The organism is Lysinibacillus sp. Y5S-8 (assembly GCF_036894365.1).
GTDB classification, from domain to species: Bacteria; Bacillota; Bacilli; order Bacillales_A; family Planococcaceae; genus Lysinibacillus; species Lysinibacillus fusiformis_D.
The window spans coordinates 1,331,098-1,388,768 of sequence record NZ_CP145889.1 but is presented as its reverse complement, the minus strand read 5'-3'; the positions used below and the strand labels follow the sequence as shown (position 1 = coordinate 1,388,768).

Annotated in this window: 57 protein-coding genes and 1 riboswitch (2 of these 58 only partly in view); of the genes, 24 read left to right on the top strand and 33 right to left on the bottom strand. The window is 36.9% G+C overall.

From position 1 onward, the window contains the following. The 3 genes in view from V6670_RS06520 to V6670_RS06510 are tightly spaced (at most 1 nt apart) and all read right to left on the bottom strand, a layout consistent with a single transcriptional unit that may run on beyond the window. On the bottom strand, positions 1-1,181 hold the 5' portion of the coding sequence (locus tag V6670_RS06520) for a phage tail sheath family protein (RefSeq protein ID WP_141905586.1). 142 nt of this gene lie to the left of the window's left edge; only the first 1,181 of its 1,323 coding nucleotides appear in the window; the start codon lies at positions 1,179-1,181; its stop codon lies beyond the left edge, outside the window. 1 nt (position 1,182) lies between these two features. Next, positions 1,183-1,404 (bottom strand): hypothetical protein, encoded by a 222-nt coding sequence (locus V6670_RS06515; RefSeq protein WP_338653225.1) that lies wholly within the window; start codon positions 1,402-1,404, stop codon positions 1,183-1,185. Next, complete coding sequence (locus V6670_RS06510) at positions 1,376-1,834, bottom strand: DUF6838 family protein (protein ID WP_141905587.1); 459 nt, start codon at positions 1,832-1,834, stop codon at positions 1,376-1,378. The genes V6670_RS06515 and V6670_RS06510 overlap by 29 nt, the downstream gene beginning before the upstream one ends. 993 nt (positions 1,835-2,827) lie before the next feature. On the opposite strand from V6670_RS06510, the gene V6670_RS06505 reads away from it, so the two are divergent. Beyond that, positions 2,828-4,177 carry an IS1182-like element ISBsp5 family transposase gene (locus V6670_RS06505; RefSeq protein ID WP_338651864.1) on the top strand — a complete coding sequence of 450 codons (1,350 nt, stop codon included), beginning with the start codon at positions 2,828-2,830 and terminating at the stop codon, positions 4,175-4,177. Positions 4,178-4,322: 145 nt separating this feature from the next. Here the strand turns inward: V6670_RS06505 and V6670_RS06500 are convergent, their stop codons facing one another. From V6670_RS06500 to V6670_RS06485, 4 genes are all read right to left on the bottom strand, one after another. After that, positions 4,323-4,742 (bottom strand): hypothetical protein, encoded by a 420-nt coding sequence (locus tag V6670_RS06500; RefSeq protein ID WP_231744966.1) that lies wholly within the window; start codon positions 4,740-4,742, stop codon positions 4,323-4,325. Between the two features lie 205 nt (positions 4,743-4,947). Then, complete coding sequence (locus tag V6670_RS06495) at positions 4,948-6,000, bottom strand: DnaD domain protein (RefSeq protein WP_338653221.1); 1,053 nt, start codon at positions 5,998-6,000, stop codon at positions 4,948-4,950. A gap of 248 nt (positions 6,001-6,248) precedes the next feature. Then, entirely contained in the window at positions 6,249-7,004 is a 756-nt protein-coding gene (locus V6670_RS06490; protein WP_338653220.1) for a phage antirepressor, read from the bottom strand. Positions 7,005-7,036: 32 nt separating this feature from the next. After that, a complete protein-coding gene (locus V6670_RS06485) occupies positions 7,037-7,285 on the bottom strand; it encodes a helix-turn-helix transcriptional regulator (protein ID WP_101966368.1) in 249 nt (82 codons plus the stop codon). A 154-nt stretch (positions 7,286-7,439) separates the two neighbouring features. Here V6670_RS06485 and V6670_RS06480 point away from each other — a divergent pair, with 154 nt between their 5' ends. The 3 genes from V6670_RS06480 to V6670_RS06470 all read left to right on the top strand — a co-directional run bounded on the left by V6670_RS06480 (position 7,440) and on the right by V6670_RS06470 (position 9,757). Continuing rightward, complete coding sequence (locus V6670_RS06480) at positions 7,440-7,796, top strand: helix-turn-helix transcriptional regulator (RefSeq protein ID WP_036127660.1); 357 nt, start codon at positions 7,440-7,442, stop codon at positions 7,794-7,796. A gap of 90 nt (positions 7,797-7,886) precedes the next feature. Then, entirely contained in the window at positions 7,887-8,387 is a 501-nt protein-coding gene (locus V6670_RS06475; protein ID WP_141905936.1) for an ImmA/IrrE family metallo-endopeptidase, read from the top strand. A 470-nt stretch (positions 8,388-8,857) separates the two neighbouring features. Beyond that, positions 8,858-9,757: a hypothetical protein gene (locus V6670_RS06470; RefSeq protein WP_141905935.1), complete on the top strand. Its 900-nt coding sequence runs from the start codon at positions 8,858-8,860 to the stop codon at positions 9,755-9,757. Positions 9,758-10,198: 441 nt separating this feature from the next. On the opposite strand, the gene V6670_RS06465 is transcribed toward V6670_RS06470, so the two are convergent. Then, positions 10,199-10,795 carry a TetR/AcrR family transcriptional regulator C-terminal domain-containing protein gene (locus V6670_RS06465; RefSeq protein ID WP_036127669.1) on the bottom strand — a complete coding sequence of 199 codons (597 nt, stop codon included), beginning with the start codon at positions 10,793-10,795 and terminating at the stop codon, positions 10,199-10,201. 116 nt (positions 10,796-10,911) lie between these two features. Between V6670_RS06465 and V6670_RS06460 the strand changes: the two genes are divergently transcribed. From V6670_RS06460 to V6670_RS06445, 4 genes are all read left to right on the top strand, one after another. After that, on the top strand, positions 10,912-11,640 hold the full coding sequence (locus V6670_RS06460) for an ABC transporter ATP-binding protein (protein ID WP_141905934.1): 729 nt from the start codon (positions 10,912-10,914) through the stop codon (positions 11,638-11,640). Beyond that, positions 11,637-12,653, top strand: coding sequence for an ABC transporter permease (locus tag V6670_RS06455; protein WP_141905933.1), 1,017 nt, complete (start codon positions 11,637-11,639; stop codon positions 12,651-12,653). The genes V6670_RS06460 and V6670_RS06455 overlap by 4 nt, the downstream gene beginning before the upstream one ends. A gap of 131 nt (positions 12,654-12,784) precedes the next feature. Beyond that, the gene (locus V6670_RS06450; protein WP_141905932.1) at positions 12,785-13,657 is read left to right on the top strand and encodes an ABC transporter ATP-binding protein; all 873 of its coding nucleotides are present in this window, start codon (positions 12,785-12,787) and stop codon (positions 13,655-13,657) included. Next, complete coding sequence (locus V6670_RS06445) at positions 13,650-14,357, top strand: ABC transporter permease (protein ID WP_141905931.1); 708 nt, start codon at positions 13,650-13,652, stop codon at positions 14,355-14,357. The genes V6670_RS06450 and V6670_RS06445 overlap by 8 nt, the downstream gene beginning before the upstream one ends. Before the next feature lie 49 nt (positions 14,358-14,406). On the opposite strand, the gene V6670_RS06440 is transcribed toward V6670_RS06445, so the two are convergent. Both V6670_RS06440 and V6670_RS06435 read right to left on the bottom strand, forming a co-directional pair. Continuing rightward, the gene (locus tag V6670_RS06440; RefSeq protein ID WP_141905930.1) at positions 14,407-15,141 is read right to left on the bottom strand and encodes a DUF4184 family protein; all 735 of its coding nucleotides are present in this window, start codon (positions 15,139-15,141) and stop codon (positions 14,407-14,409) included. Positions 15,142-15,211: 70 nt separating this feature from the next. Beyond that, entirely contained in the window at positions 15,212-15,658 is a 447-nt protein-coding gene (locus tag V6670_RS06435; protein ID WP_141905929.1) for a DUF523 domain-containing protein, read from the bottom strand. 128 nt (positions 15,659-15,786) lie between these two features. On the opposite strand from V6670_RS06435, the gene V6670_RS06430 reads away from it, so the two are divergent. From V6670_RS06430 to V6670_RS06410, 5 genes are all read left to right on the top strand, one after another. Further along, positions 15,787-16,272, top strand: coding sequence for an 8-oxo-dGTP diphosphatase (locus V6670_RS06430; RefSeq protein ID WP_141905928.1), 486 nt, complete (start codon positions 15,787-15,789; stop codon positions 16,270-16,272). A gap of 324 nt (positions 16,273-16,596) precedes the next feature. Then, on the top strand, positions 16,597-17,658 hold the full coding sequence (locus V6670_RS06425) for an iron-siderophore ABC transporter substrate-binding protein (RefSeq protein ID WP_141905927.1): 1,062 nt from the start codon (positions 16,597-16,599) through the stop codon (positions 17,656-17,658). A gap of 1 nt (position 17,659) precedes the next feature. Then, positions 17,660-18,694, top strand: a complete 1,035-nt coding sequence (locus V6670_RS06420) for an iron ABC transporter permease (RefSeq protein ID WP_186436259.1) — start codon at positions 17,660-17,662, stop codon at positions 18,692-18,694. Beyond that, positions 18,691-19,722, top strand: coding sequence for an iron chelate uptake ABC transporter family permease subunit (locus V6670_RS06415; RefSeq protein ID WP_141905926.1), 1,032 nt, complete (start codon positions 18,691-18,693; stop codon positions 19,720-19,722). Before V6670_RS06420 ends, V6670_RS06415 begins: the two co-directional genes overlap by 4 nt. Then, positions 19,722-20,522: an ABC transporter ATP-binding protein gene (locus tag V6670_RS06410; RefSeq protein WP_036127699.1), complete on the top strand. Its 801-nt coding sequence runs from the start codon at positions 19,722-19,724 to the stop codon at positions 20,520-20,522. The genes V6670_RS06415 and V6670_RS06410 overlap by 1 nt, the downstream gene beginning before the upstream one ends. Before the next feature lie 511 nt (positions 20,523-21,033). Here the strand turns inward: V6670_RS06410 and V6670_RS06405 are convergent. The 3 genes from V6670_RS06405 to V6670_RS06395 form a co-directional block, all read right to left on the bottom strand. After that, the gene (locus V6670_RS06405) at positions 21,034-21,549 is read right to left on the bottom strand and encodes a DUF6886 family protein (protein WP_141905925.1); all 516 of its coding nucleotides are present in this window, start codon (positions 21,547-21,549) and stop codon (positions 21,034-21,036) included. Between the two features lie 14 nt (positions 21,550-21,563). Continuing rightward, the gene (locus tag V6670_RS06400) at positions 21,564-22,304 is read right to left on the bottom strand and encodes a class I SAM-dependent methyltransferase (RefSeq protein ID WP_141905924.1); all 741 of its coding nucleotides are present in this window, start codon (positions 22,302-22,304) and stop codon (positions 21,564-21,566) included. A 184-nt stretch (positions 22,305-22,488) separates the two neighbouring features. Continuing rightward, entirely contained in the window at positions 22,489-23,673 is a 1,185-nt protein-coding gene (locus V6670_RS06395; protein ID WP_338653211.1) for a YbfB/YjiJ family MFS transporter, read from the bottom strand. Between the two features lie 116 nt (positions 23,674-23,789). On the opposite strand from V6670_RS06395, the gene V6670_RS06390 reads away from it, so the two are divergent. The 4 genes from V6670_RS06390 to solA all read left to right on the top strand — a co-directional run bounded on the left by V6670_RS06390 (position 23,790) and on the right by solA (position 28,908). Next, positions 23,790-24,680, top strand: a complete 891-nt coding sequence (locus V6670_RS06390) for a LysR family transcriptional regulator (protein ID WP_338653210.1) — start codon at positions 23,790-23,792, stop codon at positions 24,678-24,680. A 191-nt stretch (positions 24,681-24,871) separates the two neighbouring features. Continuing rightward, entirely contained in the window at positions 24,872-26,239 is a 1,368-nt protein-coding gene (gene guaD / locus V6670_RS06385) for a guanine deaminase (RefSeq protein WP_338653208.1), read from the top strand. Between the two features lie 48 nt (positions 26,240-26,287). Continuing rightward, a complete protein-coding gene (locus V6670_RS06380) occupies positions 26,288-27,637 on the top strand; it encodes a solute carrier family 23 protein (RefSeq protein WP_338653206.1) in 1,350 nt (449 codons plus the stop codon). Between the two features lie 128 nt (positions 27,638-27,765). Then, positions 27,766-28,908: an N-methyl-L-tryptophan oxidase gene (solA, locus tag V6670_RS06375; RefSeq protein WP_338653204.1), complete on the top strand. Its 1,143-nt coding sequence runs from the start codon at positions 27,766-27,768 to the stop codon at positions 28,906-28,908. A gap of 16 nt (positions 28,909-28,924) precedes the next feature. Here the strand turns inward: solA and V6670_RS06370 are convergent, their stop codons facing one another. The 4 genes from V6670_RS06370 to V6670_RS06355 are packed head-to-tail and all read right to left on the bottom strand — an operon-like array spanning position 28,925 to position 32,446. Continuing rightward, entirely contained in the window at positions 28,925-29,488 is a 564-nt protein-coding gene (locus V6670_RS06370; protein ID WP_338653202.1) for a hypothetical protein, read from the bottom strand. A 16-nt stretch (positions 29,489-29,504) separates the two neighbouring features. Continuing rightward, a complete protein-coding gene (locus tag V6670_RS06365; protein WP_338653201.1) occupies positions 29,505-30,590 on the bottom strand; it encodes an FAD-dependent oxidoreductase in 1,086 nt (361 codons plus the stop codon). Further along, positions 30,587-31,699: a bifunctional diaminohydroxyphosphoribosylaminopyrimidine deaminase/5-amino-6-(5-phosphoribosylamino)uracil reductase RibD gene (gene ribD, locus V6670_RS06360; protein ID WP_338654514.1), complete on the bottom strand. Its 1,113-nt coding sequence runs from the start codon at positions 31,697-31,699 to the stop codon at positions 30,587-30,589. Before ribD ends, V6670_RS06365 begins: the two co-directional genes overlap by 4 nt. Before the next feature lie 15 nt (positions 31,700-31,714). Then, a complete protein-coding gene (locus tag V6670_RS06355) occupies positions 31,715-32,446 on the bottom strand; it encodes a GTP cyclohydrolase II (RefSeq protein WP_141903574.1) in 732 nt (243 codons plus the stop codon). Positions 32,447-32,715: 269 nt separating this feature from the next. On the opposite strand from V6670_RS06355, the gene V6670_RS06350 reads away from it, so the two are divergent. The 4 genes from V6670_RS06350 (at position 32,716) to V6670_RS06335 (ending at position 36,527) form a co-directional block, all read left to right on the top strand. Next, positions 32,716-33,351, top strand: coding sequence for a TrkA C-terminal domain-containing protein (locus V6670_RS06350; protein WP_036127739.1), 636 nt, complete (start codon positions 32,716-32,718; stop codon positions 33,349-33,351). Between the two features lie 158 nt (positions 33,352-33,509). After that, the gene (locus V6670_RS06345) at positions 33,510-34,709 is read left to right on the top strand and encodes a glycine betaine/L-proline ABC transporter ATP-binding protein (protein ID WP_036127743.1); all 1,200 of its coding nucleotides are present in this window, start codon (positions 33,510-33,512) and stop codon (positions 34,707-34,709) included. Next, positions 34,702-35,556 (top strand): proline/glycine betaine ABC transporter permease, encoded by an 855-nt coding sequence (locus V6670_RS06340; RefSeq protein ID WP_036127746.1) that lies wholly within the window; start codon positions 34,702-34,704, stop codon positions 35,554-35,556. The genes V6670_RS06345 and V6670_RS06340 overlap by 8 nt, the downstream gene beginning before the upstream one ends. Before the next feature lie 86 nt (positions 35,557-35,642). Next, positions 35,643-36,527, top strand: a complete 885-nt coding sequence (locus V6670_RS06335) for a glycine betaine ABC transporter substrate-binding protein (protein ID WP_338654511.1) — start codon at positions 35,643-35,645, stop codon at positions 36,525-36,527. Positions 36,528-36,573: 46 nt separating this feature from the next. On the opposite strand, the gene V6670_RS06330 is transcribed toward V6670_RS06335, so the two are convergent. The 3 genes from V6670_RS06330 to V6670_RS06320 form a co-directional block, all read right to left on the bottom strand. Then, positions 36,574-36,888: a multidrug efflux SMR transporter gene (locus V6670_RS06330; protein ID WP_338653195.1), complete on the bottom strand. Its 315-nt coding sequence runs from the start codon at positions 36,886-36,888 to the stop codon at positions 36,574-36,576. Continuing rightward, positions 36,888-37,229: a multidrug efflux SMR transporter gene (locus tag V6670_RS06325; RefSeq protein ID WP_338653194.1), complete on the bottom strand. Its 342-nt coding sequence runs from the start codon at positions 37,227-37,229 to the stop codon at positions 36,888-36,890. Before V6670_RS06325 ends, V6670_RS06330 begins: the two co-directional genes overlap by 1 nt. 125 nt (positions 37,230-37,354) lie before the next feature. Then, a riboswitch (guanidine-I (ykkC/yxkD leader) is annotated at positions 37,355-37,451 on the bottom strand. 31 nt (positions 37,452-37,482) lie between these two features. After that, positions 37,483-38,631: a substrate-binding domain-containing protein gene (locus V6670_RS06320; protein ID WP_338653192.1), complete on the bottom strand. Its 1,149-nt coding sequence runs from the start codon at positions 38,629-38,631 to the stop codon at positions 37,483-37,485. Positions 38,632-38,880: 249 nt separating this feature from the next. Between V6670_RS06320 and V6670_RS06315 the strand changes: the two genes are divergently transcribed. Continuing rightward, positions 38,881-39,354: a YbaK/EbsC family protein gene (locus tag V6670_RS06315; protein ID WP_338653190.1), complete on the top strand. Its 474-nt coding sequence runs from the start codon at positions 38,881-38,883 to the stop codon at positions 39,352-39,354. A 193-nt stretch (positions 39,355-39,547) separates the two neighbouring features. Here the strand turns inward: V6670_RS06315 and V6670_RS06310 are convergent, their stop codons facing one another. The 3 genes from V6670_RS06310 to V6670_RS06300 all read right to left on the bottom strand — a co-directional run bounded on the left by V6670_RS06310 (position 39,548) and on the right by V6670_RS06300 (position 42,638). Beyond that, on the bottom strand, positions 39,548-40,801 hold the full coding sequence (locus V6670_RS06310) for a glutathionylspermidine synthase family protein (protein WP_338653189.1): 1,254 nt from the start codon (positions 40,799-40,801) through the stop codon (positions 39,548-39,550). Between the two features lie 23 nt (positions 40,802-40,824). Continuing rightward, entirely contained in the window at positions 40,825-41,454 is a 630-nt protein-coding gene (locus tag V6670_RS06305) for a hypothetical protein (RefSeq protein ID WP_338653188.1), read from the bottom strand. Positions 41,455-41,588: 134 nt separating this feature from the next. Next, on the bottom strand, positions 41,589-42,638 hold the full coding sequence (locus tag V6670_RS06300; protein ID WP_338653187.1) for a DUF418 domain-containing protein: 1,050 nt from the start codon (positions 42,636-42,638) through the stop codon (positions 41,589-41,591). A 183-nt stretch (positions 42,639-42,821) separates the two neighbouring features. On the opposite strand from V6670_RS06300, the gene V6670_RS06295 reads away from it, so the two are divergent. Then, positions 42,822-43,085 (top strand): Parvovirus coat protein VP1-like protein, encoded by a 264-nt coding sequence (locus V6670_RS06295; protein WP_141903565.1) that lies wholly within the window; start codon positions 42,822-42,824, stop codon positions 43,083-43,085. A gap of 36 nt (positions 43,086-43,121) precedes the next feature. On the opposite strand, the gene V6670_RS06290 is transcribed toward V6670_RS06295, so the two are convergent. The 6 genes from V6670_RS06290 to V6670_RS06265 form a co-directional block, all read right to left on the bottom strand. After that, entirely contained in the window at positions 43,122-43,892 is a 771-nt protein-coding gene (locus tag V6670_RS06290; RefSeq protein WP_338653184.1) for a GNAT family N-acetyltransferase, read from the bottom strand. Positions 43,893-44,382: 490 nt separating this feature from the next. Further along, complete coding sequence (locus tag V6670_RS06285) at positions 44,383-44,790, bottom strand: hypothetical protein (protein WP_338653182.1); 408 nt, start codon at positions 44,788-44,790, stop codon at positions 44,383-44,385. A gap of 8 nt (positions 44,791-44,798) precedes the next feature. Next, entirely contained in the window at positions 44,799-49,652 is a 4,854-nt protein-coding gene (locus tag V6670_RS06280; RefSeq protein ID WP_338653181.1) for a DNRLRE domain-containing protein, read from the bottom strand. Positions 49,653-50,388: 736 nt separating this feature from the next. Next, entirely contained in the window at positions 50,389-51,117 is a 729-nt protein-coding gene (locus V6670_RS06275) for a Fic family protein (RefSeq protein WP_338653180.1), read from the bottom strand. 273 nt (positions 51,118-51,390) lie between these two features. Beyond that, positions 51,391-52,176: a helix-turn-helix domain-containing protein gene (locus tag V6670_RS06270; protein WP_338653178.1), complete on the bottom strand. Its 786-nt coding sequence runs from the start codon at positions 52,174-52,176 to the stop codon at positions 51,391-51,393. 91 nt (positions 52,177-52,267) lie between these two features. Beyond that, the gene (locus V6670_RS06265) at positions 52,268-53,131 is read right to left on the bottom strand and encodes an AraC family transcriptional regulator (protein WP_089932077.1); all 864 of its coding nucleotides are present in this window, start codon (positions 53,129-53,131) and stop codon (positions 52,268-52,270) included. A gap of 201 nt (positions 53,132-53,332) precedes the next feature. Here V6670_RS06265 and V6670_RS06260 point away from each other — a divergent pair, with 201 nt between their 5' ends. Further along, the gene (locus tag V6670_RS06260; protein WP_338653176.1) at positions 53,333-53,719 is read left to right on the top strand and encodes an NUDIX hydrolase; all 387 of its coding nucleotides are present in this window, start codon (positions 53,333-53,335) and stop codon (positions 53,717-53,719) included. 44 nt (positions 53,720-53,763) lie between these two features. Here the strand turns inward: V6670_RS06260 and V6670_RS06255 are convergent, their stop codons facing one another. From V6670_RS06255 to V6670_RS06240, 4 genes are all read right to left on the bottom strand, one after another. Further along, positions 53,764-53,949 (bottom strand): sporulation protein Cse60, encoded by a 186-nt coding sequence (locus tag V6670_RS06255; RefSeq protein ID WP_036127831.1) that lies wholly within the window; start codon positions 53,947-53,949, stop codon positions 53,764-53,766. Positions 53,950-54,030: 81 nt separating this feature from the next. After that, on the bottom strand, positions 54,031-55,365 hold the full coding sequence (glnA, locus tag V6670_RS06250) for a type I glutamate--ammonia ligase (RefSeq protein ID WP_141903558.1): 1,335 nt from the start codon (positions 55,363-55,365) through the stop codon (positions 54,031-54,033). Between the two features lie 189 nt (positions 55,366-55,554). Continuing rightward, entirely contained in the window at positions 55,555-56,901 is a 1,347-nt protein-coding gene (locus tag V6670_RS06245; RefSeq protein WP_338653173.1) for a sodium-dependent transporter, read from the bottom strand. A gap of 185 nt (positions 56,902-57,086) precedes the next feature. Further along, a protein-coding gene (locus V6670_RS06240) for an ECF transporter S component (RefSeq protein WP_338653171.1) crosses the window boundary here: on the bottom strand, positions 57,087-57,671 show its 3' portion. The gene runs 3 nt beyond the window's last position; the window shows 585 of its 588 coding nt (coding positions 4-588); its start codon lies off the right edge, out of view; it ends in the stop codon at positions 57,087-57,089.

Below are 57,671 nucleotides of genomic sequence, written 5' to 3'. Positions count from 1 at the left end.
TGCATTTCCTTTCGATGACTACCAATGTCATTCCATAAAGAAATACGACCATCTTGATCATTTGGCACCTGACCTAAATAACGAGTGTTAAACAATTGAGCTGTATCAATCGCAAGCTGATCAAGCACACGAATGACTTGATTCAAACTGAAGTCCTCGTTTTTCTCATCTGAAAACGATATAAAGGTATTCACATCTTCAAGTACACGAATTTCATCCCCAACACGATGTAATAAATATTTGCCAGCCTTTAATAAAGTTGTGAGTTGTGACTGTGTCTTTGTTTCAGACATATCAACTGTAAATTCACCTTCGTATTTTTTATTAGTATTTGACTTATTGACAGCCACTCCAGCCTGAGCACCAGATACCCAATATACTGCACCAAACACTTCTTCTTCTGGTCCGTTAGTATCGTTTTGTACGTCAATAATCCCTTCATGGTTAGCACTGCCAAGTTTATGACCTACAAGTTGGAATTTACCACCAATTTGGTCACGAATACGCTTTGTATACTCAATATATAACGATTTAATTGAACTTTCGGAAGACAAGCAGCCAAGAGTATTGAAACCATATGCTTCTAAAGCATCTAGTGCCTCTTGATGTGCCCCACCAGTAATAGCTAAGCCATTGGAACCTCCAGCTAATGCGGTACCAGCTGTAACAGCTAAAGTTGCATTCGTTTTAAACACAACAAAATCATTAGCGATTAATTCTGTAGCAGTAGCTACCGCAATTTGTTCGTCTACTAACACATTAGCTAGCAATGTTTTAACATCGAATTTCGATGGCTCATCGACATTTGCCTGAATGACAATCGTAATATCATTCCCTCGTGTACCTTTGAACTTAGCTGTTGCAAAATCATTTGTAGCCGCTTCTGCATCCACAGCAAGTTTGTAAAAATAAACCGTGATAGCATTTTTAAATACATCACGGATACCTTTCATTTTTGAGTCCATATATTCATAACCAAAAATTTTGCGAGAATTCTTTCGTAAATCCTCTTGTGTTACAGCAAATACTTCTCCATCTACGCCCCAGTCAAGTGCAATTGGCAAACCAACGTAACCGCGATTGCTTAGATTTACAAATGCACGAGTAGCGCTAATAAAATTGTGATATTTCCCTGGTAATACTTTGTTTTGTGATAAAAATACTCCTCCACCTAACGCCATATTAATTACCTCCCTTATCGAATTTCTTCAGTATTTCATCCACTTGAGCGAATGAATAAGTTTTTTCTTTTTCTAACAATGCATTGAGTGCATCACGGCGATATATATACTTTTGACTTTTTGAAAGTTGCTCTTTTGTAAATTTCGGTAAATCCGAACTAATTACCTTTTCAACGTTTTTGCTTTCCATCAACTCAACCTTCTTCTGAATTGCTTTCGCCAACTGAAACCACCTCTTCTTTGTTAATATTATGATCTAATGACCCCATAAAAGCTTTCTCTTCAATTTCTTGTAAGAAGAAATTAAAATGAATAAAATTATTACCAATGCCTTCAATAACTTCGCTAGTTGCTCCGGTACCAAGCAGTAGTGAACCATTTAATAATGTTATTTCTTTGATTGCTTGTTGAACCTTTAAAGTCATATTAGACGCCTCAGGTATGCCATTTTTAGGGAAATACTTCACGTTAAAATGTGCTGTTACTTTCCATCGACCACCTATTTGTCGGATATGCTCTAAGCTCAAAAATTGAATTAAAAAAGCAGGCGTATTAAACTCCTGCGGTAATTCATCAATATATTTTTTATATTCCGCTCCGAAAGCTTCGTGGAGCTTACTAGATAAAGCGTTTTGAATATCATAAATTTCCATCAAAAGCCTCCTTCAACAAGTTAGTTAGTAAACATATGAATATAGAATTAAATACATCGAATCACTCACTTTCAGACGTTTTGGTAGTTCATAAAGTAGTTTCTTCAGCTCATCAAATCGTTCTAACATTGAACCGTCAATCCTTTATTCATCTCCAACTAAAAAACGCCCTCCCTTATACCGAATAGGAAAGCGTCGTTTTAACTTTTACTTGAACGTTAGCCATTCCATATAGCCTCCTTTTCAAATGGTTGCTTGGAATACGTTTTGTGCTTCTTGGAGTGATGGGATTTCTATAGCTGCTACTCTTGCCCATTTAGTTCTATCCTACAAATTTTTCAACTGAAAACCACTCCTTTTTATGCCTCAATCAAGTTTATGGGGCATTGATTGGTCGACGGTCTATCGCCTTGGTCATTTATTGTTTTATAAATTCCAAAAGGTGAAATCCTTACCTCGTCGTCCTACTTCCAAGTTTACACTATCAATTACTTAAAATGATATGTTTGGAACGTTTGGAACATTTGTCACACTTGGAACATTTGGCAAGTAAAATGAAATATTATCAATCACTCTTAAATGAATACTAGAATAAAATAGCAAATCCTAAATTGTCGTCTAAATGAAAAAAGTATATAACAAAATAATAGCTCTTCATTTCTGTTAGCCCAATAAAACCCCTGGCAAAATATTTAAAGGTTCACAAAAAAGAAGTAACCCAGACTGTAGACAAACTCAAAAAATTTGAGAGTTTGCCTACAGTCTTTTTTCTTTTACAATAAAATAAAGTAAAAAAGTAAAGCCGTTGATTTCCACTACGGGCGGACGCTTTCCGCGGGCGGGGTCGAGCTGCTTCCCTCGCTTCGCTCAGTCCAGGATCTCGACTTTCCCGCTTTTCCCGCAGGAGTCGCCGCCCTTCGTTCCAATCAACTTCTACATAAAGTACTCTATCTACATAGGGTGTTGAAAAGTAAACTTTTGAGGTGATGAAGCATGATGACGAAGAATCAAACCAATGAACGTGAACAATTAGAAATGTTAACGATTGATCAATTAGTTCCCAACGATCATTTAGTGAGAAAACTGGAGGCTGCTATTGATTTTTCATTTATCTATCCTTTAGTAGAAAATCTTTATTCACCTAATGGGCGTCCTAGTATTGATCCTGTCGTTCTCTTCAAAATGACGTTTATTCAATATGTTTTTGGCATTCGCTCCATGCGTCAAACGATCAAAGAAATTGAAACGAATATGGCGTATCGCTGGTTTTTAGGATTTGGCTTCCATACAGAAGTCCCGCATTTCTCTACCTTCGGTAAAAATTATGCCCGTCGCTTTCAAGACACCGATATATTTGAACAGATATTCTATCGTATATTAAAAGAGATTATGCATCAGGGACTCCTCCATGCAGACCATCTATTTATTGATTCCACGCATGTGAAAGCGAGTGCGAATAAACGGAAGTATGATAAAAAGGTCGTGCGAAAAGAAACACGAGCTTATGAAGAGAAGCTTCAATTAGAGTTAAATATGGACCGTGAAGAACACGGAAAAAAGCCCTTTCCCCCGGAGAAGTTTGAAAAGGAAGAATGGAAAGAAATAAAGGAAAGCACGACAGATCCTGAAAGTGGGTATTACGTGAAGGATGAACGTACGAAGCAGTTTGCATATTCCTTTCATGCAGCCACAGATGAAAAAGGCTTTGTCTTAGGTGCCATTGTGACTCCGGGAAATGTGCACGATAGCCATGTATTGCAGCCACTTGTTGAAAGGGTCATTCAAAACGTTCAAAAACCAATCGCCGTTGCGGCAGATGCAGCCTATAAAACACCAGCGATTACGAACTTTTTGTTAGAGAATCAAATGTTGCCTGTTCTTCCATATACACGTCCTAAAACGAAAGATGGATTCTTCCGAAAGCACGAGTATACATATGACGAGCACTATAATTGTTATCTTTGCCCACAAGGGCAGATATTGAAGTATGCGACAACGACGAAGGAAGGATATCGCCAATATAAATCGAATCCTTTGATTTGTGCGAAGTGTCCAAGCCTTTCCCAATGTACAGAAAGTAAGCATCATCAAAAACTCATTCAACGCCATATTTGGGAGTCATATGTGGAGGAAGCTGAACATTTACGCCATTCCTATGACATCAAACAGATTTATGCAAAGCGCAAAGAAACGATTGAGCGTGTCTTTGCCGATGCAAAGGAAAAGCATGGTATGCGATGGACAACCTTAAGAGGTCTGAAAAAATTGTCCATGCAGGCGATGCTTACTTTTGCTGCCATGAATTTAAAGAAACTGGCTACTTGGACGTGGCAAGTAGCTTAAGAGAGCAACTATGCTCGAAGAGTATGTTGAATTTGGTAGTATATTACCAAATGTTAAAAATAAAATAGGAAGAAAAATGACAAAAGCCATCGAGAGTGAACTTCTCGATGGGCTTTTGTCTACAGTCTGAGAAGTAACCCTTTGGTTACTTCAGCATCATATCTAAAACTCTTTCTCGCACACGTTGTACACTAGTATGACTCATATTAAGATTTGCACCAATCCAACGGAATGGCATGCCTTCTAGTAACCAGAAAAGTACTTCCTGTTCAAGGTCGCCAGTTACCTTGTCAGCTAAATTTTGAACTAATAGTAGCTCATCTTTAATCTTGTTCATGCGCTCCTCGCGTAAAGCTCTCATTTGAACATGAGCATGCACTGGGTCGCTTGTTCTTCCAATAGCTTTTGGCATTGCTGCCTCAAAGCCATACTTTGCTGTAGATGCTACAGCTGTTAATGAATCTAGTTCATCCTTCATTCTCATGTACTTGCACATATTGTCATTGTACTTTTTAATTGCCTTATCTAGTTGGTAACGATTTAGTTGTATTTTCTCTTTTATCATAGTTATGCCCTCCTATGTATCTTTTCAATTCTCTCTGCTCTAGCATTCCACCACTGACCGTTATAACAAATGTTTTTACATTGTGCTAAATAAATGTCAAACGCACATCCTCAATATACGTTTTTGTTTTTTAAATGCTCTTTCATCCTTGAACACCAAAACATACGATCATGCAATCTCATTTTTAGTCATTGCTCATACACTCCTATTTACCAAGCATTTCTAAAACCTTTTGTCTTTCAGCTTCAAAATCTATCGTGTTGTTATTAGACTCAGCAAATGGAATTGATGACTCGTCTTTATCATTGCGATTGGCGAACCACTCTGGCACTATCTCTGTACGACTGTTAGACTTTTGATAAGAATATCTGCTAGATTGCTGTCTATTTTTTTTCTCCCTTTCTTCCTTGGCCTTTAATTGCTCAACATTCTTAATAAAAGACTTTCTCCAGTTTGCTAAAATTTGTTCTGTATACTGCATTGGTATGTTTGGTTGATGTAGTGCCGTTATTTTCATGGCTTCATAAACAAGTGCTGGATTATTTTCACTTGCCATGCGTTCTATGCACTCGCAAATATAACCAGATGCTCTTTGAATGTTTTCATCATAGAATTTAGTTAAGAAAATTAATTGTTCCTCAGTGACTGTCGACTGACTGACTATTTCACTATCTGCTGTTTGTTTTTCTTTTTGTTTTTCTTTTTCTTTTTGTTTTTCTTTTTGTTTTTGTTTTTCTTTTTGTTTTTCTTCCCCACACACTTTAGAAGGTGTATCGATAGGGTATTGATACGGTATCGAACCATTGTCATTACTAGGATTAAGTTCTTTCTGCTCATCCGGTCCTTCTAACAGTCTTGATACGGTATCAAGACTGTATCCTAACTGTTCCAATGAGGTAACATAGCTCTTAATAAATGGGGTATGTTTTACTGCAAACAGCTCTTTTTCGATACATTTTTTAACTTTAGGCGAATTTATAAAGTTGTATTTTGCCCAGTTAATTAGCATGATTTCTTTCGTTAATTCGTTGTAAGTAATTTTTCCGTATTCAAAGAACCTTTGTAATAGTTTCTGTACTGTTTCACGGTTATAACCTGTATGCATTTCTATTACTCTGTAAGGTAATTCGTAAATACCACATTGTGTTGTATTATTGTTTGTCATCAAATACAGATAGAAATATTTCTCCTCTGGTGTAAGATCTAATACAAAGCCGTCATCCCAAAAAGTTGTGTGTACATGTCTGTATTTAGCCATTTTCTCTCCCCCTAATGTGTTCTTTTACTATGTGGTTGACACTGATGTTGTCTAACTAGTGGATCGTTTAAAAAGTTATTTGAAATCAGGTTCGAAGGGGACGATTGTTTTTAATTGCGCTAAATCAACAAAATGTACTTTGGGATGAAGAGTGACTCTAGTAAAGTTATTTGAGTTGCCTTCTATTCTTTCTTTAGTCATGATGAAAAAATTTCGAATCACCATCGATTCGTTCACTATTGTACTAATCATATTGTCACTACCTTGCCCAAAAACTTATTAATAAAGTAAGCCTGTCCTGTACTAGTGATTTTAGATGTTTTACTAATACTGATTTCCCCACTGTTATGATGAATAGGTGTTTCTTTAATTTCGAACAAACCCAGTTCCATTGATTTTTGTGTTGGTGAATTGTAAGCTGATCCTTTACGCTTGATTAAATAGCCATTTTCTCTTAGCCATTTGAATAGACGCTTTTGTCCAACATCTATACCATTTTGCTTTAAGATTTTGGCGAACTCTCCAATAAGAATGCTTGTTTCACTAGCTTGTATTGCGTCTGCAAATAACACTTTTGTTTTTTGTGAATCAATCAACAATCGCTGCTCACCCATATTTTTCTCGTTATTTTTGATTTTTTTACTGGCAATTAATAAAGCTTTAGCCATAATTGATGCATCATCATCGTTTTCGATAGTAGTGATATAGCCACCATCCTTTCTAACTGAGGGTAAAACTTCTGATTTAACCCATTTTTTAAATGCTCTTGCCGTTGGTTTACGACTTGCGAATATTAGTTCATAAAGTCCAGATTCATTGACAATGTTTGTTTCACCCTGACGCCCTAAGTTGAACTTCGACCGTTCATCATTTTCTAAACGGTTAATTGCTACAGTAAGATTAGTTAGTGCTAATACTCTACAAACATCCGCGGCTACAAACCAAGGCTCGTTATTTAATTCAACAATTCGAACGTTTTGATTATGAAAGTTAAAAGTTTGCAATCGATTTATATAAGAACCTCCAAATTAGTTTCTTACCAAACACAACAAAATGTTGTTTTATTTTTCAAAAAAATTTTTGATGGTGCCATTTCAAATAGGTCAGAAATTGCTAATGCTACATCTAAGGACGGTGTGCGTACTCCCTGTTCAATCATTCCATAATAGCTTTCACTAATAGTGATACCGAGTTCAATATCAAGTTTTTCCACTACATCTTTTTGCAACCAATTTTTTTGTTTTCTAGCATCAATAAGTATTAACCGACGATTTGTTGTTTCCAAAACCACACCCCCAACTTTTTATGGTTTTATATTACCCAACAAAAAGTTGTCTGTCAAACTAAAACTAGATTTTTTGTTGTTTTTTATTTTTATTTAACTACAAACCCAACAAATTGTTGTATAATGAAGATACATATTTAAGTGAGGTGTAATCATGTCTAATGTACCGCAAAGGCTTAAAGAATTAAGAAAAGAAGCTAAATTAACACAAGCAGATGTTGCCAAATTCTTAAATATTTCTGAAAGTGCATACGGGTATTATGAACAAGGCCGCAATGAAATTTCCATAGGAAGCCTTCAAAAGTTAGCAGAAAAGTACGATGTAAGTGTAGCGTATATATTATGTGAAACAGATGAAAAACAACCTTTTGATAAAGATGAGGCTGCTTTCCAAGCATTTGCTAATGATCCAGAATTGCAGGTCTTTTATAAAGAACTTCCTAAGTCAGATGAAGAAACTGTTCGCCGTTTACGAGACATTTGGGAGATTATCAAACATGAAAAGAAATAATATTTTTTAGCCCTTCTTCCTAGAAGTGGGCTTTTATTATAAATCAAATAAGAACATACGTTTCATTACACGGAGTCTGGGGATGGTTTTATGTCGTATACTACTTACACCGAAGATTTTATAGAAAGTCTTTATACTAAATTAGAAATTTTGTTACCACATCAACTAGATGTAAATGAAATAGCCTACAAGTTAGGCATTCTAGTATATTTCTGGGATAATCCCAGTCAAGTCCTATTTTTAGGTGATCAGGCTTATATTTTTTTAGATCAAAATCTGTCCCCTAAACAATTATGGCAAGATTTTTGTCATGAACTGTGTCATGTTTTATTTCATAGTGGCAGTCAGGAAAAGATGCCCTACTCGTGGATTGAGTATCAAGAGTGGAAAGCTAATAATTTTATGGTACAAGCATGTGTACCAACATTTATGTTGAACAAAATTAACTTACCGGAAAGCGAGGATAAAGCCATTCAACTAATTCAAGAGCTATTCAATGTTGAATGGGATTTCGCTTATAAAAGATTAGCACAATATAAAAACAATAGATTTATGCATGAATTAGATGCAAAAGCAGCAAAAATGTACTAAAAGGGAATACAGATGAAATTTCTAAGATAAGCAATTTCACTTAGATACCTGTTCATCAGATGCAAATGAACTTAAAGTTACCCATAGTAATAATCGGTGGTTGCTTCCTAAATGGTGAAGAGAAATTTTTGTATCCATAATTTGCTTGGTCCTAACCTTAATAGCTTAGTAATTAAAACACTGTATTTTCTTTAGCAACTACATATCTAACATCATCACTTTTACTGCAATGATTTATTGGATTTCAGGGTACAAAACGTGGTACGTACTAAATGAGTATCCCCTCCCCCTCTATTTTAATGTATCTCCATTTATGACTAATATTTCCCTCAAGAGTCATAAAAGATTAAAAGGTACATTGTTCTAATGATTATTTCCTACATAAAATAGGCATACAATTGCTGCCAAACGAATAGAAACCTATATAGAGAACAATTAGTCATGGGAAAAATAAAGTGGGGTGTGAAAGGATGCTTAAAGTAAATGATGCAAAAGAAATGGTACTTGGAATTGTGCAAGATGACCCATTGTTTGTTGCACTACAACATACGCCTTTAGAGGAGAATCTTTATCAGGATGCTTATTTAACAGACATCGATGAATCCAAACACTATACAATAGCAGAAGTCGCGGGCTGGTTTGATATTACAGACGCTATGCTTCGCTACTATTTAAAACCATTTGAACAATACATTTTTGACAATGCATCGCCGAACGTGAATGGTAATATTCGTTTAAACCTGCCTGCTATAGTAAGGCTAAGAATGATTTTATTATTGAAGGATGAGTATCGTGTGAGGGGGATAAAATTATTGCTAGGCATTGATGATAATGGTCAGTTGCTGAAACATCAAATTACCGCAACGACTATGGATTCTGATGATTTATCACATAAAATTGATGTGCTTGGAAACGTCCTACAGCAGATGATCCAAACTGGCCTCTTTCAGATTTTGCCAGATGAAGAGCAAGGAACATTACAAGTAAACATCAATCAGGATTTTCTTGCTCAAAATATTCAGCGATTATCTGCTGACTCCGCTCTTCAAGTAGAGGAAATTCAAAAAGAAACAGTAGAACTGAAACAAGAAAATGAACATCTCCAACAGCAAATTTCAGAGCTACAAGAAAACAGTGTGAAGGATATTGTGCAGAAGATTAGAGAGCGTCATATAGAAAATGAGATTGTATCTACTTTGCGAACGGAAGCATTACGGCTTTTTTCAGAGAAGCATAAAGTAAGTTTTTTCATTAAAATGTTCAAGTCAGCTCAAATTGAGATGGATAAAGAGCAATTTGTGCTAAGCTATATTTCTCAGCATTTAGAAGAACGTTTGGAAGTGGCATTGAACGATTATTATGACAAATAAATTTGAACAAAGGGCTATCAGCAGAACATGCATGAGACTATCTAAAAGGCTCATCGTCATGTTCTTTTTTATATGCGCATAATGCGCTAGCCATTTATACTCCCTACCTTGGTGACAATCTTCGAAATGTTGTTTTCTCATGAGCTAAACATAACAAGGCTATTGCTGCTAAATTTCGGTCTATTTTTGTTGTAGCAGTAAGGCTTTAAAACTTGCTATGCCTATAGTGCTGGGATTTTTAATATCTTTTATCACATTGAAACACTTAATAATAGGGGGCAATCTATACATTGTTCGGTTCAGATAATATTCAACTAGATTGCTCTTACCAGTGGATGCTTGGCAGTCATTTTCTAATTGGTGTACTTTGCGATAGTTTAGCTATTCATTTTTTCGTTAAACGAGATTGACAATTATCATCCCCCAACCGCTACAGTGCCGTTAACTATTGGCTACTACATTTCCTAAAAATCGTAATAATCGAAAATGGAGGGCGACCATTTCTTCTACCGTTAAATTTTCATTGCCTTTGTCAAGCCACTCCTGAATTACACCCAGAATGGCAGATGCGATAAAGGCTTGTAAGTATTGCTGAAATTCTGGATCCTTTACTTCCTCGCGAATCACTGATAATCTGTCCAAAATATGATTGCCAAAGATAGTTTTCATCTTTTGTGTAAAAGCAGGACTTCCTTGCTCTCCTAATAGCATACGAAAGGCTGTTGCATGCTCTTTTATACATGTTATCACTTTAATAAAGGGTTGATAGAATTGACCCATTTTTAATGTTTGGAATGCTTCCACTGGTTGAACATGTTTGACATAGCGTTCTAATTCCATTAATAGCTCCTGTTGCAAATCCTCCATTACGTCATATTTATCCGTATAATGTAAATAAAACGTTCCACGATTGATTTGGGCAGCTAACGCTAAATTTTTGACGGTCACACGTTCAAAGCCGACCTCCTCTACTTGCTGGATAAAAACCTTTTTAATGGCTTGCTTTGTTTCAAAATTCATCTTTTCATGTACAGACACAAACTTCCCTCCAGTTACTTAACACTTACAGGCAAACTGTTGATTGTATTTGTTCACATGCTACCGTAAAATTTTTATCAAATCAACATAGTGTTCAGTGAAGGAGTGAGATCCATATGGGAAACCATGCAATCTCTATTAAAACCCTTGAAAAAAGATTTCAACATAAGCAAGTTATTGCCCCACTTACCTTAGATATTCCCAAGGGACAATTGATGGGCTTAGTTGGTCCGTCAGGCTGTGGAAAAACAACGCTAATTAAAATGATTATGGGCATGCTAAAACCTGATAATGGCACTATTGAAGTATTAGATTTAGCTGTTCCACATAAGCAATTATTGAATGATATCGGCTATATGGCACAGTCAGATGCACTTTATACGGATTTAACTGGTGAAGAAAATCTACATTTTTTTGCCAAGCTTTATTCATTATCGAAGGCGGAGCAAATGGAGCGTGTAGCCTATGCCGCAAGCCTTGTTCGTTTGACCGATGACTTACAGCTTAAAGTGATGAATTATTCTGGAGGTATGAAACGTCGGCTGTCCCTTGCCATTGCCCTTATTCAAAATCCTAAGGTATTGATTTTAGATGAGCCAACGGTTGGCATTGATCCTGTTTTAAAAAAGGAAATTTGGCAAGAACTTATTCGTTTAAAAGAACACGAACATAAAACGATTTTAGTGACGACACATGCGATGGATGAAGCGGAAAGATGCGATCAATTAGCTATGCTCAGAAGCGGGCATATTATTGCACAAGGTACACCACAGGCATTAAAAGCCTATTATCAAGCAAAAGATTTTGATGAAGTGTTTTTAAAGGCTGGAGGTGACGTACAATGAGAATGGGTGCTATCGTCACAAGAATCATACAACAAATGAAACGAGATAAGCGGACACTTGCTTTATTATTTTTAGCCCCACTTCTTGTCTTGTCATTAATGTATTTTATTTTCAATAGTAACGAGGCTTCTGTCACACTTGTCGTCTCCAATGGTCCCGCACCATTGATTGACAAAATGAAAGAGACAGATTTTACAATTATTGAAGACGATGATTTTTCGAAAAAACAGCTACAGGACAAAGAGTATGATGGATGGCTAGCAATAGAGCAAAACGAACTAAAGTTAACTTTATTAAATGATGATCCTTCCCAGTCAAAAGCTTTAACAATGCAACTTGCTCAACTTTTACAGACTTCTCAAGACTCCATAGGTAGTTTAGAAACAGACTATGTTTATGGTAATGAGGATACGGCCATTTTTGACATATTTAGTCCCATGCTCATCGGCTTCTTCGTATTCTTCTTTGTCTTTTTAATTACAGGGATCGCCTTGTTAAAGGAACGAACTTCTGGGACATTGGAGCGTTTACTTGCAACACCTATCAGACGCTCAGAAATTGTAGCAGGCTATATGGTCGGTTATGGTTTATTTGCCTTCCTACAAACAATTATTATCGTACTGTTTGGCATCTATGTGCTTGATATTGTCCATGTAGGCTCCATTTGGCTTGTCTTACTCATTAATATGATGATTGCCCTTGTATCATTATCCTTAGGTGCCCTGCTTTCAAGCTTTGCCGCTTCAGAATTCCAAATGATGCAATTTATTCCACTTGTTATTGTTCCACAAGTATTCTTTTCAGGCATTTTTCCGCTTGATAGTATGGCGGAATGGCTTCAAAACATTGGGCGTATCATGCCACTTTACTACGCAGCGGACGCATTAAATGGGGTTATGTATAAAGGTTATTCCTTCAATGATATTATAATGAATCTCAGCATACTTGCTTGTTTCGCTGTAGTATTTATTACATTAAATATCATTAGTTTAAAAAAATATCGTTCGCTGTAAAAAACAGTAAGGAACTGTTCATCATCCAACAGCTCCTTACTGTTTTTCAATAAAAATGGTTTCTTTTGCCATACATACCACAAATCATTTACAATGAAATGAATGAATTTCATTTAAGTAGGTGCAGATTGATGAATATATTGCTCGACGCACGAAACATCACTAAGCAATACAGAGGTACTTCCATTTTAAAAAATGTCTCCTTTACCATCTACGACAATCAAATAATTGCTATTGTTGGAAAAAACGGATCTGGCAAAAGCACGCTCTTAAAAATGATTGCTGGGCTTATTACGCCAGACAATGGTTCCTTTATGTCTTCCAAACAAGCTTTAAAAATTGGCTATGTACCAGAGGTTGCCCCTTCCACTATTCTATTTACCCCCAAGGAATATCTTCAGCATATGGGGCGAATCCGTGGGATGGCTAAACAAAAACTTTTATCGAGAATAAATGATTTATTAATACTATTTCATCTGGAAGATGTACAGGATACTAGAATGACCCATTTTTCTAAAGGTATGAAACAAAAAATAATGATTATGCAGGCTATGCTCAACGAAACGGACTTGTTAATATTAGATGAACCTTTATCAGGGCTGGATTTGCAAACACAGAATGATTTGGAAGAAACACTGAAGACGCTCAAACAACAAGGGATGACGATTATCTTATCTTGTCACGAAACAAAGCTACTGGAGCATGTCGTTGATACGATTCTAATGATTCACCATAAAGAAGTGATGCAAACGGATTTATCTGTTACTCCTACAACCTACAATCAATTAATTTTTGAAATTTCGAATGTTACATACATAAAAGACCTATTACATGTAACGGAAATACAGCAGCAGTCACCATTAGCGAATGGTTTTTATGAAGTGATTGTCCATATCCAAGCACAGCGTACTGACCATCTTTTACAACAGCTACTTGATAAAAACGCTTCTATTAAACAACTCATGCCGATCAATGATAAGGAGAAGTTCATACAACATGATTAGTTTAGGACGATATCAGTTACAAAATTATTTGAGAACCTATCAGTATGTTCCACCTTTTTCTATTTTTATTTTATGTCTTGTTGTTAACTACACATTCGTCCCAAACCCTATTTTAGATAGCTTTTCATTTACCTCTATAATCCTCTTTTTCCTGATGGGCTGGTTTACCGTCACACTATTTCATTCAGAGGATGAAGGGCAAAAAATGATAACGATATTACATGCAAATGGTGCGACATCTTATCATTTCAGCCTGTTTATAATTGCCATTTTGATTGCTTTTAGTTTAAGTATGGTTTCTGTTATTTATCCCACAGCTATCCATGCTTTTGCTGAGGAACCGAGCTTTACCCACCTATTTCTTGGATTTCTCTCTCATGTTAGCTTAGCGATTTTGGGGATTGCTCTCTCTGCTATCTTTACAAGAGAGCTTGTCAACAATAAACAAAACACTTGGTGGGGAGTCATTAGCGTCTTATTATTAACCTTGGTAGTCGCAACGTTAAAAGATTCAATCCCGCAAATGAAAGGTCTTATTTTGGTTCTACCACCACTCCATCTTTCTTTAGAAATGATGACTGTTGGCGATCAAATAAAATCCATCCCTAGTAAGTTCTATTGGCAGTTCATCTGGATACTAGTTTATGCTAGCTTCGTTATCTATGTATTTTTCTTTTTATCCAAACTGAAAAGGAGATAACGAACAAAAGGACTCCCACGTAAGGGAGTCCCATTATGCTGGTTATTATTTATTTTTGCCAATATGTTTTCAATAAACAAATGGTTAGCAAGCTGCAGAAAAATGAGTCAATCATACGGACAACCCATACACCATAATTGCTGACTGATACCCCATCTATAATAGACCAGCAACATACATAGAAGATTGCTAATCCAAGTACCTGCATCCAGAAAAATAATTTTTGTTTAGGATGAATAGTGAGCAATGAATTCGTTGATTGATGGACTGCTCTAACATAGACATAACCGATAATCAACGTAATGCCTACTAAAGTACTACCATGCTGTAAGTATTTATAAAGGGGGAATTGAAAACCGAAAATGGGCATTGTTTCTGATAACATAGATAGATGCGAAACCATAAATCCATTTTTATGTGTAAAGGAATCCCAAATGACATGTGTGAGCATACCCAAAAACGCTGAATAACCAAAGACAATGACATTGAGTCGTTTACTCTTGGGAGTTGTTTGGTTAGCCGTATCCTGTAAACATACTGGTAAATGATGGACTACATGCTGCCGAACATACTTACAATAAATGATGTGAATCAAAATAATAAGAGGTAAATTAAAAATGAAAAATCCCGTTAAACTATGGCCTATCTCTCCTATTGGTCTACCTCTAAAAAAATACTCAAAATCAGGTGCCATACTTCCTAGTACAAGTGCTGAAAAATGTATGTACTTACTTCGTCTTGAAAAAGGTAAGATTGCGGCTGGATGTGCGAATGTTAATGGCATATAAGCCACCTCCCACCAGTTCAGACGTTTCTAACTGACAAAGGTTACTCTCTCGTTAAAACCGACCTTTCTATAGTAATTGCTCTTCTGATAGAACCTCAATCCCATGTCTTCGTAGTAATGCTGTAGTTACCCCTTCACCCAATAATTTAGTACCATTGAACGCCCCATTATAAATCATTGCACTACCACAAGATGGACTATACTCCTTTAAAACGACCAGAGAGGCGCCTACTTCAAGTGCTTTTTGTAAAGTTGCATAGGCTCCTTTTAAATACAGCTCTGTGACATCACGCCCAGTCCTTTCAATAACGGTTGCTTTGCCATCAAGTACATCCTCTCCATTGCCTCCCACAATTTCAGCAGGCTCCCGAGGGGTTGAAAAACCGCCCATCAGCTCCGGGCAAACGGTAATCGCTTTATTTTCTAACACAAGCCTTTGTATTTTTTCATCTAAACTGTTGGTGCCATTATAACGAACATTTAATCCTGCTAAACAAGCACTTATTAATATCACAGCGATTCTCACTCCTTCAACTATCTTTATTAACTATAACACGCATACAGGATGCAATTTTGACGTGATAGAATGATTTCTTTGATACAATATTTTAGTAACGACTAAATAGAAAAGGAGAAACAATTTTGGCTGAATTTACAATTTGTTTTCTAAAGAAGGGTGAACAAATTCTTTTATTGAATAGAAATTACCCAGCATGGATGGGAGCCTGGAATGGTGTAGGTGGTAAAATTGAACAGGACGAAACGCCATTAGCAGGTGCTATACGAGAAATTAAAGAAGAAACAGGTATTACGGTTGAAGAAATTACTTATAAAGGAAAAATCACATGGACAGATGGCGTTGTTAACTATGGCTGTATGTACGCTTTTATAGCAGAACTACCTGAATCTTTTACATATGTAACACCTATAAAGGTTGCAGAGGGTATTCTTGATTGGAAGGACCTTACTTGGATTTTCCACCCTGAAAATGTTGGCATTGCAGATTTAAAACATTATTTACCAACAATGCTCAATGAGGCAACTAATTATGATTACATCTTCACTTATCAAGACAAACAATTAGTTCATATTTCTTCCACACCAATCGAACAAACATCTACAGTCTAATAGACAAGGAAGCCTCGTCCATGCAATAAGTGTAGGACGGGGCTTCCTTTCTAAATGTCTCTTCTAGGAAAGATTCGTTACATCGACCAATTTAAGGATGTGTAAATAAGGATAATAGTTTAAGAATTCTCAACCAAGAAGTGCAGGGTATTTCCGCTTTTTTCTAGCTCAGTTTTTATACCGAATATCGTATAATCATGATAAAGCAAAAAAACAACAAAATGCAAAAATATTTGTTGACTTTTACTGAAATTAGCGTAATATTTTTCTCTGAATGATAAGGATTATCATTATCATTTTTTAAAATAAAGTGAGGTTATTAAAATGTCAAAAATTAAAAATTCTATGTTCATAGTAATGCTTTTATCATTAATGGTTTTAGCTTTAGCAGCATGTTCTGATTCATCTAATAAAGACACTGCTAAAAAAGAAGAACAGACAAAAGACAATACATCAGAAACTACTGATAAACAGCAATATCCGATTACAATTAAACACGCTTTTGGTGAAACTGTTATTGATAAAAAACCTGAGCGTGTAGCAACAATTGCTTGGTCTAACCATGACGTTGCACTATCACTTGGTGTAGTGCCAGTTGGTTTCTCTGCAGCTAACTATGGTGTACAAGATGGTAGTGGTATGCTTCCTTGGACTGCTGAAAAATTAAAAGAGCTTGGCGAAGAAAATCCGAATATTTATCAAGATACTGACGGTTTAGACTTTGAAGCCATCGCTGACTCTAACCCAGATGTCATTCTTGCTGCATACTCTGGTATTACGCAAGAAGAATATGAGACATTAAGTCAAATCGCACCTGTTGTAGCCTATAAAGAAACTCCTTGGGTAACTTCTTGGCGTGACCAAGTTACATTAAACGCTCAAGGTATGGGTATGGAAGCACAAGGTCAACAATTAATCAAAGACACTGAAAAATTGATTCAAGATAAAGTGAATGAACATGCTGCTATTAAAGGTAAAAAAGCTGCATTCGCTATGTTTACTCCAACAGATTTATCAAAATTCTATGTTTATACACCTGCAGATCCACGCGGTGAATTCTTAATAGAATTAGGTATGGAATATCCTGAAAGCGTTACAAAACAAATTTCGGATGATAGCAGCTTCTATATTGAATTAAGCGCTGAAAATGCAGATGCTTTAGCTGATGTAGAAATCTTTATTGCTTACGGAGATGAAACAACTTTACCAGCATTACAAGCTGACCCAATTTTAGGGAAAGTACCTGCTATTCAAAATGGGAATGTTGTTGTTATTGGCGATAATACGCCACTTGCAGCTGCTGGTACCCCTAGCCCACTATCAATTGCCTATACAATTGATGACTATTTATCATTAATCTCAGACGTAGCAAAAAATATAAAGTAATATGAATAAGATACAAGCTACCGAACAGAAGCAGTTATTTATCCCTAAAAATTTCGCTAAAGTTTTGCTTTTTCTTATCATTTTTCTTGCGTTATGTGTAATTGCTTCGCTACTATTCGGTTCTCGTACAATTGGCTGGACTGGACTAATGGATGGCTTGTTCCATCCTGATGTTCAGTCACATGAAGCCGTTGTTGTCCGAAAACGAATCGTCCGAACAATTTTTAGTTTACTGTGTGGTGCGGCATTAGGCGTTTCTGGGGCACTAATGCAAGCCGTTACACGTAATCCAATTGCAGATCCAAGTATTTTGGGGGTAAACACAGGGGCATCACTTTTTGTCGTTTGTGGTATTGCCTTTTTAGACATTAGTTCAGCCAATCAATATATTTGGTTAGCAATAGCGGGTGCCATTATCACTGCTATTTTTGTATTTGGAATAGGCTCTATGGGTGCAAGTGGTGCTACACCATTAAAGCTTGTACTTGCAGGGGCTGCTACAAGTGCCATTTTATCTTCATTAGTCGTTGCGGTTATGATTCCGCGTACAAATGTAATGGATCAATTTCGATTTTGGCAAGTTGGTAGTGTAGGAGCTGGAAGCTGGGACGCTATACAGCTATTTATTCCATTTTTAGTTGTAGGCCTATTGATTGCCCTCTTCACTGCTCCAGCACTAAATGCTTTAGCACTCGGGGATGAAGTGGCAACTGGTTTAGGTGTTCGTACTGGTACACTACGTATGTTTGCAGCACTAGGTGGCGTTCTTTTATGTGGGGCTGCTACCGCTCTAGCAGGACCTATTGGTTTTATCGGTTTATTAGCAACTCATGTTGTCCGCCTTATTATAGGACCTGATATACGCTTTATCCTTCCTATGTCTGCCTTAACAGGAGCAATTATTTTAACGTTTTCAGATGTTTGTGGTCGACTTCTTGGCAGTCCTGGTGAGCTAGAGGTGGGTATTTTAACAGCCTTTATTGGTGCCCCTATCTTGATTTTAATTACGATGAAAGCGAAAATGCGTGCGTTATGATAAATGAAACATTGATATCCATAATGAAAGGCAGACAACGAAGAAAAAGACGCTTTGTCATAATAACTTCTGTACTGACTGTTATTTCCATAATACTATGTTGCACAATGCTAATGCTTGGTAACACGATTTACCCTGTTGAAGATGTTATCCGTGTTCTCCTTGGCCAACATGTACAAGGTGCCTCTTTCGCTGTAGGCACAATTCGATTACCACGCATGCTAGCTGGTACATTTGCTGGCTTTGCATTTGGTGTTGGAGGTTATATTTTCCAAACTATGTTGCGCAATCCTTTAGCAAATCCAAATGTTATTGGTATTACAGCTGGTTCAAGTGCTGCTGCTGTATTTTGTATTATTGTCCTGCAAGCAAGTAATATCGTTGTATCCATCGCTTCAATTATTGGCGGTTTAGCTACTGTCCTAATTATTTATGCTTTATCAAGAGGCTCTTCTTTTTCAATTGGCAAATTAATATTAATCGGGATTGGTATTCAAGCAATGCTAAATGCATTCATCTCTTATTTAATGCTAATTGGCAATACACATGATATTCCAAGTGCCATGAGATGGTTGAGTGGGAGCTTAAATGGTGCGAAAATGGAGTCACTCTATCCATTAATGATGATCGTCATTGTATTTACACCTGTACTGTTATTTTTCGGAAAGCATTTAGAAATGCTTGAGCTTGGTGAACAAACATCCACCTCTCTAGGTGTAGACACAAACAAAACAAGAATCATTTTAATGCTTTGTTCTGTATTAATCATTGCACTTGCTACAGCAACTACAGGACCGATTGCCTTTGTTGCATTCCTTGCTGGACCAATTGCCAAAAAATTAGTTGGTGTCGGGTTTTCAAATATACTTCCAGCTGGTCTAATTGGTGTTATTTTAGTATTGGCTGCTGATTTAATTGGTCAATTCGCATTTACAGCTAGATATCCAGTAGGTGTTATTACAGGAATCATTGGTGCACCTTACTTAATTTACTTGTTAATTCGAATCAATCGAAAGGGAGATATATGATGAAACCAACACATACGCTTCAGGCTGAACATATAACATCTGGTTACGAGCAAAAGACGATTTTAGAAAATGTCAGCATTGCTATTCCAAGTAATAAAATTAGCATTATTATTGGTGCGAATGGTTGCGGAAAATCTACATTATTAAAAACAATGGCACGCCTGATTAAGCCAACTGGTGGTCATGCCATGCTAGATGGCAAATCCATTCATCAAATGCCGCCAAAACAATTAGCTCGTGTGTTAGGTCTTTTACCTCAGTCCCCTATCGTTCCTGAAGGAATTACAGTTGCTGATTTAGTTGGCCGTGGTCGATTTCCTCATCAAACATTATTTAAAGGTTGGTCCAAACAAGATTATGAGGCAGTTGCAGAAGCTCTTGAAATGATGAACATTACAGAGTTTGCTGACCGCAATATCGATGAACTTTCAGGTGGTCAGCGTCAACGTGTGTGGATTGCTATGGCATTAGCGCAACAAACTGATATTTTATTTTTAGATGAGCCAACAACATTTTTAGATATTACATATCAAGTTGAAATTTTAGATTTACTAACAGATTTAAATAAAAAATATGGTACAACCATTGTCATGGTATTACATGACATTAATCTTTCTGCCCGTTATGCAGACTACTTATTCGCATTAAAAAATGGTCGTTTACTTGCAGAAGGTTCGCCAAAAGATATTGTGACAAGCGAGTTAATTAAAGATACATTTGACTTAGATAGCATGGTTATTGAAGACCCTGTTTCTAAAACACCTTTAATTGTTCCTGTTGGTCGTTATCATGCTGTCTAGTTATAAAGGGAATGTTGTTGAAAAAGGACCATGTTACTAGCAGAAAAAGACCTTTTAGCAAGGCGATGAGTTAATTTCCGTTCCGCCAGCATCCTTTCCAGGGGGCGTCCGTTGAGCCGCTTCACTTACTGCGTTCGCTCTAGTGTCTCGTCTGTGACGCTAAATCCCCTAGGAGTGGTGCTGATTCCACTTCAATCAACCATTCTGCAAAAGTATCTTTTCCTTTTTCATTCAGTAGTGAACACCACTATGAACGATATACCTAAACCCTTTAAAACTACCTCATTTTATCGTACTGGAAGATGAAATTGAAAATTTGTTAGAGTAGTACTTTAAATATCCTTCTCCACATCCTGCATCTAATACATGCTTTTCATCTGGCTCTTCCAACAAAGAATAGATGGTAGGATTCAATGAATATCACCCGCTCCTCAGTTAGCTGTATACCTTTATCTAATTAGTAGACAAACAAGCCTCGTCTATGCACTAGCAGCATGACGAGGCTTGTTCTTTAGTGTCTTGGCTGTGCAAAGCGCATCCTGCACATCGACCAATTTAAGCTTGTATACTGGATTTCGTCATGGATATCCCACAAGCGATCCACTATTCGCAATTCAACATTCCGTTCCAATAATGCTTTAGCTATATCGTTGACCTCAGAGACATTAATGGGCATTTGTATTAATTCACTTGTATAATAACCTGCATTATCATCCTGTAATGTGAATCCATTACTATCAAACTCATATAGGTAAAGTCTCGTATTCTTCAATACTTCAAACCATTTGTTTTCAATGACCACTACATGAGAAGCTTGTGCTAGATAATACCCTCTGTCTTGCTCGGTTGTTTGTACCCCTGCATGAAAGCAAACACGAGGACAATCTCTCGGCGTTAAATAATTCGGCAAGCATCTCTCATTGATGGCCCATACAAGCCCTTTGGTTGCATCTAAATCTGCTCGCTCAGGTAGTCGAGGATGAAACATCGTAATAGTAGGGTTCTCACTGACATGAAATAAACGCATGGATTCACTCTCCTTTATTTTCTAAGTTTAAACACGATAAAATCTGCACAATGCAAATCTTCCTCAAATTGAGGATACTTCTCTAGCATGTCTTGTGATGGCTTTGGCTCTACAATAGCTTCAATGGTAAAGCCACTTTGAATAATGGCTTGCACATAGCTTGTTAATGTACGGTGATACAGCACAATTGAGGGGTTAGCATCTAGTTGTTGATAAACCCCTTCATAAAAATAACGCTGGATTTTCCAATACTGTTGATCTAGCTGCTCATGTCTTATCCATCCACTATTTGGTGTCACAAAACATGGATGCAGAATTGAAAAAATAAAAATGCTATTAGGTTTCAAAAGACGATACATTTCATGCAATGCAGCCTTATAGCCCTCTAAATCTTGAAGAACCATATTTGACACAATACCATCAAATTGATCATCTGCTAGAAACGCTAAATTTTCACAGTTTCCGTGTAAAAATTGAATAGCTTCCTGCTGTTGTGTTCTTTCCATAGCAATATCCAGCATTTTTTGTGAAAAATCAACAGCCGTTACACTTGCCCCTTTCTTTGCTAGTAATCTACTTAAATATCCTTCTCCACATCCTGCATCTAATACATGCTTTCCGTCTAGCCCTTCCAGTAAAGAAAAGATGGTGGGATTTAACAGTACTACACGATGATTGTCACCCTCCTCATCGTAGGTAGCTGTATACCGCTCTGCATATTGATTCCAACGTTGAATAGCTTGTTCTGTGTTCATATAAAGTCCCCATTTCAATGTAGAATCGTAACGTTACGTCCTTTGTGCACTTATCTATTTTTCCATATAAAGAAAAAAATATATAGACTTTTATTATATTTTTTAATATCATGTAGATAGAGGCACGGCTTCTTTAAGTAAATGATAAAGCCAGAAATCCTATAGGATTTCTGGCTTTTATGCGTTATATAGAAATTGTCTGTTCGACAACAGCTTCTTTTTTTACAGTTAGCCACCTACCAATGACCATAACGAGCAATGCAAGAAACACAATGACCCCAGCAAATACAAGTGCTGCTTTATAGCTACTATAAACTTCAACCAGCTTTCCTGCGACAATCGGTCCGATAATTTGTCCAAAAGCATAAAAGGTTGTTAATAAAGATACAACAAAACCGCTCTGTGTCGGGAAAAGCTGTCGTGCATAGGAGGTAGTTAACGTGACAATTCCTACAAAGGTTAGACCAAATAAAAATGATGCTAACAATACGCTCCATACAGTTTGTGAAAATACTGGTAATAGGATGCCAATCACTTGAAGTATGTATGCCACAAACAAAATTTTTATCGCTGAAAACTTCTCCAATAAGACTGTCCAAACAGGTGCTGATGGAATAGCTGCAAGTCCCACAATAACCCAGCTGTAAGAGGAGTAAGCTTGGAGAGAAGGGATATTATGAATAATATCAACCAAAAAAGTACCTGTAATAATATAGCCTAATCCCTCTAAGCCATAGGATAGAATCAGCCATGGCATAAAGCCTCTTGTCATTTTGGTATCGAGCGTTTTCATCACTTTTATGCTGTCTTGAACCTCTAAATTTCTCCACAGAATAAAGGTAATGAGTAAAAGAACAGCTGATAGCATACCTAAACCTAGCCATGTTCCCTCCCAAGCAAATTTCGCTTCTATTGCAGGAACACATAAGCCAGAAATAGCAATTCCCAAACCAATGCCACTAAATACATAGCCAGACCATCGTGATAATGAATGTCTCGCCAAATAATCCATCATAATGCTAGACGTTAAAACAAAAATAAGCCCACCTGTAATGCCTGCGATTAAACGGAGAACTAGCCATACAGAATACACCTCTAGCAAGCCCATTAATCCCACCGATAGAACATTGAAAACGACACTTGCCAATAAAATATTTTTACGTCGACGATGAATAAATCCTGCCCATAATGCGCCAATGAAATAGCCAATATAATTGCTTGAAGCCAAAAATCCAGCCACCTCTAACGAAAACCCTACATCATGACGCATAAATGGCAAAATCGGTGTAAATGCAAATCGACTAATTCCCATTGCGACAACTAGTAATAAAATTCCTCCAAAGACAACTCCCATATGCTGCCGAGTCATTTTTATCCCCCTCCCCTTTTTCTTACTGTAATTATAAGGATACAGAGCGTAAATTAATAAATCTAATATATAATGTATATAAAATCATAAAAAAAATTAATGAAAGGTACTTGCATATGAATTTACACGCTTTACGGCTATTTACAAAGGTGGCTGAGCACAATAGTGTTTCCAAAGCGGCACAAACACTTATGATTAGTCAGCCTGCTGTCACCATTCAAATACGAAATTTAGAAAAAGAGCTAGGTTTGACCCTGATAGAATCCAAAGGGAGAGGCATTGCATTAACACCAAATGGCACGTTTTTATATAAACAGGCACAGCGATTATTTGATTTAGAAATCGATATTGAATATAAAATTGAACAACTGAAATATACAGGCAATGAGGAATTGCAAATTGCCTCGACGCATGTGCCTTCCCATTTTTTACTGCCCAAATGGTTGGCTCATTTTAAACAAATTTATCCGGCAACAAATCTCCATTTAAAAACGGCTAATTCACAGCAAGTCATTGAGGAATTATTGCATTATAAAGCTGACTTAGCCTTTATCGTTAAAGAAGATGGCCATCATCCTGATATTAATTATCAATTTCTGATGAATTTAGATTATTGGTTTATCGTGCCATACAGTCATCCATTAGCAGGTCAAACGGTTTCCCTCGCAGAACTTATGGAACAGCCCTTTGTGACAAGGGAAGACGGGAGTTCCACAAAAGAATATTTAAATGCTTTATGTAAAGTGCATAAAATTCCCCCACCAAAAGTAGGACTGCAACTAGATGGAATTAATGAATCGATCCATGCTATTGCAGCAGGTTTCGGAACAATGCTAGCTCCGTCCATAGCAGCTTCTAGCTTTATCCAGCAGCAACAGGTTGCCCGTGTTTTTATTAAGGAGATTGATATTCAACGTCCTATCTATCTTTGTACACGAAAAAATGAACAGCACCATTCCCCCTCCTTTCATAACTTTCTTCATATCATCAATGAATCCATTCTATAAAAAGAAGGCACGCTAAAACATGTGCCTTCTTCTCATCCATCAATGCTTGTCAAAGCTGTAAAAATGTAGTTGGACAGCTTCTTTTTTTCTTTCATAAACTCATTAATATTCGTTTTTTTATAGACTCTATAGTTTATATAACCTATAATAATCTGTGTTATTATCAATAAACGAACATTAAGGTGGTTTTCATGACTAAATATACGTATATTTTCAAAGGGACAGCTTTTACTAGTAAATCTGCTACTGAAGTTCAAATTTTAAAAGATTATTTGTTTTTCATAAATGCTGACGGCATGATTGATAAAGCAGTCGGTCCAGAACGTACTGATTACCAACAACTATTAACTACATATCAACATCAGCCTAATTTCCATCCATTAGCTGAAGGTCAATATTTCTTACCAGGATTTGTTGACTTGCACGTTCATGCACCACAATGGGCACAATCGGGTACAGCCTTAGACATTCCACTTTATGACTGGCTAAACACTTATACGTTCCCAATCGAATCAAAATTTTCGGATTTAACGTTTGCACAAGAGGTTTACGAGGATTTAGTGAGCACGCTACTTGCCAATGGCACAACAACATCCTTATATTTTGCAACAGTTCATAAAGAAACTAGCATACTGTTAGCTAAAATCTGTGCTGAAAAGGGTCAACGTGGCCTTGTCGGAAAAGTGGTCATGGATGATCCTGAGCAAAATCCCGATTTTTATCGAGATGCAAACACACAAACTGCATTAGCTGATACAGAAGAGTTTATTTTAGCGGTAAAAGAATTAGCGAAAACAACTAAACAAGGTGTTTACCCCGTTGTCACACCTCGCTTTATTCCAAGTTGTACAGATGATGCCTTAATGGGCTTAGGTGATTTAGCAGCGAAATACGATACTCATATTCAATCTCACTGTAGCGAAAGTGACTGGGAGCATGGTTATGCCAAAGAGAGATTTAATAGGAATGATGCAGTAGCCTTACATGATTTTGGTTTATTAGGGGATAAATCGGTTATGGCTCATTGTAACTTTTTAAGTGATGATGATGCTCAATTATTTGCTGAAACAGGCACTGCCATTGGGCATTGTCCAATCTCTAATGCCTATTTTGCTAACAGTGTGATTCCAATCGCCCGCTTCCATGCAATGGGCATTGATATTGGATTAGGTTCAGATGTTTCAGGGGGATTTTCTCCAAGTCTTTTTGATAATGCAAGACAGGCTGTTATGTCATCAAGAATGTTAGAGGATGGTGTCGATACAGCCCTTGCAGCTGAAAAACGGGGTGTGCCAAATTCACGTATTACCATTAATGAAGCCTTCTATCTAGCCACTGCTGGGGGTGGTGAAAGCTTAAGCCTTCCAATTGGGCGTTTACAAGAAAACTATACATGGGATGTACAAATTATAGATACAAAAATTCCTACTGCTAAGCTTCCAATTTTTGATCAAAATGAAGATTTACTCGATATATTCCAAAAAATAATGTATCTTGTACGCCCAGAAAATATCCGTGAGGTATGGGTGCAAGGGAGTAAAGTTCATACGAGAGATTAGCCATTCTCTTATTCATTAAAAATCTATCATTTTGAGGTGTACAACTTCGTGAAAACGCAACATAGTAAACGAACAAACGAAACAAGAAAAACACAATTAACCGTATTACCAGATGAAAAAATCTCGTTCAGCCAATCAGCTCTACTAGGTTTACAGCATGTCATGGCCATGGATGTTTACGTCGTGCCATTTTTAATTGCCATGCTCATTGGTCTACAAACTGGGCAGGCAGGTGCATTAATTCAATCCACCTTTATTGCGGCAGGGATTGCGACTATTGTACAAACCCATTTTTGTATGAAATTACCGATGGCACAAGGCCCTTCCTATGTTCCACTAGGGGCTATTGTTGGAATCTATGCGGCAAGTGGCAGTGGTGATTTAGGCTGGAGTACTGTGCTAGGTGCCAGCTTAATCGGTGCCATTTTCGTCATTATTTTAGGCTATACAGGCATTTTCAATAAAATTGTTCAAACATTTATTCCACCGATTGTTGGCGGTACGATTATCTTTGTTGTCGGTCTTTCCTTAATGCCTGTCGGTTTAAGTGATAATATTTTTAATGGAGCAGGTGCATCCATTAATCAGAACATCTATTTAGCTTTGATTTCAGCCATTGTATTAATCATTTGTGTCATGTTAGGGACAGTCTTCCACCAAAAAGGGCGTCTATTCCGTATTGCATCTGTCATCATTGCCTTAATCGGCGGCAGTATTGCGGCAAATAGGATGGGTGTTTTAGATTTATCTCCTGTATCACAAGCAAAATGGTTTAGTATGCCGCAAATTCCATTTGCAGATTTCGGCTTTAGCTTTAATATTTCAGCCATTATCACAATGGTCATTATTTATATTGTCTTAATGGCGGAAACAACAGGAACATGGTTTGCCATTAGCAATGTCATCGACAAACCATTAACAGATCAACAAATTAATCGAGGCGTTATTGGTGAAGGCATTGGCTGTTTTATTGCTTCATTACTAGGCTCTACACCTGTGACGGGTTACTCTACAAATGCAGGTGTTATCTCAATTACAGGGATTGCGAGCCGTCGAGTATTTATAGCAGCAGGTATTTGGTTTATCATCTTCGGCTTCTCTGGTAAATTAGCGGCACTTATTTCAGCCATTCCTTCAGCAGTCATTGGTGGTGTATTTGTCATCGTCTGTGGCATTATTGCCATCAGCGGATTACAGGTGATGAAAAATGAAGATATTGGTGAAAAGGAAATGTATGTCATTGCGATTCCTGTCATTTTAACGTTAGCTCTGACATTATTGCCTGATGATTTCCTTTATTCATTACCTACAACCGTTCAATATTTATTTGGGTCGCCTATCGCAACCGCTGCGCTGGTAGCGATTTTCCTTAATAAAATTCTACCAAGCTCAAAATAGCAAGTATCTACAATGCATAGCACCTCTAGTCCATTTGGATTGCAGGTGTTGTGCCTATTTATTTTCTAAAATTTCTGTTTCCTTCCCTGCTAATCTGTTATACTAGAGTAAAAAAGTAGGGATTAAGAATGGTATATGATGTCATAATAGTTGGTGCTGGCTCCATGGGGATGGCGGCTGGTTATTATTTAGCAAAGGAAGGTAACAAAGTTCTTATGCTAGATGCCTTTACTCCCCCGCATGAAGAAGGTAGTCATCATGGAGATACAAGAATCATTCGCTTTGCTTATGGTGAAGGGGCTAGCTATGTACCTTTTGTAAAAAGAGCTGGTGAGCTTTGGCAAGAGCTAGAGTCTTTAGCCAATGAAAACTTATTTTTACAAACTGGCGTAGTCAATATTGGAGAACCAACCTGTGACTTTATTCAGAATGTCAAGGCAAGCTCAGCACTCTATGATTTAGCACTCGAACATTATTCAGCAACGGAAGCGATGAACAAGTGGCCAGGGCTATTCTTGCCAGAAGATTTAGTGGCTTGCTTTGAGCCGACAGCAGGCGTCCTTCGGGTAGAAGCATGTATTCAAGCATATAAAAAATTGACGTTAGAGGCTGGTGCAAGCTTACAGACAAATGAAAAAGTACTTGCTATTCAAGCTGGAGAAATTGTACAGGTTCAAACTGTACATAACCTTTACAAAGCAAAGCACTTAATAGTAACGGCTGGTGCATGGGCAACCGAGTTACTACAAACGATGGGCGTAACCATCCCAGTTACCCCAACACGTAAAACGTTTGCATGGTTTGAGGCAGATGAGGAGCTTTATCGTGATGAAAATTTCCCAGCCTATTGCTTTGAATTTGCAGATTCAACCTACTACGGCTTTCCTAGTATTGATGGAGCAGGATTAAAACTTGGGCGACATGATGGTGGCGAAGTGATTAATCCAAATACTCCTTTGCGCCCATTTGATGATGCAGATCTTGTTGATTTACAAAATTTCATTCATCAGTTTATGCCCAAGCATGGTGCAATAAAATACGGCAAAACATGCAAGTATTCGATGACTCCTGATGAAGATTTCATAATTGACTTTTTGCCTAAACATCAAAATATTATCATTGCTGCAGGTTTTTCGGGCCATGGCTTTAAATTTAGTAGCGCTGTAGGGGAAGTACTAGCGGAATTAATTGTAGATGGCAAAAGTAAACAGGATTTATCAACCTTTAAGTTGAATCGATTTTTAAAAAATAAGGATTGGTACAACGCATAATCGTTGTACCAATCCTTTATTTTTGTATCAGCACTTGAAACTCTTGCCAATTATATAAACGTGGAAGATTCACATGCTGGTTATAGGATTGATTTTTTAAGATCACCTTAGTTGTCACATCATGAAGTGTTTCCAGCACTGTTGGTTTATCATCTACATAAACATCTAACGCAAGCTCTTTTATAATATTGACTTTTTCTGCATCCTGCATTCCACAGAAAAAATGACCGTCCGTTATTGGAAAACCTTGCGCCTCCATCCATGCTTTTGTTTGTGCACAGTATTGTTTGGGACGAGATGTAATATAGTACATATCATGCCCTTGCGCTGCTAGAGCTTGGAGTGTTTTTATTGCCCCCTCAAAAGAAGGACAGTCCGTAAAATAAATCTCCTCCATTGTACTATTCCACATTGCATAACCTTCTTCGTCTGTTAAACCAAAAGGCTCATGTATTTCTACACGTTGTAAGGCTTGAAAGGTTTTAAAGGAAACATTTTTACCTAGTTTTTTATTATAGAGTAAAAAAGCGTGTGCTCGTAAATCAATTAAAGTGTCATCTATATCAAAGCCAAATTTCATCTAGTTGTTCGTCCTTTCAAGAAGCCTTATTTATGAAGTTAGAAGCAAATGTTTGCTCTTTTTCAATTTGTTTTGCTAATACTTCCTCAATGGCTTGCTTACGCATTTGTTGAAAATCTTGTACATTAAATTGTGCTAACGTGTCTTTATTTAGCAAAGATGCCAAACAATCGGCATCTTTTAGAGCACTATTTAATCCAAATGCCCCAGTTGGCGTCATCGTATGGACAGCATCGCCTAACAATACTATGCCCTGGGTACCCCAACAGTCACAGTGACTACTGAAAACATCTAATAACACAAAGTCTTTCCAAGACTGAATATGCTCTTGTACTGTATTAGCTAATAGTGGAAATTGAGTTGTAAGCTGCTGGATAAAAGGAGTAAAAACTTGTTTGCGCAGCTGAGGGAAACTACCCTGCTCGATATTCCAGCCTATTTGAATATAACCACCAACTTGCGTAAACAATGACAGCTGCTTATCATCGATTAGTGCCATTTTTATAGAAGGTTCCCAATTTGAAGGTGCAGGAATTTTAGCCCATAGTAAATCAAAGCCATGTTTCTGTTTCTTAACATCAATATGTGCTTCCTTACGAATGGTAGAATAGCGACCATCTGCACCAATAATTAATTGGCTATCAATTTTGATAGTGTTTCCATTTTTTATTGCTATAACTCCTCTATAATGACCAGAAGTGTCTACGATGAGCTTTGTTACCTTTGTATGTAGCAAGCATGTAAAGTGGGGAAACGGCCGTGTATTTTGTAAAATTCCCTTTAACAAATGAGCTTGTGGGACATGTATGCCTAAATGACCTACTGCTTCATCAGGAAAAATCGTTTTAAAGGCGTTACCATCTGCGTAATACTCCAGCTTCTCCATTCGTAATATACCGTGTGACTCGACCGCCTCAAAAAGATGATGATTTTTTAAAACAGCCTCGCCCTCTTCATTTAAGTGCTCGCCTCGAAATGACTGACCAAGTGCTGCGTTTTGCTCAAGTAGGATCACTGTTAGCCCTTTTTTGGCTAGCAAGTAGGCTAACAGTGCGCCAGCTGGTCCTGCCCCTACTATACAAACATCTGCTTGATAGTTCACTTTTCTTCACCTTGCTTTGGATAAGCAATAATACGCAAATCCTCGCCTACCTTATCAAATGAAGTCCATTCAACATTCCATGCCTCATTCATTTGAGAGGGACTATAACCAGCAAACGGTGTTAATGATAGATTCCCACCGAGAACTTTAGGCGCTATATACACCACATATTTGTCGATCGCTCCTTGCTGTAAAAAAGAAGCATTTATTTTACTTCCTCCTTCGAGCAAAATATCCGTAATGCCATGTGTATAAAGCTTTTCAAGCATATCATCAAGCTGAAGTCCAGATTCATTTTTGCGTACTGGTAAAACCGTCACACCTTTGTCTGTAAATCGCTTCATTTTTTCTTGGCTTACGTCCTCACTACATACAAGAATCGTATGTGCTTCCTCCGTATTTAACACATTTGCATAGTCGGGTGTGCGTAGAGAACTATCCATAATAATACGTGTTGGATTTTTTCCGTATCCTTCTTTTAATCTTGTTGTTAAAGTAGGATTGTCAGCAATGACTGTACCCACACCAACTAAAATTCCGTCTACCTCATGGCGAATATAGTGAACATCCTCACGTGCAGCCTCGCCAGTTATCCATTTAGAATGCCCTATATGTGTGGCAATTTTCCCATCTAAAGTCATAGCAAATTTGGAAATAACAAATGGGCGTTGTGTCAGCATATTGTGGATGAAACGTTCATTAACACGGCGAGCTTGTTGCTCCAAAACTCCCACCTCAACTACTATTCCCGCATCCCGTAGCAATTGAATGCCTCGCCCTGCTACAGCTGGGTTTGGATCTTGCATGGCTACCACAACTCGACTTACACCAGATTCCTTCACTAGCTTCGCACAAGGTGGTGTCTTCCCATAATGCGAACAAGGCTCTAACGTTACATATAATGTAGCATCTTGTGCATGCTCTCCAGCCATACGAAAAGCATGCACTTCAGCATGTGGTTCACCTGCTTTTCTGTGTAAGCCTGTGCCTACAATCACGCCATTCTTCACGATCACAGCCCCAACAAGTGGATTAGGGTTCGTATTTCCTTTGGCACTCGCTGCTAAATCGAGTGCTAGTTGCATATACTTTTCATCAACATTTGCCATCATCACAACCTCCACCTATTGTTTTTCGCGCATATGTCCAGATTTTTCAACTTTGGTTTCTAAATAAAAACGATTTGTCTCTGTCAAACCGCCCCATAATGGAACATGCCCTTCGGCAGCCATACCGCGTGCCTGTAAAGCAGCCAATTTCTTCGGATTATTGGTAATAAGTGTTACAGGTTTTGTGCGTAGAGTAGCTAATACCGCAAGTGCCTCGTCATATGAACGAGTATCATCTGGGAAGCCGAGTGCATGATTTGCTTCTACTGTATCCAGCCCTTCCTCTTGTAATAAATAAGCAAGAGATTTAGAGAATAACCCAATGCCACGACCTTCATGATCGGCTAAATAAAATATGGCGCCACAGCCGTGCTCTGCGATCATTTTCATGGATTCATGCAACTGGTAGCCACAATCACAGCGCTGACTGCCAAAGATGTCACCAGTGTGACAAATACTATGCATTCGGATTAAAGCATCCTCGGAATGGGTAAAATCACCATACACCAACACAGATGATTGTTGCAAAAATGCTAAATTGGCATTTGCTAAACCATCAATAATTTCTTCTTTCGTTAAATTTGCATCAACTGTTAGCCAGTTATACCATTGAAATAATGCAGAAAAATCGCCTTGTTTTACAGGCAAATTCACTGGACCAACTAGACAAATATTTTCTGTATTTGTATGCTTCACGATTGTCATTTTATCCTTCACTAAGTCCATAACTTTAGTCGTAATTGTCATATTAATCTCCAACCTTCTATAGAAACAGTTGGCTGAATTCGCCAACTGAGCACATGTATTTTTACATCACTTACATAACGTAACTTAGTTTATAATAATAACTAAAAAGTGTCAAACAACAGCTATTATTCTTTTAATATAGATGATAGATACCAAAATTTTAGCATTACTTTTTCATCATATACCATTAGCTTATGGAGGTGCTATTTTTTCTGTGCAGGCTAGTCTATAATAAGCTGTGGTACTGTAATGACGAAAGGAAGTTTAAAATGAACTTAGAAAAAAATGTTCAAGTAAAGCAGCCCAAATATCAGCAAATAGCCATCGACCTTGCCTCTAAGATCGTAGAAAGAAAATACCGCATTGGCGATAAAATATACGCAAGATCCTCTCTTGCAAGTCAATACAATGTTTCAGCAGAGACTGCGAGAAGAGCCATTGCCGTGTTACAAGACTTAGAAATTGTTGAGGCTTCTAAAGGTAGCGGCGTAATTATTAAATCGTATGAAAAAGCAGCACAATTCGTCAGACAGTTTCATGATGTTCAATCTATTCACGAAATACAAAATGAACTTTTGACGAGTATTCAAAAGCAGCATCATGAATTAATTAATTTACAAGACAAGGCAAAGCAGCTCATTAGCCGCACTGAGCATTACCGTTCGGTTAATCCATTCATTCCTTATCAATTAGAAATGACAGCTGATAGTCCATGCATTCATCAAACTGTACAAACCTTAAATTTTTGGCAAAATACATCAAGCACCATTGTCGGTATACGACGTGGCAATGAATTATTACTATCCCCTGGTCCTTATGTCTCATTTGAGGAAGGTGACATTATTTATTTTGTCGGAAATGATGAAAGCTTCGCCAGAGTTCAAAGCTTTTTATATCCAAATTAAAAACCGTTTAAACGCTGATATAACAGCGTTTAAACGGTTTTTTTCTTATTAGTCGATTTGACAAAAGTAACAACTCTTTGTTACAGTAAAGTTGTTACTTGTTTATTTTTGGGTATCATTATCCTCACATAGTAATAATCTACGAAAGGAGTGCTTCTATGGAAAAAATTAAAATAGAACACGTATCAAAAGTGTTTGGTAAACATATTCCCCAAGCACTAGAACTCGTTAAACAGCAAAAAAGTAAGACTGATATCTTAAAAGAAACAGGTGCGACTGTTGGTGTATACGATGCAAGCTTTACGGTCAACGAAGGAGAAATCTTTGTGATCATGGGACTGTCAGGAAGTGGTAAATCAACGCTTATACGGCTCTTAAACCGCCTTATTGAACCAACGAGCGGAAATATATATATCGATGGAGAAAATATTTCTACTATGGGAAAAGAAAGTCTACGGACTGTCAGAAGAAATAAAATGAGTATGGTTTTTCAAAACTTCGGTTTATTCCCCCATCGCACATTACTTCAAAATACCGAATATGGCCTTGAAGTTCGAGGTATTTCAAAGCAAGAACGCCAAGCAAAAGCGGAACAGGCTCTCGAAAATGCTGGATTACTCGCATACAAAGATCAATACCCAAGTCAATTATCAGGTGGTATGCAGCAGCGTGTTGGGTTAGCACGTGCCCTTGCCAACGATCCTGAAATACTATTAATGGATGAAGCTTTTTCTGCACTGGATCCATTGATCCGTAAAGAAATGCAAGATGAGCTACTTGATCTACAACAAAAATTGAAGAAAACCATTTTATTCATTACACATGATTTAAATGAAGCATTACGTATTGGGGATCGCATCGCCATTATGAAGGATGGTTCAATCATTCAGATTGGTACAGGAGAAGAAATATTAACCAATCCAGCCAATGACTATGTCAAAACATTCGTGGAAGATGTGGACCGTTCGAAAGTATTAACAGCAGAAAACGTTATGGTGCGTCCTGTTTATGTCAATGTAGACCTTGACGGTCCTAAAGTAGCGCTTAAACGTATGCGTCAAGAGGCTGTCAGTTTATTAATGGCTGTTGATAAAAATAGACATTTAAAAGGCTTTATTACAGCTGATGATGCACTGGCTGCAGCTAAAAAACATGAACAAACAGTTCATTCTATCGTGCAATCAGAGGTTTTAACTGTTCCGCCAGATATGCTTTTACAGGATATTTTAGGAATGATCTATAATTCACCTACTCCTATTGCAGTTGTCAAAGATGACCGCTTACTGGGTGTTCTGATTAGAGGCGTTGTCATCCAAGCACTGTCAACGAGCGATGAGGAGGCCGAAGCACATGAATAATTTTTTAGATAATATTCCAACAATTCCACTAGCTACGTGGGTTGAATCAGCTATGGACTGGTTGACGAGTAATTTTTCAGCGTTCTTTAACACGATTCAACAATTTGGAAAACTACTCATGAATCAGGTCACTGATTTACTAATTAGTATCCCAGCCATTATTCTTATATTACTTGTCGTGATATTTGCCTTCTTTGTAGCTGGTAAAAAATTCGGACTTGCCGCATTTTCATTAATAGGCTTGCTGTTTATCTATAACCAAGGATTATGGACTCACCTTATGGAGACAACCACGCTTGTAATCTTTTCAAGTATTATATCCATCATCATCGGTATTCCACTTGGTATTCTAATGTCCAAATCAACAATAGCTGAAAACATTATTAAACCAATACTCGATTTCATGCAAACAATGCCTGGCTTTGTGTACCTAATCCCAGCAGTTGCCTTCTTCGGTATCGGGATTGTGCCTGGCGTCTTTGCTTCTGTTATTTTTGCTTTACCTCCAACTGTACGTATGACAAACCTAGGTATTCGTCAGGTACCAAAGGAATTAGTAGAAGCCGCAGACTCTTATGGTAGTAAGGCTAGTCAAAAACTATTTAAAGTAGAAATTCCTCTTGCGAAATCAACGATTATGGCAGGAATTAACCAAACCGTTATGCTATCACTTTCTATGGTAGTTATCGCCTCTATGATTGGGGCTCCAGGTCTAGGACGTGAAGTATTAACAGCCTTACAGCGTACACAAGTTGGGAATGGCTTCGTTGCAGGCTTAGGCTTAGTTATTTTTGCGATTATCATTGACCGTTTAACACAAAGCTTCAATAAAAAGAAAGCTTTATAGAATATAGTTAATCTTTCTCGCCTGCAGCCATCAAGCGATGGGTGTCGGCAGTTTGATACAAAACGATGAATAGAAAGGGAGATTCGATGAAACTGAAAACACTATCTAAGTTAGGAATGGCTCTAGGTCTAGGTCTCATGCTTGCTGCATGTAGTGGAGGCGACACAGGGTCAAGCTCTGGTAAAAACAGTGATTCTAAGGAGGTCAACTTAGCCTATGTTGAATGGGATACAGAAATCGCCTCAACGAATGTCGTGGGGCAAGTACTCGAAGATTTAGGCTATGATGTAGCATTAACTCCTTTGGATAATGCGATTATGTGGGAGGCTGTTTCGAAAGGAGAGGCAGATGGAATGGTAGCGGCATGGTTACCACATACACACGCCTCACAATATGAGAAATATAAAGCTAATTTAGATGAGCTTGGCGAAAACCTTGCTGGTGCAAAAATTGGCTTAGTTGTCCCAAGTTATATGAATGTAAATTCTATTGAAGATTTAACAAATGAAGCTGATCATACGATTACAGGTATCGAGCCTGGTGCTGGTATTACTGCTGCTACAGAAAAAGCTTTAGCAGAATATGATAATTTAGCAGATTGGAACTTTATTACATCTTCTTCTGGTGCCATGACAACTTCATTGGCGAAAGCGTTAAAAAATAAGGAAGAAATCATTGTAACTGGTTGGTCACCACACTGGAAATTTGCGAAATATGATCTTAAATACTTAGAAGATCGAAAAGGTGTATATGGTGGGGAAGAAACGATTAATACATTCGCTCGTAAAGGCTTAAAAGAAGATTTACCGGATGTATACTCGGTGCTTGATAACTTCCACTGGACAGCAGAGGATTTAGAAAGTGTTATGCTTGAAGTAATGGATGGCAAAGATCCAAAAGATGCTGCAAAAGAATGGGTGGAAGCTAATCCAGATAAAGTAGCAGAATGGACAAAAGACGTAAAAAAATAATATAAAAAATGCACTTCCACTTTTACAAAGGGAAGTGCATTTTTTATTACGACAATAACTTCAACATAATGGCTGCTCCTAAAACAAGCACAATGCAAACCATTCGTCTCCAGTCCTTTGATTCATTGAAAAATAACATGCCCAGTAGTGCTCCCCCAGCTGCTCCAATTCCTGTCCAAATAGCATAGGCAGTACCCATTGGTAATGTTTCCATTGCATAAGCTAGACCCGCAAAACTTAAGGTAAATGCAAAAATCAGCAGCCCTAAATTTTTTATAGTCTTTGTTTTATTATATTTACTAATCATATATACGCCCATCATCTCACATAACCCTGCAATAACTAATGCCATCCATGCCATTATTCATTCACCTCTTGTTCCTTTGGCTCTCCCGTTACAAGCTTTAAGCCCACAACCCCTGCAAGTAAAACAACAATACATACTATTTTGGCTAATTTCCAAGGCTCTCCAAACAACAAGCTATCAGCACAAACAGTCCCCGCTGTCCCTAATCCAACAAAGACAGCGTATACCGTACCAACAGGTAAATGCTCCCCCGCTTTTATGAGTAAATAAAAACTAATAAAAATAGCAATAGCTGTCCCAATCCATTCCAGCACACTCATTGCATGCTTTAAACCAATGACCCATCCTACTTCAAAGCAAGCCGCTATAATGACACTGATCCACTGTTTATTCATCCTAAATCCCTCCATTTTATGAGACACGGTCGATTAACTGATTAATAAAGTACCTTCCTCAGCTTTCGCTAAATAACATGATTTTAGCCAAACAAAAAAGCCTGAAGAAACTGTCATTAAACAGTATCTCCCAGGCTTTTATCCTTCCGTGTCACAAAATTAATTTGTGGTTTTCTCTCGGACCAGACTAGCAAAAGCTACGGAACCCTAGAAAACTTTTCATTCGATTGTTGCTCTTAGTATAGCAAACTTTTTAATGATTTTCCACTGGTACATAGCCGACCCTTTCAACCATCGCTTGCCCTTCCTTGGAAAGTATCCATTCAATTAGTTTCTGCGTATTTTGATTTTCTGTTCCAGCTGTGATGGCATAAAATTCAGCAACTAAAGGATATGTACCATTTTGAATTGTTTCTTTTGTTGGGGCTACTCCGTCAATGGATAGTAATTTGATTTTTTGATTACCTACCATCTCTGTAGAATAATATCTAAACGTAAAGCCCATTGCGTTTTTATAGTTTCGATATTGTGACACTTCACGAATGATTCCTCCCATTCCCGACACAATATCTTCCGAAGGCGCAGCCATAATTGGCGTATTGCCCATCAATTTTTCTAATGTTGTTTGACTTCCACTATCTGCTGGGCGTTGGAAAGCGCGGATTGGCTCATTCTTCCCACCGACCTCATGCCAATTGGTTATTTCACCAGCGTATATTTGCTTCACCTGCTCAAGCGTTACATTATCCACACTGTTTTTATGATGCACGAAGAAGACAAATGCTTCACGTCCAATTGGTGTCATGTCAAATGTAAGACCTTCCTTTTCTGCTTGCCACTCTTGTGAGGTGGACGGTGCTGCTGCAAAGATAAGATCCACATCTCCTGCTATTAAATTTTGATAGGCTTCAGGTGTACGGCTTACTTGAACTCTACTATTATCTGGCTGATAGTCACCTTTGGGATAAGTAGCCTCTACAAAAGCCGCATACAAAGGGTACATGGCTGTTGCACCATCTAATCTTGGTAATGACTCGGTCATTTGTAAGGATGCTTTTGTGTCAGACTTTATCACTTTATTGCCCAGCGTAAATGGCTGATAGGCAGATACATCAATTTCCGCATCAACAGTAGGAATACTCAATTTATAATAATGTTGGATTGGTTTGATGAAAGCTATTAATAAGGCAATACCCATTACTCCAAATAACCATCCTCTTCGTCTTTTGGTGTTGGTCCATTTAAATACGCTACAAATAAACAGGACAAATAAACAAACGGGTACTGTCCAAACTAACTGCATCAAATGAATGCTGCCATTCAGTGTGATAATCAATGCAACCATTAATGTCACTACTGATAAACCAATCAACACAGATACGATTTGTATAAACTTTAACATTGGAACCCCCTTTTAGTGTAATTTTACACTTCATATAGTTATCGTACTTGAAAGATAGAGCATTCACAACTATATATTTTGAAAATTATGCTAAAATTAAATTTGTCTTGATTTAACGACTTCTTTTGTTTCTTCAGAAAACGGAACAGTCCCTCTTTAAAGGGAGAGGAGATTTTTAAGAGCAAGCTCGAATGATTCAAGACACCATTATGACGAGGCGTCATTGATAAAAGTAGGAGGAATGTACATATGGCGATTGAAAAAGTACGTAGGCATTTAGCAAAATGGCATGTTGAGCACAAAATACAAGAGCTGGAAGAAAGCTCAGCGACTGTTGAATTAGCAGCGCAGGCCCTTGGCTGTGAGCCCGAACGCATCGCAAAATCATTATCTTTTCTTGTGAATGATGGCGCGGTATTAATTGTTGCTGCAGGGGATGCTAAAATCGATAATGCAAAATATAAAGCAATGTTTGGTACAAAGGCAAAGATGCTATCCAAGGACGATGTGGAGACGATGATTGGTCATGATGTCGGAGGTGTTTGCCCTTTTGGTGTGAACGAAGGTGTAGCCATTTATTTAGATGAATCTCTGAAACGTTTTACCACTGTTTTTCCTGCATGTGGAAGCAGCAATTCTGCCATTGAGGTAACGATTTCAGAACTCGAAACGTATGCCCCTTATAAAGAATGGATTGATGTCTGTAAAGGCTGGAATGAATAAGGACTAAACGATGAGGCTGGGACATAACTAAATGGTTCCTTCCTAAAGCCGAATGAACTCTAAATTAACAAAACATGATAAATAGAAAAACCGAACTATTTCGAAACACTTCATGAGCGTTTCATTGGATAGTTCGGTTTTTTGTTGGCTGAAAACACTTTTGTCCCAGCCTCCTTCTACAAAACTAGATTTGTTAGTCCCTATAACCCACAGCTAACCAATGTGAATCCCATTCTGTTATTTGATTACCGACACGACAGCTTAAACCACATGCTCGATTGTCAGCAACAAATGAACCTATTAGCCATTTTTTAGTCTGATAACCTTCTTTTAATTGAATTGTCATGCTAGGCATCTCTACATACTGTTGGAAAATAAACAAATTATCATCATAATGTGTGGATGTGGAGGCATTTATTTTCTGCCCACTTCCTGCATAAATTTCTACTGTATTTCCTTCCCGAGAATAAACAGGCTTCTTCACATAGGGAAGATTATTACGAATAAACGGCTCAGCTGAAAGATAGGTTGGCAGCATATATTGCTGAATAGCTATCCGCTCATCGGCGGTAAAGAGTAAAGGATCGTTTCTCCGCTCCCATATTAACCACAATAAGATTTTCGATTGTAATACATAAGCAGCAGGCGGATTAATGATAGCAAGCTGTCTTTTTTTGACAAGCTCTAAAAGGTGCAGCCCAATGCGATCACCATCTGATGCTACATCATCCATTAAAAACTCTACAGGATGTGCAGGTCGAAATAATATATCAATTTTCTCCATTGCAGGTGTATAAAGACCTTGTACTAGATGTGGTGTGTCACTAGTAAATATGATGAGATCCTGGATAGGTACATACTCAATATCAAAAGGAATACAGCGCTTAATAAACTGTACCTGGCAATACTCCTCATAATCCTCTTTGGCTGCTTTACCCGTGATGACAACCTTTGGCTTTTTAACATTATGTAAATATTGCATGGCAGCAAAAAGCGCACCTGACAATGTTTTTTGTAAGGCTATTGTATCATTTGGATTGTTATAGCCAAGATGCTGACAAAGTGCCTCATTTATCTCGAAGGTTTCTTGTACAAGGAACGGTGTTTCTCCATTCAACTCTAGACATTTAATGTCGCGCTCCTCTGTACAAACAAAGTCAAACCGCGCCAAAACAGATTGCTGTTGTAAATAGTCTAGTTGAATATACGGTATCATTTCAGGGCGAATCCCTAAAGCTAAAAGTTGATCAATCGACAAATGCTTAAATTGTTTCCCAACTTTTAAAAAGATGCGCCAAAGTATTTGTGTTGCGTAGTGAAGTTGATCAATCTGTCGCTTTGGTAATTCTAAGACATCATATAGCGCATACTCTAAATCCTCAAAGTCAGGAAAAAAGTCTGGGAATTTTGAATAGAACGCTTGCCGTTGTTGTGTATGATTCATCATGTTATTTGCTCCCTTTCCACACTTTATGAGGAGGACGAACCACCACGGGATGCTCCACCTGAACCAAAACCAGATTTTCCTGTGCTGGAGGAGGAGCTATTAGAATAGGAGCTCGTGCTTTTTGATGAACTGTCTGTTGAATAAGAGCGTTGTCCACTCGAATAAGTATTTGAACCATTTGAAGTTGTACCAGCCTTATTTTGTGAACTATTTGTAATACCATTTGTAGATTTATTATTTGCATTACCACTTTGTGTCGATCGCGGTACTGTAGAACCGCCGCCATTTTGCTCAATTCGATCTGTGCCATTTTTTAAATTACGACTTTTATAAATAGCACTTCCAATCATTGCTCCAGCAGTTGCGTACATAAGCCCATTAAAGAAATGCTGTGCATAGTAAGGAGAATTTTCATCAAGACATTCATAGGACCCATCGTCTCCTTCTTGCCATTCATCACAGGCATCCGCCATTTCACTATTATAAACACTTACTATCTCTTCATTTGTATTTCCTTGACCTTGATCTTCCGTTACTGGAGTAGACGTAGAAGAAGCTACTGTCGGAGTTTCGCTATTGCCACATGCTGCTAATTGGACAGCCATAAAAGATGCCGTTGTCACAGCCATATATTTTTTCATTTGCTTTGCCATATTATAAACGCTCCCTTATTTCTGTTCTCTAGTTTACGATTGTCTATCATGATAGGTTTCACTTTTACAAAAACATACAATTAATTTTAGCAAAAAAATCCCAAACGGTATGTATGTTTGGGATTTCCAGAGTTTTATGATTGCTTTGTCACAGTTTTTTTGCCATAAGTCATAAATCGCCATAGCTTTTCGAATGGTCCAATTGAAAAGAATTTAAACCAAATCACACTAAAAATAATTTGAATGATAAAAGTAATGCTCGCGATGATTACTATTTCTGATGGTGAAACGACTTGTAAGCCCATTAACGAAATGATAGCCGTCCCAATGAAGCTTTGCGTCAAATAGTTTGTAAACGCCATTTGTCCTACACGTCCAATTGGCTGAAGCAGCTTTGCTATTTGTTTATTTTCTAACAGTAAAAATAAACAGCTTAAATAAAAATAGGTTGTTGGAACAACTCCTAAGCCAATAATTAATTGGAGCTGTTGGTCATCTGCTTGCGATGAGAACCAAATCCATAGAGAAAATCCAATAAAGAATGGACATGTACCATAAAGCACCCTTTTTATTTTTTGAGCATGCTCACCAATATGACCAATCCAACCAGCTTTTGCTACTAAAAAACCACTTAAAAACATGATAAAAATCGCTAAGGCATCAGTGCCTAATAAGCCATAAATAGCTGACAAAACAGCATTATTCGGCATATACATTTGACCTAATATAGCAAGAATATGAAGTGAGATTAGGGTAAATAACCATTTACAGATGGTTGAAATCTTTGCAGAGTAAAATGGTAGCAATAAAAATCCAATCACTGCGTAAATGGCTAAGATGGAACCCCAAAATAGAAAAATATGAATAATGCCAATCAATAATAGCGCAAATAAACGTCTAGCAAAACGCCTTCTTGGACTATCCCCACGGGCTTCTGCACGTGAAGCAAAAATATAAAAACCAACACCAAACAGAAATGAAAAAATAGAGAAAAATTTCTTTTCAATGAAAATATCAATGAGTGAATTAATTACGCTATTGATGCCACTCATATCAGGCATGGGTCCTCCCTCTATGATGACCACATAGGCACCTACATTAATAAATAAAATACCGAATAACGCTAATCCTCGAATAATGTCTAGGGAAACGATGCGTTCCTTTTGTGTAACAGATGGATTCATGTTGAATTAACTCCTTATCTTTTATGCTATAGCTAGCATAACTCCCCATCCTTACAGCTATTTTTTTTTAAGCTTACAGGAACCTTACAAATCAAAAAAATAGTCTTATAGTTTTTCATCCTCTTCTACAAAAAAAATGTTACATACTTTATAGTAAAAACATCATAAAGAGAGGTTTAGCAGATGAATAGAAATCGCAAGCTCGGTTTTTGTTATCCTGGTTATCGATACTGTGGACCTGGTTGCTCAGGACCAGGCGAGCCTACGAATGCTGTGGATAGTTGCTGTAAATTGCACGATGAATGCTATGCACGCTATGGTAGTACAAGATACTGTGATGAATTGTTTCAACAATGCCTCCACCCTCATATGAATGCAAATCATAAAATGGCCAGAGATGCTCGTTTGTTTTATCGCGTTTTCGAATTACGTCATCGATTTTTTTAACAATGACGCTCACGATGTTTTTGCAAACAGCGTGAGCTACTTTTTTGTATAAATAGCATATTTTTGCGGAGTCGTAAAACCAAGCTTTGTGCCTAGATAAATAGATGCGGTATTTGACACATCACAATCCCAGCAAGGCTTTAGCTGGTTGGAAAGACAATGATCGATAAAAGTTTGAGCAATCCTGCCAGCTAATCCTTGCCCTCTAAAATTCGAATCTGTCATAATATCAATCTCTGCAAAATCATTTGATTTAAAAATAGAGACAGCTTCACTAACGATTTGCTCTTGCTGCACTAAGCAATAGCCAAAACCCTTTTCAAGGAAATTAGCTGTTGAATCCCAATATTCATCGTAGTAAGCATAGGTGAACTCCTGTGCATTTTTTATATGATGATGAGTAATAGGCATAACTTCAAAATTAGGTACTTCCCGCTCCTCTCTAGAATCATACAAACTTTCATCGAAAGTAAAGGTATAGCGCTCTAATTTTCGAAGTTGGTCATTTAGCAGTTGTTCAATTTTAAAATTCCACTGTTCTGAATAAGAAAATAAGGTAAAACGTTTCTTTTGCTCTATAGACTGTTGAAAACAACAGACAAGCTGATCATCAAGTACCGTATGAATTGAATCGCCAGCTACAAAATAGATTCCTGATTTTGTTTGAAATAATAATGTTTGTAAATTCTCTGTGTCTGTATAGACCGTACCTTCTATTAATTGATCTAGTATACTATACACAAATGTCGGGGCTCTTTTAATGGTTTGTTTAATGATTGGGTAATGAGCCTCTATAACTTTCATCATGCTACCTCCTCCTGTTATTTCTATTCTCTTATAATAATAGATAAATTTAGTTAAAGGGACTGGCCCCTACTCCACTCATATCTGTTATAATATCCAATAATACCCATATCTTACATGTGAAAATAGATTTAAACATTATTTTCCTGTTATTTTTGCACTATATTTCCTGATTTGATTTCTAGCAGATTTAGTTAATTTTTGATGTTGATTTCTTGAACTATATCATAATTCTTACATAAGATATTGCCTTTGATTCTGAACCTATATCTATGCATATTGCTTATAGACCAAATTTCTGTATAGTCGATACCCAGATGTTTTTAATAGCGTTTGCTATTTGTCATCACGTCTTTCATTACCATACTGTTAAATTCAAGGTCTTCATCCTTTGTAATGTATGTTAGACCATAAAAAAACAAACAGGGATATTCAAAACCCTGCTTGTTGAAAATTAAATCAGGGGAGGTTATTTAAGAAGAAGACTAGAGCACTATTTGAACTCTATATCTATTAATTTAAGTGTATTTTCCCCATATTGAATTGTACATTCATAATTGCCTTCTTTTAAATAAGAAAACTCCTCGTGATCTGCCTCTACTGTAATATCGTTAACTATAATTTGAAAAAAAGATTCACTTCCAAATCTCCCTCCCACGTTGTTGAATTCTACTACTTTACACATTCCACTTGATTGAACATTGCCGTTTTTTATATTTATTATATCTATCAAACCTGTGACACTTAGATATAAACAAATCAATAAAAAAAGACTAAAAGTAAAAACCACTGCTTTAAAATCTTTATGATTTTTTTTCTTTTTAAAAAATAGAACTACTATACTTAATGAGACAATCGCGCCTATAATTGAAAATATTACTACATTTAAAAGTTCATCCATTATATACCTCATCTATACTTTCTATATAATCTAGTTACTTCACTACTCACCATATACCAAACAGCGCTAGCCTCAGCTCTAAAAAGTGATAAAATTTGATTTTCTGTGAACCCCCTCACACTTAATTTTTTTAGATTCCGTATGTTTGCGAGCATATAAGTTATTCCTGCAAAGTGACCTGCAAAAAATGCAGAAGTAATTTTAGATGTAACATTTGCAGCCTTCATTAGATGATTAGGAAGACCAATCCCAATTGCGCCTAGTGCAAAGCCTTTCCCTAATTTCCCCACAAGAGTCCATTTATTAACATGAGATCTATATTTCTTCTTCCCGTATTTTGCAATTAGAGATGCATAATAACTTATAACTTCTAAAATGGCCCCAATGGCTCCCCCTATTAAAATTTGAGCCCATTCACCATTTGGATCTATATTCATCACAGGATTATTGTTTGCATAAGCATAACCATTCAGTGTTAAAGGATCTATAGTATCTCCACGAATCGGATCTAATGATAAGAACACACCCGTATTTGGATTATAGTAGCGCGCCATTAAATAGTATTGTTTAGTATCTTCATCATATCGATAACTTGCATAACGATAGGGATTAATAGTTGCCATATTACCTTTTTGGCTCAGAATATTTCCCCATGCATCATACGTGTATTCTGCAACAATGTCACCCTTTTTATCTGTTAAGGCTAATACATCTCCTCGATAATTCGTTAAGTAGTAATAAGTTAAGCCCAAATATGTCATTGTTAAAGGGGAACCATTATCGTTATAGGTATAGGATTTGGTAATAACTCCACTTGCATCTTCTTCAAACAAGACTTGATTTGTCAGACCATTATAACGATAATACGTTTCACCATTACTATCTTTACTATATACACGACGTCCGTTTTCATCATAACGATAAGATGCAACTGTAGCACCTGTTGGAGACTTGATTTCTGTTAATTGATCAAAGGCATTCCAAACATATTGGAATACACCATCGTTTTCTACATTTCCGTTGGCACTTACATTATAAGTCTTATCACCAGCAGTCTTCATTTGATTCGCATTATTATAACTATAGCTGGTTGTAGTTGAACTACCGTTTTGCAAAATAGTTTTAGAAGTACGGTTTCCTACTGAATCGTATGTGTATGATATGGATAAACCATTACTGTATTGTTCTTTGATTAGCTGATTTAAAGGGTCGTAAGTGTAAGTGACTGTTCCATCATTATTCGTCACTTTAGTTATTTGCTGATTTTTATCATATTCATATGAATTTGTACGCCAAGTTGTTTCACTATTTGTTTTCAAAGTTTCAGTTTGTAACTGATTCGCCTTATACTTATTTAAAATAACTGCACCATTTACAAAAGTTGTGCTCTCCAATAAGTTGTTTTTGTTCCATATGAAGTTCGCTGATAATTGTCCATCAAGCGTGACTTCGGTAGTTTGACCATTTTCATCTGATGCATACTCAATTGTATTTGGGCCATATTGAATTTTTGCTAAGTCTTTTTCATTTTTATAAGTATACATAATCGAGCGATTTACAGGTGCGTTAATGTCTACTCTTTGTAATAGTTCATTTTCTGAGTGTGTATACGTAACTTTTTGATTGTTTAGAGTATGATTTGTGACAGTAGTGGATAAACCATCTACTTGTGTTGAAAACTGATTAACCCCATTTACTTTCACAATTTGTGTATTGGTGTCAGTTGACGTTGTATAGGCGATTTTTTCACCTGTTGCTTTAATAACCTCGTTTAATGCGCCATCAGCATTATAATTATAAGTTGTTACTTTTCCCTCGGCATTTGTTTCTTTTTCTATGGCATTTTGTGCATTATAGCTTAGAGTCATTTGTTTTTTACCATCAGCATTTGTCACGGATGTTAAATTACTGTTGGCATCATACGTATAAGTCGTTGTTTTATTTGCTGCATCCTCTACTTCTACTAATTCATTTTTTAAGTTGTAGCGATACTTAGTTTTCCCCTTTTTTCCGTCTTCATAAGAGAGAATATTTCCATTAAAATCAGTTACAGTTTCAGTCGTGATACCTAATTCAATGTCTTGATAATTTATTGTTTTTTGATTATTCTCATAGCTTGTACTATACGTTTCAATTTTCCCATCAGGATATTTTACTTGTGTCAAATCCCCATGGCCATTATACGTATAGGATGTTGTGTCCCCTTTAGGTGTTGTAGAGGACTTTAGATTTCCATGCTCATATGTGTTTATAGTTGTTTGCTGATTGGAATCTGTTTGCGTTAAAACATTACTATATTTATCATACGTATAGGATTCTGTTACAGTTTTTGAATCATTAGTGCTTAATAAATTTCCTTTTGTATCATACTTAAAATTTTTAGTATAAGTAGATCCATCTGAGTAGATTACATTTTGTGAAAGAACATTATAGCTTTTCTCATCTAGTGTATAGGTTGTTGTATCACCTGAAGGATCAAATATTTTCGTTACGCTAAAGTTGTTATTTAAACCATAGCGTGTAACTATACCTTCGGGGCTAGTAACAGTTACTATATTGTTTGTTCGATCTAAAGAGTAATTGGTCATAGAATCTACTTGACTGTCTAATGAAGGTTCTGTTACAGATACTAAATCCAATTCACTATTATATCCATAAAGCATTATTTTCTGTTTACTATCAATGATTTTCGTTAACTGTCCATTAGTCGTGTAATAGAATGAAGTAGGTGTTGATGTAGTGTCATCTTTCTTAACCAGTACTCGTGTTAAATAACCATCAGTATACGTATACGTTATATCCTGTTTATTGTATTTTGCATTTGTAATAAGCCCATCAGTATAAGTTAACAGTAATTTTGTCCCTAGATTAGTACTGATAGAAGTAAGCTGATTTGATGTATCATAATTATAAGTGATTGTATTGCTATTTAAATCTTTTTGCTCTGTAATGTATGCTACTTCAATATCTGTATCACTAGTGCTTTCTCTAACTTTAAATGTTGTTATGATACCAGTTTTGCTAGTCAGTTTAAAAGTGTACTTATCCGACATAACTAAAGTATCATAATTACCTGCTGGTGCAATATACTTATCTCCATCCCATGAGTAAACATGGACCGTACCATCTGCATCTTTATATTCGACATTAAAATATTTATCATTATAAAATAATTTCTCTGAACCTGTAAAACTCCAACCATAGCCGAATGGAGATTTTTCAAAATCCTTACTATTATACGTTCGAGTAAAATCTAAACCAAATCCTCCATAGTTGAATAAGCTAAAATCTGTGTATTGAACAACATTATTATTTGTGCCTAAATTTACATAGTTCGTTCCATTTGAAATATCATGTGTGGCATAATCCCAATAGTCTTCTAAACCTAAACGGTTGGGTGTTTTATAAGTAACGACAAGTTTCGGTTTATAAGCGAGTGGGTTGGTTGTGCTTTCACTACTGATGAACTTTTTGTAAATCATTGTACTTTCTGAAGTACTTTTTAATAATAAACCAAGATTCGATTCTGGATTATATAGCCACCCACTCACCATATTCGTTGGAATAGACCATCGTTGAATACCTTCTTCTATATTACTCGGTACTGAAGAGACTCCTGTAACAGTTGAAAGAGGCGTGGTATTATAATCTCCCCCTACTGTTGTCCAGACTCCTGCTGTTGAATAGTTATTCCATGTTGCTGTATTTTCATCCCATGAACGTTTCATCGCATGCATACTTAAATTAATAGGAGTTGGATCATTGGTTGAAGATAGATAAAGACTTACATCCGCGGACATAATAATGCTTTTTTCTGGGATAGGTGTTACATCAAATTTCAATAAACTTCTAACAATATTCCCGTCTGTGGCTGTACCTGTAGCTAATTCTGTGTCATTTCCTCCAGTTTGGGTTGGGAATTTTTTACGTATTGTTGTATCCACCATTTTAGAGTTTCCTTGAATACGTACAATTGTTGGATCAATGACGATCGGATATTGTCGTTTATTATCCTGTAGCCAAGCTGCATCAGGAGTTAAATCAATCCATAACGTATTGTTTTCTTTTCGTGTTTTTAACGTGATATTATAAGATTTTGCTTCTTCAGGTATAGAATTTGTACCGTCAATAGATTGAAAGCCTACAGGTTTATAAGCATCATACATAAACGGAGCTTCTATAACATAAACCATCTCCCCCGTTTTAGCGTCCTTTAAATGGATTTGATTATTAATTTGTTCATATGTTAAATTTTCAAGGGATAGCTGATATGAGAAGGTTTGTGGTAAACCTTTTTCGGGCTTTTTGTTAATTATAATATCTTCTTTTACAAAGTTTTCTCCAACAGAATATGTAGTCGAAATATTATCAAAAACATTTTGGTACTCAATTTGGTTATCTGTAGCAACCCCGATAACCTCTTTAGCAGGAATTATTTCACCTTTTTGTTCCATTTCTTTTAATCCAATATTTAGGTTGTATTGGTTATCTGCTACTTGTACGTTGTTCGTTTCCTCTTCAAGTTTTTCATCAAATGTCACAGCAAAGTTATTGGCTTTATTTTCAAATTGCCCTTTGCCATTATTTTTCTTTTTTTGTAGATCGTTATCAATATCTTTCCAGTTACCTTTATTATCTTTAAAATGAATAGGTGCTTCATATATTTCAGTTGTATAAGTACCATCAGAATTGTTAAACGTTTTAGAAGTTTGCGTACGTTCTCCTACTACTTCAGTTTTTTCGCTTCCTTTCATATTTTTTTGGGGATTTTCTTTGGCAGCAACACTTGCAAAATTCCCAAAAGGAATAAAGGCAATGAACATTGCCAAAACAATCAATTGAATGAAAATTTTCTTTAGCAATTAGTTTCCTCCTAATAATTGTGATTTTTGAAACATTATCTATTATAGACAGACACCCACTATTAAGATGGTGCTAAACTAACCGTTTTAGATAGTACATTATGGGAATTAATATATATAAAGGACTATAGTCATATGTATAAAAATGATTAAACCATAAATCCTATACCGTCAAAAGATTTACATTAAATATCATGTGTAGCTCGCTTCTAACTAAAAATCCCTTCATTTACACGTAATAGACTGCAAATAAATTGCACTAACGTGTAGATGAAGGGATGTTCCAATTTAAGACTAAATTTAAAATTTACTATGTTTTTGTTCAAAATAAAGACTTTTTTCTAATGCTTATCTATATATTCCTCAATGATCTTTTGTGCGAGCCTACTATCGGTTATGTTCAATTTTTTAGCTAACTCAGATAGTTGTAGATGATATTCTTTTTCTAGAACAACTACAACACGTTTGTCGAAGCAAATTACATGTAGTTCCTGACTAAATAGCTGTATCTCGCCGTTAATAGTAAAATTATTTAATTCTAATAATCTTTGGACATGTTCGCTGTCATTAGCCACTTTCCAACTATTCATTTTTATGCGTACATTTATATGCTCTTCTGTTTAATATTATCTGAGCCCAATACTCTTACCTGAACCACAAGTTCGTCCATAGATCATACTATCAAAGCTCTTTATAGATTTCATCTTTCTTAATAAATGCTACAAATAGATTTTTATTAATTCATCGCACTTAAATAAAGATCTAACGAATCATTTACTTCTGCTACTACCAACTGAATAAAATCATCATAATTTTGCATTGTATGTGCTTTATCCAACGCTTCATAATAAGCTAGACGATTTTCCACTTTAATAACTACTGGTGGATAGCCATCTTTCATCAGCTCAAGGTTCAATAATAATCTTGATGTACGGCCATTACCGTCGATAAATGGATGAATGCCAACAAAAATCGCATGTAGCATAGCCCCCTTGACAACAGAATGTAATTGAATACCCTCGGTATTATACCAACCCATTAACTGGTCCATCCTTTCACGAATGAGGAGGGGAGCTGGGGGTGTATGCTTTGCACCTGAAATAAACACTTGTTGATCACGGTAAACACCCGCATACTCGTCATCTATCCCCTTCAACACAAGACGATGAAGATTTTTAATTTGCCACTCAGATAAAGGTTCTTTTTTTTGAACAATTTCTTCTACATACGATATAGCATCACGGTGATTAATTACTTCTAAATGTTCCCGCATCGTTTTTCCGCCGACTGTAATTCCCTCAAGAACAACTTTTGTTTCATTAATTGTTAGTGTATTGCCCTCAATTGCATTAGAATTATACGTCCATTCTAGTAATAACTTTTCTCGTAAACTTTTCAATGTATATTTAGGAAGTGGTCGAAGCCTATCTAAACGTTCTTTTTTTTCATTGATTTGTTCTAACACAATGCTTCCTCCTTCCAACTTTTTATCTTACTTATTTATGCTTTATTATACCGATTCAATAAAAAAATTACACTGTAACTATTTAAATGATTTGGTGGTAACCCTTACTTAGAATACTAAGATTTTATAAATTGCTATGAATAGTTCAGTTGTTAAGAACAAACAAGAAGTAGTATTCTTTTTCCTACTGATCACTCTTTCAGCTATTTATATATCTACGTTTCATATCAAAGTCATTGGCAACTACCTCTCCCTAACAATTTCCTATAATTTCTATTGTAAAGTATTATTGATTTGATATGAATAAGGAATGACAAGTGGTTGATACAGGTCACTACCCCAATATCGGAAGTTACGCCCTCCTTTGTCCCGATAAGCTCTGTAAACGTTTCTAAAACTCCAGTGGCATGAACTATTCGCAGGGCATGAACAGTAAATTCTCTGCACGCAATCGCTCATTTTCACGTTCCAGCTGTTGAATTTTTTGCGCAATTCATCCTCTCGTGTACGCGCTTCTGCTGGTTTTGTGCGGCCACGTCGATCTTGAAGCGCTTCTTCACCATCTTGTTCAAATTTACGCACCCATTGATACACTTGTTGGTAAGACACCTCATATTGTGCTGCCGTTGCTTGATAATTTTTCCCTTTTGCTAGGCAAACCTTTGCAATTTCAATACGTTCTTCTACGGTTGTTTTTCTTCCTTTAGTCATAGCTTGGCTCATTACTTTACCCAAATCATTTAATTCACTATGACTAGTATCGATTTTCAACCACTTTTTGAATACTAATAAACTGCAAATTCCATATTTGGCGAGAATGTCAAACATGGAGTAGTTCTTCGTTAAATAATCTTCTACAGCACGCAGCTCCCATTCTTCTGAGTACTTCTTATTTTTCTTAGAGCGCACCCCACCATATTTATAAAGAGCACGCCAGGCATATAGAGTGGTCATGTTTACAGAAAACATCATGCAGATTTCTTCGAGAGTATGACGATCTTCCTCTAAATGTTGAAGTACTAAAATTTTTACATCTGGTGAAAATGATTTTTTAGGCATGATAAAACTCCCCATTTGATCAACAGATTTTATTTTTTAATCTGTCTACCTAATGGGGAGCATATTAATCCATGCATTCTTGGCTTTCTTGTTATTTAATTGGAATCCAAATTTCAGAATAGGAGTCAGGACTATAGGCATCCTCTTCAGGATAAACCTCAAGTTCCGCTGTTCCTGCTGGTTCGTATGGATTGGACGGGAACCACTCTGAATAAATTTGCTTCCACGTATTTTGCATCGCATCTGGCATAGGGCCATGTACTTCAAAGACAACCCATTTGGAGGCAGGTACTTCCATTGTTAATAGATCTTCTCCTACTTCCCCTACATGATCTGTAGCAATCCAGTAATCAATGAAACCCTTTTGTCCTTGGTTTGTATTTGGTACACAAACACCTAGTACTCCATTGATATTGCCATTATTTAATTGGTATAGTTGATGGTCGAAGCCACTTTGATTTACCTCTTGCCAAAATAGAGGAATTTCTCGTGTGTTCTCCCCGTCTTGACAGTTGTACGTTCTTTTCACCCCAACAATTTGAAACTTTTCTTTTTCTACGATTTTATACTTCATTGGTTCTGCTCCCTTCAAGCTTACCTGGATGACCAGGCGATTGTATGATTGTAATGGCCCTTGTTTCTTTCTTGCTTCACTAGGCGTTATATGGTGCTGCTTACGAAACGCTTTTGTAAAAGCTTCAGGAGTTTCATAGCCATATTTGTAGGCGAGATCGATTATTTTTTGTTCCGTGCCTATTAATTCTTGTGCAGCTAATGTCAATCTTCTTCGTCGCAGATAATCTGCAATGGACATATCCGTCAAAATTGCAAACGTTCGTTGAAAATGAAAGACAGATGAATTAACCTCCTGTGCAATCTGTTCAATCGTAATGTCCTCTAATAAATGATCCTCCATAAAATTAATGGCCTTTTGAATCGACTCAATCCAACTCATTGCTTTCACTCCTTGATTCCATCATAAAATAGATATTGCTGTATAACCTGTCTTTTTATGCTAACTTTGGACAGGTTAAAAGGGAAGTACTTTCCCGACGATTCTCCCTACTTATTTTCGCCCTTCACCCTGCACATATTTACAACTACGTTCTTTAATAGGTAAATTAAGTATAAACAGAAATGAAATGGAGGTTTTTTCTTGGGAAAATGGCAAGGTGCTGCTGCTATTTGTTTGAACGATAACAATCAATTATTAATGGTTTTACAAGGAACGGTGGAAGAAGAAAAAACGTGGGCTGTTCCATCAGGTGGTAAAGAAACAGCGGAAGATTTTAAGGCTTGCTGTATTCGAGAGGTTTATGAAGAAACGGGCTATATAGTAGCTAATCTAAAAGAAATTTATTGTAAGCAGAATGAGTCTGTGGAAGTTCATTACTTTGAAACAGTTATGATTGGCGGACAAATGATAATTCATGATCCTGACGAATTAATTTATGACATTGCTTGGAAATCAAAAAATGAAGTGGCCCAATTGTCATTAACTTTTCCAGAAGATCGTGCCTTTCTTTTATCTTTATTTCAATAAAAAAGTCACGTCTTAATGACATGACTCATCTCAAATACATATTGCTAATCGTTTTGTTGATAAATAATTAAAGCAGAATGGATGACTGTCTGTTCGCCAATATAGAGCGTATTGTATTTGATATCAAGTATTAAAAAGCTTCTTAAATCTACTAAAGCCCGGTTAATGTCATGTTCAAATTGCACAATATCATTGTTTTGAATGGTCACAACCTGGGTCGTTTGTGTCATTGCCCACACTCCTTTTCTCTAATAATAGATGAAAAGAAAGGAAATGTAAAAGTGTTGGAGCCAAAACAGCTCCAACGCTTTTTAGTACATCGTTAAATACTCCTCACGTTCCCAGTTGTGGACGCGTGTGCGATATTTATTCCACTCAATTTCTTTGGCGGCTGTAAATTTATCATAAATATGATCACCTAGTGCATTACGAACAATGGTATCCATCTCTAATTCAATCAACGCATATTCCAATGAAGAAGGTAAGCTATCAATTCCGTTCAACTCTCGCTCTCCTGCTGTCATTTTATAAATATTACGATCTACTGCTGCAGGTGGCGTTAAATCTTTCCGTATGCCATCAAGTCCAGATGCTAAAATAACAGCCATTGCTAAGTATGGATTTGCGGCTGGATCAACTGAACGCAATTCAATTCGAGTAGATAGTCCACGAGCTGCTGGAATACGAATTAGTGGTGAACGGTTTTGAGCAGACCACGCTACATAACAAGGAGCCTCATAGCCAGGCACTAGTCGTTTATAGGAATTAACAAGTGGATTCGTAATAGCGGTAAAGCCGTGTACATGCTTTATAATCCCTGCCATAAAACTACGTGCCGTTGCACTTAATTGTAAGTCTGCATGTTCATCATAGAAGGCATTTTTATCACCCTCGAATAATGATAGATTAAAATGCATTCCTGAGCCGTTTACACCGAATAATGGCTTTGGCATAAATGTTGCATGGAGACCATGCTGTGCAGCAATGGTTTTTACGACTAACTTAAACGTTTGTATGTTATCACATGCCTCAATGGCACTAGCATACTTAAAATCAATTTCATGCTGACCAGGTGCGACTTCATGATGAGAGGCTTCAATTTCAAAGCCCATTCCCTCTAACTCTAAAACGATATCACGACGACAATTCTCTCCCAAATCTGTCGGTGCTAAATCGAAGTAGCCCCCACTATCATTTAACTCTAGTGTTGGATGCCCCTTATCATCCAGTTTGAATAAGAAAAACTCTGGCTCTGGCCCTAAATTAAAGGAAGTAAAGCCTAACTCCTCCATTTCCTTTAAAACGCGTTTCAAATTGGAGCGCGGATCTCCTTCAAACGGCGTTCCATCTGGTCTGGCAATATCACAAATGAAACGAGCCACCTTGCCTTTCTCAGCAGTCCAAGGAAAAATCACGAATGTATCAAAGTCAGGCTTTAAATACATATCAGATTCCTCTATACGCACAAAACCTTCAATGGATGAACCATCAAACATGACTTTATTATCTAATGCTTTTTCTAACTGACTGACAGGGACTTCCACATTTTTGATTGTTCCTAATATATCCGTAAATTGTAGGCGAATAAATTTCACATTTTCTTCCTTTACTCGGCGTATAATATCTTCTTTTGTGTAATGTTTCACTCTTCACCACTCCAATGTAATTTTAGTTAACATACATTTTTATAACTGTTCTTAAAATACATGAAAATTGAAATTCACGCAATAGATATGTAAGGTTTTATAACATAGTTTTTTTAGAATATATTTATCTTGATTTTCGATGCATAAAAAAAGTGTATCCATTTCCACAATGGATACACTTTTTTTATTTTAATATTGTAATAGCATATTAATGAACACAACTAGAATAACAATCGGTACAACGACTAACATTAACATACGATATGTTGCATAATAGCCCTGTCCTAAGTGACTACCCATTAACAGTTCTTTCCTTACAAATTCCTTATCCACTATGTGGGCAATAAAAATCGCAATGAATAAATTTCCTAATGGCAGCATTATATTCGACACTAAAAAATCAGTGGCATCAAAAATACTTTTCTCAAAAATGGTTACATCCGATAAAACACTAGAAGAAAGTGCCGCTGGAATAGCCGCAATCAATACGACTACACCAAGTAAAAGCGTCCACATCGGACGAGATTTCTGACTATGCTCCATAAATGCCGCTACGATAATCTCATATAAACTAAATGATGACGTTAATGTAGCAAATAAAAATAGCAATAAAAACATCGCTAAAAATAATTCTCCAAACGGCATTTGACTAAAAGCTGTCGGCAGCACCATGAACAACAAGCCCGGTCCCGCGGCTGGCTCTAAATCAAAGGCAAACACAACAGGGAAGATTGCTAAACCCGCTAAAAATGATACAAGCACGGTTAAGAGCACAACAGAACCTGCTGAATTTGGAAGGCTGACATCTTTTTTTAGATAGGAACTATATGTAACAAGACAAGAAAATCCTACAGCTAATCCAAAGAATGATTGCCCTAACGCTTCTAATAATGCCCTACCAGTAATATTTGAGAAATCAGGCCATAAGAAGAATTTCACTCCCTCCATTGCGCCATCTAATGTAACAGCACGCACAACCAGAACAATGAACATCACAAAGAGTAACGGCATCATCCATTTATTCGCCTTTTCAATACCATTTTGTACACCTAATGAAATAACGAGTACGTTAGCTAATGTAAACAAAGCTAAACCTACTAGCGTAATCCAAGGTGTACCTATAATTTTTCCAAATAGCGCAGCTGGATCAATCGCAGGATCTATCACAGTACCAGCGACACCTAGCCCGCTGTAAATAAAGATCCAACCTCCAACAACACTATAAAATGTTAATAATAAAAAACAACCTAGCACACCCATTCGGCCAATCCAAGCCCATCCTGGTTTTGTCGGAGCAACCTTTTTATACGCGGTTACCGCCTCCGATTGTGTACCACGCCCTAAAACATACTCGGACAATAGCATTGGCAACCCTATTAATAACGTAAATAACACAAAGATTAGGAAGAATGCACCTCCACCACTTTGCCCCGTTACATACGGTAGCTTCCAAATTGCTCCTAGTCCAATGGCAGCACCCGCTGATGCTAAAATAAATCCTAATTTACTAGACCACTGTCCCTTTTTTTCACTCATCTCTTCAAACTCCTCAAACTTTCTAAACTCCCCTCTATTCTACATGAAAATGTGTTCTTCGACTAGATTATAATAATAAAGCACTAGAGCACGATCATTTTTTACTACCTTTTTCTAATTTTATTCGTCCCATCACTTCTTCCCACAAAAAAACCTCGAGCTAACTACTCGAGGTTTATCGTCCATTATTTTGCTATATACATAGAGCGCTGGCGGTCGATCCATTTGCGCATTGTAGTAAATAAAAACCCCATAATAGCTGTTAATAAAATACCTTTTACAATATTAAACGGTAAAATTCCAGCGACGATCATTTTATAAAGGGAGTCACCTACAACAGGTTCCATACCAAGGAAATATGTGTACATCGGTAAAAATACAACATAGTTCAAAACGCTCATTCCTACTGCCATCACGACTGTTCCTGTCGCTAAACCTCCAACAAGACCAGCAGTCGTTTTAAAACGATTAAAAATAAAGCTAACTGGCAAAATAAATAAAATGCCTGTTGTAAAGTTGGCAATATGCCCTACTGGCACACCTGTTGGCGTACCCGAGAAAATCCAATCCAACACATTTTTAAATAATTCTACTAAAATACCAGCTACAGGTCCCATTGTGATGGCCGCTATTAATGCAGGCATATCACTAAAGTCCACTTCCAAAAATGCTGGGAACGGCGGTATTGGGAAATTAAAAAGCATTAATAAAAACGAAATACTGCTCAGCATACCAATCGTAATAAACGATTGAAGTTTAACATTTTTCTT

Coding starts and splice junctions, on each gene's coding strand:
- V6670_RS06455 (WP_141905933.1), top strand. CDS start 11,637: ATGAGAATGGGTGCTATCGTCACAAGAATCATACAACAAATGAAACGA.
- V6670_RS06295 (WP_141903565.1), top strand. CDS start 42,822: ATGAATAGAAATCGCAAGCTCGGTTTTTGTTATCCTGGTTATCGATAC.
- V6670_RS06505 (WP_338651864.1), top strand. CDS start 2,828: ATGATGACGAAGAATCAAACCAATGAACGTGAACAATTAGAAATGTTA.
- V6670_RS06410 (WP_036127699.1), top strand. CDS start 19,722: ATGAAACCAACACATACGCTTCAGGCTGAACATATAACATCTGGTTAC.
- V6670_RS06500 (WP_231744966.1), bottom strand. CDS start 4,742: ATGATAAAAGAGAAAATACAACTAAATCGTTACCAACTAGATAAGGCA.
- V6670_RS06315 (WP_338653190.1), top strand. CDS start 38,881: ATGGCGATTGAAAAAGTACGTAGGCATTTAGCAAAATGGCATGTTGAG.
- V6670_RS06320 (WP_338653192.1), bottom strand. CDS start 38,631: ATGTTAAAGTTTATACAAATCGTATCTGTGTTGATTGGTTTATCAGTA.
- V6670_RS06370 (WP_338653202.1), bottom strand. CDS start 29,488: ATGAAATTTGGCTTTGATATAGATGACACTTTAATTGATTTACGAGCA.
- V6670_RS06450 (WP_141905932.1), top strand. CDS start 12,785: ATGAATATATTGCTCGACGCACGAAACATCACTAAGCAATACAGAGGT.
- V6670_RS06475 (WP_141905936.1), top strand. CDS start 7,887: ATGTCGTATACTACTTACACCGAAGATTTTATAGAAAGTCTTTATACT.
- solA (WP_338653204.1), top strand. CDS start 27,766: ATGGTATATGATGTCATAATAGTTGGTGCTGGCTCCATGGGGATGGCG.
- V6670_RS06440 (WP_141905930.1), bottom strand. CDS start 15,141: ATGCCATTAACATTCGCACATCCAGCCGCAATCTTACCTTTTTCAAGA.
- V6670_RS06470 (WP_141905935.1), top strand. CDS start 8,858: ATGCTTAAAGTAAATGATGCAAAAGAAATGGTACTTGGAATTGTGCAA.
- V6670_RS06265 (WP_089932077.1), bottom strand. CDS start 53,131: ATGAGTTGGATTGAGTCGATTCAAAAGGCCATTAATTTTATGGAGGAT.
- V6670_RS06325 (WP_338653194.1), bottom strand. CDS start 37,229: ATGAATAAACAGTGGATCAGTGTCATTATAGCGGCTTGCTTTGAAGTA.
- V6670_RS06510 (WP_141905587.1), bottom strand. CDS start 1,834: ATGGAAATTTATGATATTCAAAACGCTTTATCTAGTAAGCTCCACGAA.
- V6670_RS06395 (WP_338653211.1), bottom strand. CDS start 23,673: ATGACTCGGCAGCATATGGGAGTTGTCTTTGGAGGAATTTTATTACTA.
- ribD (WP_338654514.1), bottom strand. CDS start 31,699: ATGGCAAATGTTGATGAAAAGTATATGCAACTAGCACTCGATTTAGCA.
- V6670_RS06285 (WP_338653182.1), bottom strand. CDS start 44,790: ATGGATGAACTTTTAAATGTAGTAATATTTTCAATTATAGGCGCGATT.
- V6670_RS06245 (WP_338653173.1), bottom strand. CDS start 56,901: ATGAGTGAAAAAAAGGGACAGTGGTCTAGTAAATTAGGATTTATTTTA.
- V6670_RS06300 (WP_338653187.1), bottom strand. CDS start 42,638: ATGAATCCATCTGTTACACAAAAGGAACGCATCGTTTCCCTAGACATT.
- V6670_RS06270 (WP_338653178.1), bottom strand. CDS start 52,176: ATGCCTAAAAAATCATTTTCACCAGATGTAAAAATTTTAGTACTTCAA.
- V6670_RS06350 (WP_036127739.1), top strand. CDS start 32,716: ATGAACTTAGAAAAAAATGTTCAAGTAAAGCAGCCCAAATATCAGCAA.
- V6670_RS06480 (WP_036127660.1), top strand. CDS start 7,440: ATGTCTAATGTACCGCAAAGGCTTAAAGAATTAAGAAAAGAAGCTAAA.
- V6670_RS06305 (WP_338653188.1), bottom strand. CDS start 41,454: ATGGCAAAGCAAATGAAAAAATATATGGCTGTGACAACGGCATCTTTT.
- V6670_RS06390 (WP_338653210.1), top strand. CDS start 23,790: ATGAATTTACACGCTTTACGGCTATTTACAAAGGTGGCTGAGCACAAT.
- V6670_RS06405 (WP_141905925.1), bottom strand. CDS start 21,549: ATGCGTTTATTTCATGTCAGTGAGAACCCTACTATTACGATGTTTCAT.
- V6670_RS06415 (WP_141905926.1), top strand. CDS start 18,691: ATGATAAATGAAACATTGATATCCATAATGAAAGGCAGACAACGAAGA.
- V6670_RS06310 (WP_338653189.1), bottom strand. CDS start 40,801: ATGATGAATCATACACAACAACGGCAAGCGTTCTATTCAAAATTCCCA.
- V6670_RS06345 (WP_036127743.1), top strand. CDS start 33,510: ATGGAAAAAATTAAAATAGAACACGTATCAAAAGTGTTTGGTAAACAT.
- V6670_RS06330 (WP_338653195.1), bottom strand. CDS start 36,888: ATGGCATGGATGGCATTAGTTATTGCAGGGTTATGTGAGATGATGGGC.
- V6670_RS06335 (WP_338654511.1), top strand. CDS start 35,643: ATGAAACTGAAAACACTATCTAAGTTAGGAATGGCTCTAGGTCTAGGT.
- V6670_RS06290 (WP_338653184.1), bottom strand. CDS start 43,892: ATGATGAAAGTTATAGAGGCTCATTACCCAATCATTAAACAAACCATT.
- V6670_RS06425 (WP_141905927.1), top strand. CDS start 16,597: ATGTCAAAAATTAAAAATTCTATGTTCATAGTAATGCTTTTATCATTA.
- V6670_RS06355 (WP_141903574.1), bottom strand. CDS start 32,446: ATGACAATTACGACTAAAGTTATGGACTTAGTGAAGGATAAAATGACA.
- V6670_RS06420 (WP_186436259.1), top strand. CDS start 17,660: ATGAATAAGATACAAGCTACCGAACAGAAGCAGTTATTTATCCCTAAA.
- V6670_RS06255 (WP_036127831.1), bottom strand. CDS start 53,949: ATGACACAAACGACCCAGGTTGTGACCATTCAAAACAATGATATTGTG.
- V6670_RS06400 (WP_141905924.1), bottom strand. CDS start 22,304: ATGAACACAGAACAAGCTATTCAACGTTGGAATCAATATGCAGAGCGG.
- V6670_RS06495 (WP_338653221.1), bottom strand. CDS start 6,000: ATGGCTAAATACAGACATGTACACACAACTTTTTGGGATGACGGCTTT.
- V6670_RS06445 (WP_141905931.1), top strand. CDS start 13,650: ATGATTAGTTTAGGACGATATCAGTTACAAAATTATTTGAGAACCTAT.
- guaD (WP_338653208.1), top strand. CDS start 24,872: ATGACTAAATATACGTATATTTTCAAAGGGACAGCTTTTACTAGTAAA.
- V6670_RS06340 (WP_036127746.1), top strand. CDS start 34,702: ATGAATAATTTTTTAGATAATATTCCAACAATTCCACTAGCTACGTGG.
- V6670_RS06460 (WP_141905934.1), top strand. CDS start 10,912: ATGGGAAACCATGCAATCTCTATTAAAACCCTTGAAAAAAGATTTCAA.